Raw genomic sequence first — 55,596 nt, 5'->3', positions numbered from 1 at the left:
TTGCCGCTGACGATTGCCTCGATGCTGGCGCAGACCAACGAACTGATGGGCGAGACCGGCGCCAACGGCCTGCCGCTGTCGCTGATGACACGCCAGGAGTTGTCTAACCTGGTCCGCAACACCGTGGCCGAAAACTCCGAGCTGCTGGATGCCTTTATCGGCTGGGAGCCCAATGCCTTCGGCCATGATGCCTACTACGCCGGTCGCAAGGATGGCGGTTACGATGGCAGTGGGCGCTTCATGCCGTGGTGGTACCGAGCCGAAAGCGGTGATATCGAGGTATTACCGCTGGGCAGTGGCATGGAGAGTCAAGAGCGTGACCCAATGGGGATTCGCGAAGGCGAATACTACCTCTGCGTCAAGGAAACGCAGCGCACCTGTATCGTCGATCCGCATTTCTATGATTACAACGGCGAGACACTACTGGTCACCTCGTTCAACGTGCCGATCATGGTCGATGGCGAATTTCGTGGCGTCGCCGGTACCGATCTGTCGGTCGACTTCATCCAGGCCCTGCTCGACGAGGCCAACCAGGGGCTCTACGGCGGCGCCGGTGCCATGGCGCTGATCGCGCCACGCGGCGGCCTGGTCGCCTATACCCCGAATGCCGAGCGGCTTGGCGAGCCGGCCGGCGATGTTCTTGGCAGGGAGGTCGCCGCACGCCTGCAGCAGCTCGAAAGCGGCCAGCCGTTCAGCCAGTGGAACGAGGCCGAGGGGCGGATTCGGCTGTATCTGCCGTTCGAGATCGGCGATACCGGCGTGGTCTGGACCCTGCTACTGCAACTGCCTGAGGCGGCAGTGCTCGCCGACCTGCAGACGCTGCAGGGCGATCTGCGCCAGCAGAACAGCGAGAGCATCGTCGGCATGCTGCTGATTGGGCTGCTGGTCGCCGTGGTCGGGCTGGTCGCGATCTGGCTAGTGGGCAGCGGCATCGCGCGCCCGCTGCGCCAACTGGCCGAGCGCATGCGCGACATCGCCTCGGGCGACGGCGATCTGACTCAGCGCCTGCCGGTCAGAGGACGCAATGAATCCGCCGAGCTGGCGATCCAGTTCAACGCCTTCGTCGATAAAATCGAAACGGTGCTAGTGAGCATCCGCGATAGCAGCGACTCGGTGCGTGTGGCTGCTGGCGAAATCGCCGCCGGGAGCCAAGACCTGTCGTCGCGCACCGAGCAGCAGGCCTCCGCTCTGCAGGAAACCGCATCCAGCATGGAGCAGATGGCATCCATAGTGCGTCAGAATAGCGATTCGGCCAGCGAAGCCGATCGGCTATCGACCAGCGCTTCTCAGGCGGCGGAGGCCGGCGGTCAGGAAGTCGAGCACACCGTCCTGCTGATGCGTGAAATCGCCAACAGCTCACGCAGGGTCAATGAGGTCGTCGAGGTCATCGATTCGATTGCCTTCCAGACCAATATCCTGGCTTTGAATGCCTCGGTCGAGGCGGCGCGTGCCGGCGAACAGGGTCGAGGTTTCGCCGTGGTTGCCAGCGAGGTGCGCTCACTGGCGAGTCGTAGCGCTGACTCCGCCAAGGAGATTCGTGCCATGATCGAGGAAACCACATCACAGATCGTTAATGGCGCCGAGCAGGCGGAGCGTAGCGGGAAAACCATTAACGAGACCGTCGAATCGATTCGTCGGGTATCGGCGCTGATGAATGAAATATCCTCGGCCACGCGTGAACAGAACGGCGGTATCGAGCAGATCAACGTGGCGGTGACGCAGATGGATTCGGTGACCCAGCAGAATGCCTCGCTTGTCGAGCAGACAAGCTCCGCCGCCGCCTCATTGGAGGAGCAGGCCAGGCAGTTGACTGGACTGATTGCCACGTTCCGAGTAAGCAAGCAGGCGGCTCCCACTAATGCGGTTCTGGAGAGAACAGCCACTGCCTCAATCAGTCGCCTTCCACCGGCAGTTGCTCCGCGCAACGTGGCGTTGAACTCCCGCCCTGAAGAGACGCTGGACGAGTGGAGCGAATTCTAGCCGACCAGTGATGTAGCATAGCGGCCCGGGCATTAATCCGGGTCGTTGCAATCAGGGGACATAAGGTAGTTCGATCTCGTCGCTGCGCTGGATGCCCTCGGTCATCTGCTGGCACAGGCGTAGAAACTCGCGCATGCCGGTGGTCAGGTACTTGTGGCGATGCCAGATAAAGGTGAACTGGCGCCTGAGGTCGAGTTGCGGCGTGGCGATGGGCACCAGGCTGCCGCGCCGGAAGGCATCGCGCAGCGCCAGATGCGACACGCAGCCGATGCCGAGCCCGGACTCCACCGCGCGCTTGATGCCTTCGGTGTGCTCCAACTCGAGCAGGATGTTGAAGCGCCCACGCCGATGGCGCGTCGCCTGTTCCAGCGTCAGCCGCGTCCCCGAGCCCTGTTCGCGCATGATCCAGGCCTCGCGCAGTAGGTTGTCGGTGCTCACCTCGCGGACCTTGGCCAATGGATGGCGGGGCGAGCAGAACACCGTCAGTTCATCCTCGACCCACGGCTGCATGACCACATCCTCGTGCTGGCAGTCGCCCTCGATCAGCCCCAGGTCGAGTTCATGCGAAACGATGCGCTCGACGATCGCTGCGGTGTTACGCACGTGCAGGCGCACCCGGCTACCGGGGTGGCGCTGCATGAAGTCGCTGATCAGTAGCGTGGCCAGGTAGTTGCCGATGGTCAGCGTGGCGCCGACATCTAGTGAGCCGACGCCACGTTGGCCGCGTAGCAGTTCTTCGATTTCTTCCCCGCGGTCGAGCAGGGCGACCGCCTTGGGCAGAATCTGGAAGCCCAGCGCATTGAGCTTCAAACGTTTGCCGATGCGGTCGAGCAATTGGCAGTCGAACTGACGTTCGAGCTCGGCCAGCGCGGTGCTGGCGGCGGACTGCGATAGCGCCAACGCGCGGGCGGCGCGCGAGACGCTCTCGTGCTGGGCGACGGCGACGAAGACCTCGAGTTGACGCAGGGTGTAACGCATGGATTTTCTCTGAAACGGCCTCTATATCAAATTCGCAGATAAGTGTTATTCAAACAACCCATTTAACAGATTAATAAGTTGAGCTTAGAATTTAACTCAAGTAAAAACGCGCTATTTTATGCGTTTAGGGAATAACGTTAGGAGCCGTCATGAGTAAATTCGCCCTGGAAGAAGTACTGAGCGTTCATCATTGGAACGACACGCTATTCAGTTTCCGCACCACCCGTGAGCGCAGTCTACGCTTCAAGAACGGCCAGTTCGTGATGATCGGTCTGGAAGTCCAGGGCAAGCCGCTGATGCGCGCCTACTCGATCGCCAGCCCCAATTACGAGGATCATCTCGAGTTCTTCAGCATCAAGGTGCCCGATGGCCCGCTGACATCGCGTTTGCAGCACCTCAAGGTCGGCGACCAGATCATGGTTAGCCGCAAGCCCACCGGCACGCTGGTTACCGACGATCTGCTGCCCGGGCGCAACCTTTACCTGCTTTCCACCGGCACCGGCCTGGCGCCGTTCATGAGCCTGATCCAAGATCCCGAAGCCTTCGAGCGTTTCGACAAGATCGTGCTGATCCACGGCGTGCGTACCGTCAGCGAACTGGCCTATGCCGACTTCATCGGCAAGGAGCTGCCGGCGCATGAATACCTGGGCGAGGAAATCAGCCGGAAACTGGTCTACTACCCCACCGTGACCCGTGAGGACTTCCACACCACCGGCCGCCTGACCGATCACATTACCAGCGGCAAGCTGTTCGAGGACACCGGCCTGCCACCGCTCGATCCCAAGCAGGACCGCGCGATGATCTGCGGCAGCCCGGCAATGCTCGATGACACCAGCGCCATGCTCGACGACCTGGGCTTCAAGATCTCGCCACGCATGGGCGAGCCCGGCGACTACGTGATCGAGCGCGCCTTCGTCGAGAAGTGATAGTTGGACGAGGTAGTTGTAGTCGATAGCCAGTAAGGCGAGAAGATTTTCATGACGCCGAAAGCGTGCGGAAACCCGCACACTTTCGGCTTTTTTCTGTGCGTAAAGCCGCACGCTTTACGCTCATTCACGGTCTTGGCGATACCACGACCTAAGCCGAACGCATGAGCAGCACTGTTGAAACTGGCGATTAGGTGATCTGGCACGAGGATTGCTATGTAGTGGACGAGCTGTGGCCGGAAGCATCAGCCACACACCACAACAACAGTAACAACGTGCAAGGATCAATCCATGTCTATGCTGAAGTTCGCCTCGCTGACCTCCCTCGCGGCCGGCATCATGATGGCCGCCGGCGCTGCCGTCGCCGACCCCATCACAATCAAGTTCTCACATGTGGTTGCCGAGAACACGCCCAAGGGCCAGATGGCCATCAAGTTCCAGGAACTGGTCGAGGAGAAGCTCGGCGATCAGGTCGATGTCGAGGTTTATCCCAACTCGCAGCTTTACGGTGACGACCAGGTCCTCGAAGCCATGCTGCTGGGCGATGTCCAACTTGCCGCGCCCTCGCTGTCCAAGTTCCAGAAGTACACCGATCAATTACAGGTCTTCGATCTGCCGTTCCTGTTCGAGGACATGGCGGCGGTCGAGCGCTTCCAGAACAGCGCGACCGGTGTGCAACTGCTGACCTCGCTGCAGGACAAGGGGCTGATCGGCCTGGGCTACCTGCATAACGGCCTGAAGCAACTCTCGGCCTCGGAGCCGCTGCGCGTACCGGAAGACGCCGCCGGCAAGAAATTCCGCATTCAGACCTCCGACGTGCTCGCGGCGCAATTCAAGGCCATCGACGCCGTGCCACTGAAGAAGCCGTTCTCTGAAGTCTTCATTCTGCTGCAGACCCAGGCGATCGACGGCCAGGAGAACACCTATTCCAACATCTACTCGCAGAAGTTCTTCGAGGTGCAGCCGTACATCACCGAATCGAACCACGGCCTGATCGATTACATGGTGGTTTCGTCGGCGAGCTTCTGGAACGGCCTGCCTGAGGACGTGCGGCCCAAGGTCGAGGCGGCACTCAAGCAGGCCCTGGCCTATGGCAACTCGATCGCCTTGAAGGAAAACCAGGAAGCCAAGCAGGCAATCATCGACTCCGGTAAGTCGGAGATCATTACCTTGACGCCCGAGCAGCGCCAGCAGTGGGTCGAGGCGATGAAGCCGGTATGGGATCAGTTCGCCGATGAAATCGGTCAGGACGTGATCGATGCCGCCGTGGCGTCCAATGAAGGCTAAGCTCCTCCCACGTGACGGCGGGCGATATGCCCGCCGTCGCTTTATCGTCGAGGTGCAATCATGATCGTGCGCTGGCTAAACAGGCTGGAAGAGAACATCTTCTGCGCGCTTCTGGTAGCCATGGTGTTTCTGGTGACGATCGAAGTGTTCTACCGCTTCGTGCTCACCGCGGGCATCAGTTGGGCTCAGGAGGGGGCGCTGTATCTCTCCGGTTGGTTCGTGCTGTTCGGCGTGTCGTGGGGCGTCAAGCACGGCGCGCATATCGGTGTCGATGTGCTGGTCAAGAAATTGCCCCGGCGCGGGCGGCGCATCGTCACGCTGATCGCGTTGGCCGTGTGCCTGACCTACTGCGGGCTGATCCTAGTCGGCAGCTACGAATACCTGAAACTGACCCATATGATCGGTATCGAGCTTCAGGACATCCCCATTCCCAAGTGGCAGGCGACGCTGATTCTGCCGATCGGCATGGCACTGCTGGTGCTGCGCTTCGTCGAGTTGGGCTGGCGGGTATTCAAGGACGAGGCCGAGGGTTTCGGCTATTCGGACGAGGCCGAGGAAAGCATGCATCTGGCCGAACACGATCAAGACTCGCCTGACAAGGAGCATCGCTCGTGACTATCGCATGCCTGTTCATTCTGTTGTTCCTGGCTATTTTCCTGGGCATGCCGATCGCCTTCGCGCTGGGCTTTTCCAGCGTGGTGACGATCCTGCTGTTTTCCCCGGACTCACTGGGTTCGATCGCCATCAAGCTGTTTGCGGCCGTTTCGCACCATTACACGCTGTTGGCGATTCCGTTCTTCATCCTGTCGAGCGCCTTTCTTTCCACCGGTGGCGTGGCGCGTCGTTTGATCGACTTCGCAACCAATGCCGTGGGCCACGTCAAGGGTGGCCTGGCGATGTCGTCGGTCATGGCGTGCATGCTGTTCGCCGCAGTCTCCGGTTCGTCACCCGCGACGGTGGCGGCGATCGGCTCGATCGTGATTGCCGGCATGGTGCGCCAGGGCTACCCCGAGTCGTATGCCGCCGGGGTCATCGCCAATGCCGGTACGCTGGGCATTCTGATTCCACCATCGATCGTGATGCTGGTCTATTCGGCCGCCACCGAGGTGTCCGCCGCCAAGATGTTCATGGCGGGGCTGATACCGGGGCTGATGATGGGCGGTATCCTGATGGTGGCGATCTACATTTCGGCGCGCATCATGAAGTTGCCGGCAGAGCCGTTCCCCGGCGTCGGCGCGTTGACGCGCTCGTTCTTCAAGGCGCTGGCCGGCTTGATGCTGATCATCCTGGTGCTGGGCTCGATCTACGGCGGCGTGGCGAGTCCCACCGAGGCGGCGGCCATTGCCGCGGTGTATGGCTGGCTGGTGGCGGTCATTGGCTATCGCGATATCGGCCCGCTCAAGAACCAGCCGTGGCAGCGTGAGGGAGAGAACGTCTTCGCTGCGATAGGCCGTAGCCTGTGGCAGGTACCGCTGGCGATGGTTACTTCCTTCCATAATCAGGAAGTGCGCAAGGTGGTGCTCGACGGCGCCAAGGTATCGATGATGCTGCTGTTCATCATCGCCAACGCCATGCTGTTCGCGCACGTGCTGACCACCGAGCGGATTCCGCATGCGATCGCCGAGTCGATCATCGCGTGGGGGCTGCCAGCGTGGGGGTTCCTGATCGTCATGAACCTGCTGCTGCTGGCGGCGGGCAATTTCATGGAGCCTTCGGCGATTCTGCTGATCATGGCGCCGATCCTGTTCCCGATCGCCATGCAACTGGGCATCGACCCGATCCACCTGGGCATCATCATGGTGGTGAACATGGAGATCGGCATGCTGACGCCCCCGGTGGGCCTCAACCTGTTCGTCACCGCCGGGATCACCGGGCGCTCGATCGGCTGGGTAATCAAGGCAGCGCTGCCGTGGCTGTGCCTGTTGCTCGGGTTCCTGATGGTGATCACCTACGTGCCGGCGATCTCGCTGTGGTTGCCCAATCTGCTATCGGGCTGAGCGACTTCGCCAACCATGCAAAAGGCCCCGTCATCGGGGCCTTTTCGCTTTCACCACGGGTGCCACGCAGACGAGCGAGACGGCCTCACACTGCGTCCTTGCCGGTTTCGCCGGTGCGGATGCGGATCACCTGCTCCAGTGGCGAGACGAAGATCTTGCCATCGCCGATCTTGCCGGTGTTCGCGACCTGGGTGATGGCATCGATGACCTGCTCGGCCATCTCGTCATCCACGGCGACTTCCAGTTTGACCTTGGGCAGGAAATCGACCACGTATTCGGCGCCACGGTACAGCTCGGTGTGGCCCTTCTGGCGACCGAAGCCCTTGACCTCGGTCACGGTGATGCCTTGAACGCCGATCTCGGATAAAGACTCACGCACGTCGTCGAGCTTGAACGGCTTGATGATGGCAGTCACCAGTTTCATCGTTTTTCTCCTCGCATCCTGTTGGCGGGTGGCATTGCAGGGAATGATATTTTAAAGCATACACCGCTCGCCGGGGGATTAAAAAAAGGCCCCACCGCGCGAGCGGTGGGGCACGCCTACTCACTGCGTTGTGCCGGAGTTACTTATTGCCGCCGAGGGTAAACTCGGGATAAGCCTCCAGCCCGCATTCGGCTAGATCGACGCCCTCGTATTCATGCTCCTCGCTGACCCGCACGCCCATCGCCGCCTTGATGACCAACCATACGATCAGACTGGCGATGAATACCCAAGCGAAGATCGCGATGGTTCCGATCAGTTGGGCGGCGAAACTGGCCCCGGCGTTGCTGACGGGCACCACCAACACTCCCCAGATGCCGGCGACGCCGTGGGCGGAAATCGCGCCCACCGGATCGTCGATGCGCAGCTTGTCGAGCGCGACGATGGCGACCATCACCAGTAGCCCACCCACCGCGCCAATCAGCGTCGCCCCCAGCCCGCTGGGCGACAGTGGATCGGCGGTGATCGAGACCAGGCCGGCGATGGCGCCGTTCAATATCATGGTCAGGTCGGCCTTGCGGAAATACAGCTTGGACAGGATCAGCGCGGCGATCACCCCACCCGCGGCGGCGGCGTTGGTATTGAGCAGTACCTGAGCCACGTTGTTGGCCGAGGCGACATCGGAGACTTTCAGTTCGGAGCCGCCATTGAAGCCGAACCAGCCCATCCACAGAATCAAGGTGCCCAGCGTGGCCAGCGGCATGTTGGCGCCGGGGATGGCGTAAATGGCGCCATTCTTGCCGTATTTGCCCTTGCGCGGGCCGAGTACCAGCACGCCGGCCAGCGCCGCCGAGGCACCCGCCAGATGCACGATACCCGAGCCTGCGTAATCGAAATAACCCAGCGTGGCGAGCCAGCCGCCGCCCCAGGTCCAGAAGCCGGAAACCGGATAGATGAATGCGGTCATGACCACGGCGAAGGCCAGGAAGGCCCACAGTTTCATGCGCTCGGCGACGGCCCCCGAGACGATCGACATGGCGGTCGCGACGAACACCACCTGGAAGAAGAAATCTGCGCGAGCCGAGTAGTACGGGGCGCCATCGCCGCCGGCGAGCACCGCATCGACGCTGTTCTCCCTGCCGATCAGCACGCCCAGGCTGGGTAGAACGCCACCGGCATCGCTCGAATACATGATCGCGTAACCGACCAGCAGGTACAGGGTGCAGGCGATCGCGAACAGTACGATATTCTTGGTAAGAATTTCCGCGGTGTTCTTCGAGCGTACCAGCCCGGCTTCCAGCATCGAGAAACCGGCGGCCATCCACATCACCAGCACGCCGCAAATGAGAAAGTAGAACGTATCGAGCGCATAGCTGAGCTCTGTCATCGTTATTGTCTCCTGAGTCCCGCGTATTAAACGGCGTCCGGGCCGCGTTCACCGGTGCGAATGCGGATCACGTCTTCCAGCGGCGTGACGAACAGCTTGCCGTCGCCGATCTTGCCGCTGTTGGCGACCTGCGCGATGGCGTCGAGCACACCCTCGACCCGTGCGTCGTCGACGGCGACCTCGACCTTCACCTTGGGTAGAAAATCGACGACGTATTCCGCGCCGCGATAGAGTTCGGTGTGGCCTTTCTGGCGGCCAAAGCCCTTCACTTCGGTCACCGTGATGCCCTGGACGCCGTTATCGGCCAGTGCCTCGCGAACGTCGTCGAGCTTGAATGGCTTGATGATGGCGGTGATGAGTTTCATCGTCGTCTCCCGTTATTGGCGTACGCCTTGCCCTTGCAAAGCGCATGGCGTGCCATGTCGGGATTTGTATTGTCGATTCAGAGCGTTAAGGAGACGATGGTGGATATTCGGTCATCACGAAAGCGTGTCGTCAGGCGGCGGCGCACTAACTTGGTGCCGAGAGGGCGTGGTCATGCGCCAGGCTGGCGCATGCGCTGGCCGGCGTCCTTGCGTATGCTGTGGTCATCCCACGTGAAAGGAGCACATCGATGGCGAGCAATGACAGGATCGGCCGGCTGGCTCGGCAGTTGGGCGAACGGCTACAGGATGCTTCGCATGCGCCCGAGGAGATCCAGCGCAGCGTGCACAACGTGATGCGTGGCGCCTTCGATCGCATGGAGCTGGTCTCGCGCGAGGATTTCGACATCCTAATGGACGTGCTGCAGCGTACTCGCACGCGGGTCGAGGCCCTTGAGAAACAGGTCGCGGCGCTCGAGGCCGCGCTTGACGACGAGGTGTCGCCGTCGTTACCGCCCGAAGTGGTTGCCGCCGATACCGCGGCACCACCGGAAGACAGCCACGCAAAAAAGCCGCCCGGCGATGCCTCTACCGATAACACGTCCGCCGACGACACGGCGGCCGATAAGAAGACTCAGCGCGCCAAGCCAGCCGACCGCAAGGCACGCTAAACGCTTTCGTTGACGCAGCGCGTCGGCGACCGACAATCATAACGGCTCGGCAGCGATCGGCTGACCGGGCCAGGCGAAGGAATGGTCATGGCGCTAGCCATCATTACCACCCGCGCAGGGTTGGGCCTGGAAGCACCGGAAGTGCTGGTCGAGGTACATCTTTCCAATGGCCTGCCGGGGTTGACCCTGGTCGGCCTGCCGGAAACGGCGGTGCGCGAGAGCCGCGAGCGGGTGCGTAGCGCGCTGCTCAATGCCGGCTTCGAATTCCCCACCACGCGGCGCATTACCGTCAATCTGGCGCCGGCCGATCTGCCCAAGGAGGGCGGTCGCTTCGATTTGCCCATCGCGCTGGGCATCCTGGTCGCCTCCGAGCAGGTACCACTCGCGGCGGTCGAAGGGCTCGAATGCCTCGGCGAGCTGGCGCTGGATGGTCGCTTGCGGCCGATCAACGGCGCCTTGCCGGTGGCGCTGGCGGCCCAGGCTGCCGGGCATCGCCTGTTGCTGCCGGCGGGCAATGCCGACGAGGCGGCACTGGCGGGTGAGTTGAGCGTGCTGCCCGCCGAACATCTATCGCAGGTCGTCGCTCACCTGCTCGGGCGCGACAGCATCGCCCCGCATCGGCTGAACAAGCCGGCGCTGCCCAGCCTGCCGAGCGCCGATCTGGCCGATGTGCGTGGCCAACATCAGGCGCGGCGCGCGCTCGAAGTGGCCGCCGCCGGTGGTCACAACCTGCTGTTCGCCGGGCCACCGGGAACCGGCAAGACCATGCTCGCCAGCCGCTTGCCGGGCATTCTGCCGGCGCTTTCCCACGACGAAGCGCTGGAAGTCGCGGCGATTCGTTCGGTCAGCGGCCTGGGGTTGCTCGAACGCTGGGGCGAGCGGCCTTTTCGCTCGCCGCATCACACTGCCAGTGGCGTCGCGCTGGTCGGCGGTGGCTCGAAGCCGCGCCCCGGCGAAATCTCGTTGGCCCACCATGGCGTGCTGTTTCTCGACGAGCTGCCGCAGTTCGACCGCAGCGTGCTCGAAGTGTTACGCGAGCCGCTGGAGAGTGGGCGCATTCACATTGCACGGGCTAGCCACCAGCGCTGTTTCCCGGCGAGTTTTCAATTGGTCGCGGCGATGAATCCTTGCCCGTGCGGGCATCTCGGCGATCCTCGCCAAACGTGTATCTGCACCCAGGCGCAGATACAGCGCTACCAGTCGCGGCTCTCCGGGCCGCTGCTCGACCGCATCGATCTGCAGGTCGAAGTCCCGGCGATACCGCCCGATCAGCTGACTTCGCCAACCATCGGCGAAAGCTCGGCGGCGGTGCGCGAGCGTGTGCTGGCGGCGCGCCGCCGCCAACAGGCGCGTGGCGCGCTCAATGCACGCTTGCCGGGGCGCGAACTCGAAGCCGCCTGTGCGTTGAGCGGCGATGAACGCGCCTGGCTGGCCGGTGTGCTGACCCGACTCAAGCTCTCGGCGCGTGCCTACCACCGCGTACTCAGAGTGGCGCTGACCCTGGCCGATCTGGCCGGTGAGCGGCGCCCGGTGCGTGCGCAACTGATGGAAGCCATCGGTTATCGCCAGCTCGATCGGCTACGCGGCGGGAACGAAAAGCCCCGGGCCGTTGCCGGATAATAGCGTCTTACACTGAGAGGGAGACCTGCCCCGCCATCACACCAGCCCTGAGTCGCAAGGAGGCCCGATGAAGTCCACGGATACCGAACTCGCCAATATGAGTGCTGCCGCGCTGATCGACGCCTATCGCCAGCGCCGGCTGTCGCCGGTGGAGGCGGTCGGCGATGCCCTGGCGCGCATCGACCGCGACAACCCGCGCATCAATGCTTTCTGCCATGTGGATCGCGAGGGCGCCTTGTCCGCCGCCCACGCGGCCGAGGCGCGCTGGCAGCGTGGCGAGCCGCTGGGGCCGGTGGATGGGCTGCCGGTGACGATGAAGGATCTCACCCAGGTGCGTGGCATGCCGGCGCGCGAGGGCACGCTGATTTCCGATCCCGCGCCGCGTACCTGGGATGCGCCGCCGGCACGGATGATGCGCGCGGGGGGCGCCGTCATTCTCGGCAAGACCACCACCCCCGAGTACGGTTGGAAGGGCGTCACCGATAGCCCGCTGACCGGCGTTACCTACAATCCTTGGGACACGCGACTCACTCCTGGTGGCTCGTCGGGCGGCGCCGCAGCAGCCTGCGCGCTGAATCTGGGCGTGCTGCACCAAGGCGGCGACTCCGGCGGCTCGATCCGCATTCCGGCGTCGTTCACCGGCACCTTCGGTTTCAAGTCGACCTTCGGCCTGGTGCCGCAATGGCCGCCCTGCTCGTTGCCATCGATGTCGCATATCGGCCCGATTACCCGCAACGTCGACGATGCGGTGCGCATGCTCAACTGCATCGGCCGCTACGATTCTCACGACAGCTACGCGATCGATGCCTCTCCGGCGGACTGGGGCGAAACGACCACGCAAAGTCTCAAGGGGCTGCGCATCGGCCTGATCACCAAGGCGCGGCGTGTCGGGGTGGACCCGCAAATCACCGCGGCGGTCGAGCGTGCCGCGCAAACCCTCACCGAACTGGGCGCCGAGGTGGTACCCAGCGACCTCGACCTGCACGAGGCCGGCGAGGCCTTCAAGGTGCTGTGGTTCACCACCACCTGGCGGCTTTGCTATCAGATGACCGAGGCCCAGCGCCACCTGATCAGCGACGGGTTGCTGGAAAATGCCTGGCGTGGCGAGGAGTACAGCGTCAATGACGTGCTCGCGGCTGAGGAAGCCCGCGCGACTCTGACCTCGCGCTTCGAGGCGCGCTTTCGTGACGACATCGACCTGTTTCTGATGCCCAGCGTCGCGGTGTTGCCGTTTACCGCTGGCCTCGAGGTGCCCGAGGGCAGTGGCATGCACGACTGGATGGATTGGACGCCGTTCAGCTACCCCTTCAACCTGACCCGCCAGCCGGCGGCATCAATACCCTGCGGCTTCAGCGACGAGGGCCTGCCGATCGGCTTTCAACTGGTCGGCGCGCGCTTCAACGACCGTACCGTATTGCGTGCCAGCCGAGCCTACATGGAGGCGGTTCCGCCACGATTTCCCGATGCATTGGCAGCCGATACGAAGAGCGGTTAAAAGCGCCGGCGTTTGGCTCAGCCCAGCGCGCGCTCCAGCGCAGCCAACCGACCGGGCACCAGCGCTTCGGCCACGGTACTGATGCGCAGCACATGACCCAGCGCCGGGTGCGACGGGCGATGGATCAGGCTGCCGGCATCGAGCAGTTCGCGATGCACGCGCGCGGCAAGCTCGGCGTTGGGCAGGCGCACGCCGATGAAATTGGTGGCGCTGTCGGGCACGTCGGCGCCCAACTCGCGCAGCCAGGCCGTCAGTCGCCCGCGGCGCCGGATAACGTCGCGCACATGCGCGTGGGTCTCGTCGGGATGGTCGAGCAGCGTTTCGGCGGCGGCCAGCGACAACGACGATACCGCGTAGTGAATCCTCACCTTGTGCATGACAGCGAGAACCTCGGGTTCCGCGATGGCGTAGCCGATGCGCAACCCGGCCAGGCCGTGTGCCTTGGAGAAGGTGCGCAGGCGGATCACGCCAGGCCAGACGTCGCCGGCGCCTGGCGCTTCGGCATCGGCGCGAAAGTCATGGTAGGCCTCGTCGAGCAGTAGCGTGCAATCATCGGGCAGGTCGCGGCGCAGGGCGAGAACGGCCGCATCGTCATGCAGGTGCCCACCGGGGTTGTCGGGATTGGCCAGATAGACCAGTCGCGCCTGGTGCTCATGGGCCGCGCGGGCCAGCGCGGCAAGGTCGGGCGCCAGGCAGCCGGGCCGGTCGCGATAGGCGACTTCATGCAGCGTGCAGCCCTGGCCGGCGGCGAAGTAAGCGAAGGTTGGGTAGGTGCCGGCGCTGGCGATCACCGTGCTATCGGTATCGCAGCTCGCGCGCAGCGTAAGCGCGATCAGGCTGTCGGCACCGGCATCGACGAGCAGCGCTTCGAGCGGCGTGCCGAGGGAGCGCGACAGACGCTGGCGTACGCCCATCGCCTCGGCGTCTCCATAACGGCGGGCCTGCGTGGCCAGGTTGTCGCCGAAACGTGCCGCCAGCGCCTTGTGCGGCATGTCGAGGCCTTCGTTGGAGCCCATGTTATAGGGGATTTCGCGTCCCAGGCGTCGCTCCAGCGCCTTCAGGCCGGGGAAGGGGTTGTTGGGTCCATCACGGTACAGATGGCGGGCATGGCGTGGCATGGTGGCTTCTCGCTGACATCGTGAGACAACCATTGTGACGTCACCAATCGGGCGTGACAAAGAGCGCTTTAACAGGGGTCATAACGCGCTGGCGTCGAACGCCCCGTAAAGCGTCTGTTGCCAGCGTGATTGTGTATCGCCCGGGCGATACAGGGTCAATTCCAGACGGTAGGGCAGCAGGCGGCGGTCGGATAGCGTGAGCATCGGGCCGTCGGCCAGCAGACGGCTGTGCAGTCGCCATTGGTTATCGGGAACGTCGGTTTCGGCCATGGCCGGGGTCCAGTTGAGTACCTGCGGGCCGGGTTCGAGGGCCAGCAGGGCGCGCGTCAGCGTCTCGCGAAAGCGTGCGGTATCCACGCCCAGCGAGGCCTCGATCTCGGGTCGATCCAGGAGCAGCACGATCTCGGTAATCGGGCGTTGCCAGCCCGGTGCGCTAACGCTCTCCGAGGCGGCGCGTTCGCCGAGGCCATAAAGCGCCTGGCGCTGGGTCGTGGGGCGCTCCGGCTGGCCGGCGCAGCCCATCAGCACGATCAACAGCAACAAGCCTGGCCAGTGTCGCAGGCTAGTCATAGCGCGGCGGGCTGCTGGTGTGAGTCGGAAGACGTCGGGCCCGGGTGGCGCTCGATGTCGGTCAGGAAGTCGTCCAACTCGGTGAACAGCGCTTCGCGAATGTCTTCGGCCTCGTTGACCAGATGATGTCGCGCCTCGGGATGGCGGTGAACGCGTGCCTGGGGGAACTTGCGCGCCAGTACTTCCAGATTCCATTGCCAGTCCACGGTCAGGTCCTGCTCTCCCTGCAGGATCAGCACGCGCAGGTTGCTGGCCGGCAGGGCCAGCAGATGCGCCATCCAGCGACGCATGGCGCCGACCCAGGTCAGGGTCAGGCGGTCGGGCTGCAGCGGGTCGTCTTCACGCAGGAAGGTGGCGAAATCGGCGTCGGTGGAATTGGCCCGGTAGGTGCGCGGAATCGAGCGAATGAACGGGCTGGCCAGGCGATGCAGCCAACTCGATTGCGGCCAGCCCCAGGGGCGCACCAGTGGCGCCAGCAGCACCAGCGCCTGCCAGGGCGCCGCCGTGCCGCGCCCCAGCGCATCGGTGGCGAGAATCGCCGCCCCGGTACTCTGGCCGATGCCAATCCACGGGCGTGGTGCCAGGTCGTGCTCACACAGGTAGCGCTGCAGCGCCTGCAGACAGGCACCGTATTCCTTGAAATCGTCGATGGTCGCACGCGGCCCGCTGGACAGCCCATGGCCGGGCAGGTCCCACAGCACCACACGCCAGCCCTGGGCCAGCAGGCGCTCGAGCAGATGCCGATAAAGGCCCAGATGATCGAAGTAGCCATGCACCACGAAAACCGTGCCGCGCGGCTGCTCGGGTGTCCATACCTGAGTCCAGAGATGGAAGGCATCGGCCTCGATAAAACCGGCGTACAGGCCAATATTACCGCTGAGCAAGGATGTCAGCCGGTAATGATTCAGATAGTCGGTCAGCGCCGGCGCATGCGGCTCACTGGCCAGGGCCAATGGCCCCAGCGCCTGCAATGGTGCGAAGTCGGTCATCGAGTTCTCCTGTCGCCCCCATGCTAGCCCGGATTGCCTTCAAGCACGACCATCGAGTCGTGATCGCGCCTGTTAGTCATTGGTCGAGCGACTCCCAACTCCGGCGTCGCTTTTGGTATTATATGGAAGACGTTTCCATAAAAGCTTCAGCCATAACGAATTACCTATCGGCCAGTGAGCCGCCGATAACAGCGCACCAGGAGGTTTTTCCCATGTCCGAGCGTGTCATCCGCCACCGCCTTCAGGTGGCACCCGAACTCGACCGCTTCCTTACCGACGAGGCCCTGCCCGGCAGCGGCGTCGATATCGCGGCCTTCTGGGCCGGCGCCGATGCCCTGATCCATGACCTGGCGCCGCGCAACCGCGAGCTGCTCGCCGAACGTCAGCGCCTGCAGGGCGAGCTCGATGCCTGGCACCGGGCCCATCCCGGCGCCATCGCCGATATGCCCGCCTACCGCGCCTTCCTGCGCGAGATCGGCTATCTGGTCGACGCGCCGGAGCGGGTCGCGGCGAGCACCGCCAACGTCGATGCTGCCATCAGCGTGCAGGCCGGCCCGCAACTGGTGGTACCGGTGAGCAACGCGCGCTACGCGCTCAACGCCGCCAACGCGCGCTGGGGCAGCCTCTACGACGCGCTCTACGGCACCGACGCGATCCCCGAGAGCGACGGCGCCGACAAGGGCCGCGACTATAACCCCAGGCGCGGCGAGAAGGTCATCGCCTACGCCCGCGGCGTGCTCGATCAGGCCGCCCCGCTGGCCGAGGGCTCGCACCGCGACGCGGTCAACTACCGCCTGCACGACGGCCAACTGGTGGTGACCCTCGGTGATGGCGACGGCCAGGGTCGCGAGACGCGCCTCGCCAACCCGGCCCAGTTCGTCGGCTACCGCGGCGATGCCGGCAGCCCCGAGGCGATCGGGCTGGTCAATCACGGTCTGCACCTCGAGCTGCAGTTCGATGCCGACCACTACATCGGCAAGACCGACCCCGCCGGCGTCAAGGATCTGGTGGTCGAGGCCGCGATTTCCACCATCATGGACTGCGAGGACTCGGTGGCTGCCGTCGACGCCGCCGACAAGGTCGGCGTATATCGCAACTGGCTGGGCCTGATGAAAGGCGATCTCGAGGAACGCTTCGAGAAGGGTGGCAAGACACTGCTGCGCCGCCTCAACCCGGATCGCGCCTACACTACCCCCGACGGCGGCAGCCTGACCCTGCCGGGCCGCGCACTGATGTTCGTGCGCAACGTCGGCCACCTGATGACCACCCCGGCGATCCTCGACGAGCACGGTGACGAGATCCCCGAAGGCATTCTCGACGGCCTAGTCACCAGCCTGCTGGCCCTGCACGACCTGAAGAAGGCCAACGCGGGCGCTGATGATGGCGCGGCCTCGGGCGCTAATAATAGCGGCGCCCTACAAAATAGCCGTCAGGGCTCGGTGTATATCGTCAAGCCCAAGATGCACGGCCCGGCGGAAGTGGCGTTTGCCGACACCCTGTTCGCGCGCATCGAAGACGTCCTGGGCCTGCCCCGCGACACCCTCAAGATGGGCATCATGGACGAGGAACGGCGTACCTCGGTCAACCTCAAGGCGTGCATTCATGAGGCCGCATCTAGAGTGGCGTTCATCAACACCGGCTTCCTCGACCGCACCGGCGACGAGATGCACACCGCCATGCAGGCCGGCCCGATGCTGCGCAAGGGCGACATGAAGGGAGCCAAGTGGATCGCCGCCTACGAGAAGAACAACGTCCAGGTCGGCCTGGCCTGCGGCCTGCGCGGGCGCGCCCAGATCGGCAAGGGCATGTGGGCGATGCCCGACCTGATGGCGGCGATGCTCGAACAGAAGGTCGGCCACCCCCAGGCCGGCGCCAATACCGCCTGGGTGCCCTCGCCCACCGCCGCGGTGCTGCATGCCCTGCACTATCACAGGGTCGACGTCGCCGCCGTGCAGCGCGAACTCGAGGCCGAGGATAGCCCGGCACTGCACGAGCAATTGCTCGACGACCTGCTCAGGGTGCCGGTGGACGAGGCCGCCGACTGGCCGCGTGAGGCCATCCAGGAAGAGCTCGACAACAACTGCCAGGGCATCCTCGGCTACGTGGTGCGCTGGGTCGAGCACGGCGTCGGCGTGTCCAAGGTCCCCGACATCCACGACGTGGGGCTGATGGAAGACCGCGCCACGCTGCGCATCTCCAGCCAGCACATCGCCAACTGGCTGTACCACGGCATCGTCGACGAGGCGCAGGTGCGCGAGACGCTGGAACGCATGGCTGGGGTGGTCGACAAGCAGAACGCCAGTGACCCGAACTACGTGCCGATGACCTCGCACCTCGATGAGTCGAGCGCCTTCCAGGCCGCCAGCGACCTGATCTTCAAGGGTCGCGAGCAGCCCTCGGGCTACACCGAGCCGCTGCTGCATCGCTGGCGTGCGGTGCACAAGGCGAAGCGGGCTTAACTTAGCTACGCGTCACGCGCTACCAACCACACCCTCGTCGCGCCAGCGTCGGGGGTGTTTTTCATGGAGCCTGCCAACTGCCACCATGGGATGGTGTGCGCTGTCGGTCGGTTACGTTATCTTGTCAGCCTGGGTTCTTCGCCACCGCTGGGAGATCGTTCATGACCGTGATGACCGCCGCCGCCATCGAGGATTTTCTCGATGAGGTCTTCCCTCATCGCCAGGGTACCATCGAAGGCGTCGACGAGATGCGCGCCACCATGAGCCTGGCCATCGAGGATGAGCATCTGCGCCCGGGTGCCTGCGTGTCCGGTCCCAGCATGATGGGCCTGGCGGATGTCTGCCTGTACGTGGCGATACTCGCTCAGGTCGGGCCCGAGCCGATGGCGGTGACCACCGACCTGACCTGCCACTTTCTGCGTCGCGCGCGTGGTGACCGCGACCTGATCGCCAATGCCCGCGTGGTCAAGCTGGGGCGTCAACTGGCGGTAGGCGAGGTCGAACTGTTTTCGGCCGGCAGCGACGAGCCGGTGGCGATCGTCACCGCGACCTATGTGCTGCCCGATCGCGACGACGATTAAGGCGACCCTCAGCCCTCTCTAACCGCTTCAACCGCTTCTGGCCTTCCAGGCGCTAATCGCCAGCGCCAGCCAGCCGGCCATCAGCAGCAGGCCGCCGAAGGGCGTGATCATGCCCAGCCCGCGAATGCCGGTCAGCGTCAGCAGATAAAGCGAGCCCGAAAACAGCACGATACCCCCACCCCATAACCACAGCGCGAGGCCCTGCCCTTGGGCAGGCACCGCTTGTCGCCAGACCAGCACCGCCAGCATCGCCAGGGTATGCCAGGCCTGATAGCGCACGCCGGTCTCGAAGGCTTCGAGCAGCCGTTCGGGCACCCGGCCTTCCAGGCCGTGCGCGGCGAAGGCGCCGGCCAGCACCATGACGAAACCGCTCAGGGCAACGGCGACCCAGGCAAGACGATAAGGCATGCTGCAGTGGCTCCTGCGTAGAAATCTTGAGCCATGATGCCATGGGTATTTTTGATCTGCCTGGTGCAGCATTTGGATTCGCACCGAAGGATGCCCGAGTGGGCGTTTGGCGTTAGACTATGGTCCCCGTCATGCACGGGTTCACCTTCATGAACGACGCTCAGAGGTCGCCATGCAGATTCAGCTCAACGGTGATGCACGCGCCTTCGAAAGCGAGCCGACGATCGGCGAACTGATCGTCTCGCTTGGCCTGGCCGGACGCCGCATCGCGGTCGAAGTCAACGAGGAGATCGTGCCACGCAGCCAGCATGACGCCACCCGCCTGGCGGATGGCGATCGCGTGGAGATCGTGCACGCTATCGGCGGCGGCTAGTCCGTCGCCTTACTCCCTTCTGGAGAGATTATGTCCGCACTTCACAAAGAGCTTCGCAGAGAACTTCTCGTGGATCAGCCGTGGCAGGTTGCCGGTCGCGAATTCACCTCGCGCCTGCTGGTCGGTACCGGTAAATACAAGGATTTCGACGAGACCGCCACGGCGATTGCCGCCAGTGGTGCCGAGATCGTCACCTTCGCGGTGCGCCGCACCAATCTCGGTCAGAATGTCGACGAGCCCAACCTGCTCGACGCCGTCTCGCCCGAGCGCTACACGCTACTGCCCAATACCGCCGGCTGCTACACCGCCAAAGATGCGGTGCGGACCTGCAAGCTGGCTCGCGAACTGCTCGATGGCCACAACCTGGTCAAGCTCGAAGTGCTGGGCGACGACAACACCCTGTATCCCAACGTGGTTGAGACGCTCAAAGCCGCCGACGAACTGGTGCGCGACGGCTTCGACGTGATGGTCTATACCAGCGACGATCCGATCGTCGCCAAGGAACTCGAGAAGCTCGGCTGCAGCGCGGTGATGCCGCTGGGCTCGCTGATCGGCTCGGGGCATGGCTTGATGAATCCGCACAACCTGGGCCTGATCATCGAGCACGCCGAGGTACCGATCCTCGTCGATGCCGGTATCGGCACTGCCTCCGATGCCGCGTTGGCCATGGAGCTTGGCTGCGATGCGGTATTGATGAACTCGGCGATCGCCCACGCCCGCCAGCCGGTATTGATGGCTGGAGCCATGAAGAAAGCCGTCGAAGCCGGGCGCGAGGCCTTTCTGGCCGAGCGCATGCCGCGCCGTCAGCGTGCCGAGGCATCGTCGCCGTTCGCCGGGCGTATCAACGGCTGATCGCCACTACCCATTAAAGAGCCTAAGACCGCTGCATGAGTGACGAACGCTTGACCGACGACGCCCTGATGACCGACACCGCCGAGCGCCCCCGGCGCGGCGTGAAAAGCTACGTGCTGCGCGCCGGGCGCATGACCGCCGCGCAGAATCGCGGCCTGGAAGAGGTCTGGCCGCGGCTCGGCTTGAGCGTGGAAGACGGCCTGCAGGATCTTGACGTCCTGTTCGGCCGCCGCGCGCCACGCGTGGTGGAAATCGGCTTCGGCATGGGCGGCTCGCTGATCGAGCAGGCCGAGGCCCACCCGGATACCGACTTCATCGGTATCGAAGTGCATGCGCCGGGTGTCGGCAAGCTGCTCGACGAGGCTGACAAGCGCGGCCTGACCAATTTACGGGTGTATCGCGACGATGCCCTGGCGGTGCTGACGCACTGCCTGCCCGAGGCCAGCCTGGATGGCTTGCAACTGTTCTTCCCCGACCCCTGGCCGAAGAAGAAGCACCACAAGCGGCGTATCGTTCAGCCGGCCTTCGTCGAGCTGGTGCGCACGCGCCTGAAGCCCGGCGGCCAGTTGCACATGGCCACCGACTGGCAGGCCTATGCCGAGCACATGGCCGAGATCATGGCCGACGCTCCCGGCTATCGCAACACCGCGACCGATGGCCCTTACGTGGCACGCCCCGAGTTTCGCCCGCTGACCAAGTTCGAACGGCGCGGCGCGCAGCTCGGCCACGGCGTGTGGGATCTGATATTCGTTCGCGCCGACTGAGCGCTAGCGGCTACAGGCCTGCAAGCGGGGGCCCGTGTGAGAAGGCGCATCCGACGCCGGCGCCCGCTTGCCGGCTCCGATCATCGCCACGCCGACACCGGTCGAGGCGACCAGCATGCCGATTATTCCCAATGCCCCGGTATGTCACCGAACATCATCGCCGCCCAGGCCATCGTGACCGGCGGGGTCAGGTAGATCAGCGTCGAGGTCAGGTTGACCCCGAAGCGACGCAGGCAGGCGACGAAGAAACCGTAGCCCCGAGGCTGGAGAAGAACACCAGCCAGCCGATAGCCGTCAGGGTGGCAGAGTCCAGCGCCGGTAGCGCTATACGGCCGTGGCCTTCGATCAGCGCGGCGATCAAAAATACGCCGGTCGCCGCGGCCAACTGGGCGGTCAAGGTGGCATCCATCGCCATCGCCGTCGGGTAGCGCGCGGCGAGTATGCTGCCCAGCGTCACCGATACTACCGACAGCAGCGGCAGCCCATAGGCCCACAGCGGGGCGCCGTCGGCGTTACCGAGATCGCCTGCCACGCACAGGATGACGCCGACGCTCGCGATGATCATGCCCAGCCAACGCAGCCCGCCCGAGCGCGGGCCCAGCAGCAGGCTGGCCAGGAGCGTCGCCAGCAGCGGTTGCAGCGCGGTGATCAAGGCCGTAACAGCGGTGCCTACGCCCGCCTGGATCGCCAGCATCACGCCGAGCAGGTAGCCGCCCATGGTCAGGCAGCCGATACCCGCCTCGATGAATAGGCCCTGGCGCGATGCCGAGCGCGTTCCCCATGCTCGCCACCATAGCGCAACCAGCAGCGTGGCCAGCGCGAAGCGCCAGGCAAACAGCGCCATTGGCGGCAGGGCGACCTCGACTGCCAGCCGACCACCGATGAATCCCGAGCTCCAGCACACCACGAAACCTGACGCGGCCAGCGAAGACAATAGCGAGGGTGGCATGGCCCTATCCTTGTTGGTCGATCTCAGGGCTTGAGCTTGGCGCAACGAAAGGCTTCAATAAATCGAAGAATATTGTACGGTGGGTTCAATATGAGTGAAGTCCCTGTCGCCGCTCTCGATCTTGAGCTGCTACGCAGCTTTCAGGCGGCGGCGCACCTAGGCTCGCTGGCGGCCGCCGCCGAGCAGCGCCATCGCACGATCAGCGCGATCAGCATGCAGCTCAAGCGACTCGAGGAGGTGCTGGAAATCCGCTTGCTCGAGCGCGGCCCGCGCGGCGTGACGCCCACCGCGGCAGGCGAGGCACTGCTGCGCGAGTCACGTGAATTGCTGCGTCTGCACGATGGCATGTTGGCGCGCTTCACCGGGCGCGGGCTGGGCGGCAAGGTGCGCTTTGGCCTGCCCGAGGATTATGCGCGCGAACTGCTGGGCGACGTGCTTCCCGATTTCCTGGCTCGCCACCCCGATGTCTTGCTCGAGGCGGTCACCGCGACCAGCGGCGAGTTGGCTCGTCAGCTAACCCAGTCCAACCTGGCCCTGGCGGTGCTGCTCGACCGACCGCGGCGCCTGCCCGATGGCGAAGCGTTGTGGCAGACCTCGCCGGTATGGGCCGGCCCACGCCTGGGGCGGCTCGCCGAACGCCCCAGCCTGCCGCTGGCACTGCATCATGTCGATTGCCCCTATCGGGACCTGGCGGTGGAGTCGCTGGACGCCATCGGCAAGCCCTGGCATGCGGTGTTTACCAGCACCAGCATTCATGCGGTCGAGAAAGCCATCGAGGCGGGACTGGCGATCGGTGTACTCGACCGCCAGCGCCTGACACCGGCGATGCGTGAGTTGGGCGAAGCGGAAGGGTTGCCGGCACTGCGACCCTGCGAAGCACGATTGCACTTCGCAACACGCATCGAGCGGGCGTCACGCCCCGCCGTCGAGGCATTGGCAGTATTGCTGCGCGAGAGACTCTTCGAGCGCGGGCCATGGCGGGCGGATGCGATGCGTTGATGACCATCGACAAGGCGCTGACCGCGTAGCGCCGCCGTCAAGACCGGTCTGATCAAGAGCAGCTTGATGAGGAGTTAACCAAAAAAAAGCGGCGACTCCGTAGAGCCGCCGTCAAGACCGTGACTAGCTTGATGAGGAGATAACCATGGCAGGGAACCTGACTTCTCTGCGATGGAAAGCGGCGCTTGGCGAGCGCCACGTTGTTAAGATAATCATTCTCATTTGCGTCGTCAAGTGAAACGAGAATCTTTTTTATTTAAGGGTCTGGCGAAGTCACATCAGCCGGCCAGCGTCAGCCAGGCGGGCAGGGTCAGCATCGCCAATAGCGTCTGCCCGGTGATCAGCGCGGCCATCAACTCGGCGTCGCCACCCAACTGGCGAGCGAGAATATAAGCCGACGTGGCGGTGGGCAGGGCGGCGAACAGCAGCACCACGTCGCGGTTCACCGTATCGAGCCCGAGCAGCAGCGCCAGGCTCAATGCCAAGGCCGGCATCAGTAGCAGTTTGACCAGGTTGGCGGTCCAGACGCCACGATCGAGGCGTACCAACGCGCGCGGCCGCAGCGCCACGCCCACCGCGACCAGCCCCAGCGGCAAGGCGGCGCGGCCCAGCAGTTCGACGGCCTGGCCGCTCCAGCCGGGCAGGCCGATGCCGCTCAGGTTGAGCACGATGCCGCCGACACAGGCGAGAATCAGTGGATTGCGCGCCAATGCGGCCAGACTCTTGGTGAGGCTGGAGGGGCCGAGGGTGCCGGCGGCTATAAAGCCTGCCACGCACAGCACATTGACCACCGGTACCATCAGCGCCACGGCCACGGCGGCCACCGTGACGCCAGCGCTGCCATGCAGGGCGGCGGCCCCGGCGACGCCGACATAGGTGTTGAAGCGCAGCGCGCCCTGAAATACCGAGGTAAAGGCGGCGGCATCCATTTCCAGCCGTTTGCGTAGCAGCCATAATAGCCCGGCGAAGCAGAGCATGCTGCCGAGCAGCGCTAGCGCGACGCGGCCCACCGGCACCCGCGATACGTCGGCGTTAGCCAGCGTCGCCACCAGCATGGCGGGGAACAGCAGGTAGTAAATCAGTCGCTCGAGATGGGGCCAGAAGTCGCCGCCGGGCAGACGCCGCCAGCCAAGCAGTGCGCCGAGCAGAATCAGCAGGAAAAGCGGACCTAGGGCGTTCTCTACGCCAGTCATGATGTCACCAGGCAGTGTTGTCGCATTCTTGTGGAGCAGCTTGTGAAGCCCCTACGATACCTTACGCGGGGAGTAAATCCGTATTAGCTGATAAGCTAATCGCCATTCGATGGGCGAAGGGTTGTCACCGGCACTGCCATGCGACGCGCAACAGTCCCTGACTCGATTTCAAACCACAACGGAGGATGCCATGAGCCATGCCACACGCAAACAACGGCTTTGGATAGCGCTGGGGGGCGTAACGGTAGCCGTGGCACTGGTGGTGATCTGGTGGGTGCAGCAACTGCGCAATGGCGATGTCGAGATGCCCCAGGGCGGCCCGATCACCCTGCCTTCGACGACGGGCGAATTCAGTTTGGCCGAACTTGGCGACAATCAGCTGGCGGTCTTGTTCTTCGGCTACACCTATTGTCCGGATGTGTGTCCGATGAGTCTGGCGGTAATGCGCCAGACGCTGGCCAGCCTCGATGAATCGCAGCGCAAGCGGCTGGTGCCGGTGCTGATCTCGGTGGACCCCGAGCGCGATACGCTGGCGCGGCTCGAGGAATACGTCGGCTATTTCGGACCGCGATTCATCGGTGCCACCGGCAGCCAGGCGCAGTTGAAGGACATCGCCGAGCGCTATGGGGTGATCTGGCGCAAGGTGGAAACGCCCGATTCGGCGATGGACTACAGCGTCGATCATACCTCGTCGTTGTATATCGTCGATCGGGAAGGCGAGATTCTGCAGCGGGTGCTGTACTCGCCGACGCCCCATGCGTTGACGGCAGCAGTAGAGCAAGTGCTTGGTAAGACGGGCTAAACCGTCGCGACGCTTTTTCGTTAGTGACGCTCGGGATTTTGTGGCGGCGCCAGACCGGCAAGCTGCTCGACCATCGCCTTGAGTGCCTGGACCTGCTGGCCCTTGCGGCTGTCATGGAGCGGATCGAGCTCCCAAAGGCTTTCATCGTAGCCCCACCAATCCCAGCAGGCCTGGGGGTTGGGCAGGCTGGCTTCGGCCTGCGGGTAAAGCACCACGAGGCGGTTCTCGGTGGCCCATTCGTTGAGTCCTGAATGGCGCACGAAGGTCTCGCCGATCTGCGAAGCGCTCATCTCACAGCCATGCAGTGCGACGATCAGCGCACAGGGCGCGCCTTCTCCACAGGTCTTGGGTACGTAAACGTAGCCCGCTTCGGCCAGGCCATCGTAAAACGCCACCTGATCGAAGGAACGCAGCATGCCGCGACCGTCGCCCTCGGGAGGCGTGACACGCTCGCCATACAGCCATTGCAGCGCCTGGCCAGCGCCGTCCTGACCGCAGGCCAGCAGATGCGGGCTGCCGCCCTTGGCGCAGCCGGCGAATTCGACACCCGGCGAGGGAGTGGCCGCCACGGGCCAGCCGTGGGCCGCGTTGGGATTCGTCTCGACCTTCAACTGAGCCTCGGGATCGGCCAGCCAGTCGCGGTATTGATCCGCCAACTGCTCGCCGAGGCGCGGGTCGACCACGGCATCCGATCCACCGTGCCAGAGGTAGACGCGCTGCTCGGCCAGCGCCGATGGCTCGCCAACCAGGCCTTCCTGCAGATAACGGGCGTAGCGGCTAGCCAATGCCGCCGGGTCGGGCAGGCCGTGGCGGGTACCCATGCATTGGCCGAGTGCCCGCGATAGCTCACCCTGCGCGCAGCCCCAAGGGCCGGCGGCAAACACCGCCAGCCCCGAGAACAGTTCCGGCCACGCCACCGCCAGTTGCGTGGCCATGTAACCGCCCGACGAAACGCCCATCACGCTGATGGCATCGGTCTCGATGTTGAGTACCGGCAGCGGCGACAGGGTGTCCTCCTGTGCCGCCACCGGTAACGCCAGCGTCAGCAGTGCCGCCAGCGCGATGGCGAGAAGCCGCCGCACCGGCGCTTACTCGCTTTCGGCGCTGCTGTCAGCCGCTTCGGTATCGCCCTGTTTGGCATCGGCCTGATCGACACCCAGTAACTCGACCTTGAAGGTCAGTACTTCGTTGGGGCCGATGGGGCCGCCGGTACCGGCCGGGCCGTAGGCCAGATCGGAGGGCAGGTAGATCATCCAGGTATCGCCTACGCTCATCAGTTGCAGGGCTTCCTGCCAGCCTTTGATGACCTGGTCGACACGGAATTCCACCGGCTCGCCGCGCTGGTAGGAGCTATCGAACACGGTGCCATCGATCAGCTTGCCTTCGTAATGAACCTTGACGTTATCCTTAGGGCCCGGTGTGGCGCCATCGCCCGATTCCAGCACCTTGTACTGGAGGCCGGATTCGGTGGTTTCCACGCCTTCCTTCTCGGCGTTGGCGTCGAGGAATTCCTTGCCTTCAGCGAGGTTGGCCTCGGCGATCTTCTTCGCCTCGGCCTGGCGCTCGGCCATTTTCTGTTCCTGGAACTGGGTCAGTGCCTGGGCCATTTCCTCCTGGCTCATCTGCAGCTCCTCGCCGGCGTAGACGTCCTTGATGGCCTGGGTGAAGGCCTCGATGTCGAGCTCTTCGATGTCTTGCTCCAGACTCTGGCCGAGCGTCACGCCAATGCTGTAGCTGAGTTTGGCCTCATCGCTTTGCGGTGCGGCCAGCGCCAGCGGAGCGGCGGTGAGCAGCGAGGTAAAGGCGGCGACGGTCACCAGTGTTTTCATGCAGGCTCCTATGAGATCTTGTTTGAACGAAGGGTGCGATTGACGAATTGTGACGGCAGTCGCGCTATCGTAAAGCATTGGGACTCTAACAGGGCGTCTCGGGTTCCGCACCTACGACGCTCCCGGCACTGGTTTCATGAGACTCCTGAAGTCAGTGCCGGGCTGCGCAACCTTGCGACGATCTCGGGCTCGGCTTGACATTGGCTGGGCTATGCTCTTTTCTGGATTCACATCGACAAAAAAAGGGAAAATGTGATGCAACTACGCAATATCGTTATCGCTGTTACCGCTCTGGGTATGGTGGGTGTCGCCTCGTCGGCATTCGCCGAGACTTGGCGCTTCGGCCTTGAAGAGACCGAAGGCAGCGTCCAGTACGGCTACGCAGAAGAGTTCAAGAAGCTGATCGAGGAGAAAAGCGGCGGCGACATCACCGTGCAGCTGCTGCCGTACGGCACCTGGGGGTCGAGTTACACGGCGCTCTACGATGCAATCCAGAACGGCGCGATTCAGCTTGGCTTCGGTTCCGGTTTCCTCGGCGGCACGGTCCCCGAAAGCCAGCTGATGAGCCTCAACTTCGTCATGCCCAGCGACCAGCTCAAGACGGCGAAGATCCTCAATTCCGATGCTTTCCTGAAGAGCGATGCCTGGCAGCAGTCGTTTCGTGAGCGTGGTCTGGTGCCGCTGGGCGCGTTGCCCGAAGGCTATCAGGTCTGGACTGCCAATAAAGAGATCCGCACCCCCGAAGACATGGATGGCTGGCAGGTCCGCGTCATGGATAACAGCCTGCTGCGCGCGACCTACGAGGCCTACGGAGCATCGCCGATCACCATCGCTTACGGCGAACTCTACAGTGCATTGCAGCAAGGTCAGGCGGAAGGCAATATCCAGCCGGTCTTCGCCCACGAGAACATGGGCTTTTACGAAGTGCAGGACTACATGATCTTCGCCGATCAGGCGCAGTTCGTTGCCAACCTCTTCGGCAATCTGGAATGGTACGAGGGGCTGTCCGACGAGCAGCGTCAGACGCTCGAGACGACTTTGGATGAAATGGTGCAGAAGGGCCATGAGATCCAGAGCCAGTTCAACTCCGAACGCCTCGACATCATCAAGGAAAAGGGTGATATCAAGATCATTGAATTGACTGAGGAGGAGCGTGCCCAGTTCCGCGAACTCGCCAAGCCGATTCGCCAAGTCTACGTCGACATGGTTGGCGAGCGCGGCCAGAAGGCACTCGACATTCTGCTCGAGCAGGGTGTCGGATCCAGCGATCAGGGGTCCTGATACCGCAACCGAAGGGTTGGCCCTAGCGTCGACCCTTCGGCTCGTAGAGTCGCCGCACCGACGCCCGGAAGCTCGCGCTTCCGGGCGTTTTGATTTGTCTGCCCGCTGGTCTCGATCTGGGCGCTGGGCCCGGGCCGGCCGTTGTCGCGTGCGTCGAGACGCCGTCTTGCCGTCAGTATGTCTTGGATAGGGCTCGTCGACGCAAACCGAGCCACGACAGGCGGTGTGGCTCGTGTGGTGTGTGTCAAGGAACAGGGTTAAGCGCGGGGGAGATGAATCGGCCCGGCGCGGACGCCGGACCGGTTGGGTTGGGTCAATCGCCGCCCAGCGAAGGCAGCAGCAACGAAATCTGTGGGAACAGAATGAGGAGGAGAGTGGCCAACAACAGGATGAAGATAAACGGCGGCGTGCCGCGAATCACATCCATGTACGGGCGGCGGAAGACAGCGATGGCCGTGAAGATGTCGCAGCCGAACGGCGGAGTGGCCGAGCCGATGGCCGCCTGCAGGGTAACGATGACGCCGACGTGTACCGGATCCAGGCCGGTGGCTTCCACCAGAGGCTTGAAGATCGGCACCAGGATCAGTATGACCACGATCGGGTCGACGAACATGCAGCCGACGAAGAAGGCGGCGGCAATCAGCAGCAACGCTAGGAATTGGCTGTCACCGATGCCGTCAATGACCGGGCCCAGAACCTGCTCTGGTATGCCGGCCGTGCCCAGGGCCTGGGAGAAGGCGGCGCCGATGGCGACGAGGATGAAGACGACGGCGGTGATGATGCCTGTGGACAGCGCCAGGCTGCCGAGATCGCGGATCGATACCTGGCGATAGATGATCATTTCCAGAACGACGGCGTAGGCCACTGCAACCGCCGAGGCCTCGACGGCGCTGAAGAAGCCGCCATAGATACCCCCGACGACCAGCACCGGGAAGCCCATCGGCAGGATGACCCGGCGGATGGCGCCAAAACGCTCGCTCCAGGAGGTCTTGGGCTCCGACTTGATCCCCTTGAGGCGTGAGTCGATGTAGCAATAGATCGCGAACATCCCCAAGATCAGCAGGCCGGGAAGAATGCCGGCCAGGAACAAGTCACCAATCGATGTCTTCATCACCACGCCATAGACGATGAAGCCGATACTGGGCGGAATCAGCAGGGCGATATCGCTGGCATTGATGATCAGCGCCAGGGTGAATTTGTCGCTATAGCCTTTGGCCAGCAAGCGCGGGCGCATGGGACCACCTATCGCCACCACCGTGGCCTGGGTGGAGCCGGAGACGGCCCCGAACAGGGCGCAGGCGGCGGCGGTGGTGATGGGCAAGCCGCCGCGGATATGCCGAGTGAAGGCGTCGACGACATCCAGCAGCCGATTGGCCGTGTGGCCCTTGGTGAGAATGTCGGCGGCGAAGATGAACATGGGCACCGCCGCCAGCACCCAGCTCCCCACGCCGTTGATCATCCAACTCACGGCTTGATCGGGGCCGAAAAAGGTCATACCGGTGAACATCATGAATAGCGTGCCTGCAGCCAGGGGCACCATCATCGGGAAACCCAGCAGCAGTAGCACGAGCATGATCGCGCATAGCCAAATCAGCATGAAGAAGTCCTCGCGTCTGTCGTGGTTTTGGTATTGTCGACGGATCAAACGCCGCGCGAAGCGTCGTCATCTTCCGAGGGAACCTCGGAATAGGTTTCCTTCTCGTTGAACGAGCGATAGATGTCATCGCTCACGGCATTGCGCGCGGCGGTCAGCAGGTACTGGGTACCGGCGAAAATGAAGCCCACGGGAAGAGCGAGGAAGACGATCCACATGGGAATATGCAGCGAGGCGCTGGTGCGCCCGCGGGAGCGTATCGCCGAGACGTATTCGATCGATTCGTAGGCGAAATAGAACATCAGTAGCGCCGTACCGAGGCAGATGAGGATCAACAGCGCCTTGCGCGCGCGCCCACTGAGTTGATCGTAAAGGGCCGACATGCTGATGTGGCGGGCGTGTCGCGCAGCATAGCCGACACCCACGAAGGTGATGACGACGATCAGCATCTCGGTGATTTCATAGGTGCCGGGGATGCCTTGCCCGAAAATGAGGGTGCCGACCACATGAGCGCTCATTAGCCCCGCCATGGCGAGCACGCTGACTGCCAGGATGATGCGCTCGGCAACGCCCAGGCCCTGGTCGAGAGCGCCCAGCAGGCGCAGCAGACCGCTGGGGTGCTTGTTAGGATCGCCGGAAGAAGAAGTTGATTGGGTCATGTCGCTTCTTTCCTTAGTTTTATTAGGTAATGGCGAGTCGGCGATGGCAAGCCTTCAAGCCTACTTCGTTCCTGAAAACCGGACGCGGTGGCCCTCAAAAGGTGCAGTGAATCCGCATAGGCTCGCGTGCAAGGCCAGTCTGCTCTTCTGCTGCTTTTCGCCTTGCCCGGCGGCGCTCGCCGTCTTTTCGGTCATCGCTTGACCGTCATAGACGAGCGCATTAACCATGGGCGAAGGCGCATCGCTCATTTTGGAACTTACAAGCTTTGCGTCGTCAGTGCTACTCGTCGCTCGGGCCGTGATACGAAAGATTGACCAACGACATTCGCGGTTGCAGACCTCGGGCCAGCACTTCCAATGAATGATCCTGCGTAGCGGCCACGGGGCCGAGGTGTCGGGCGAGGGCGGTGTACAAGCCTGCGTCCGAAGCCTGTTTGTCACGCACGCCTTCACCGCGCTGGGTCAAGGCCTGCAACTGGCCCAGGGCGGCGCGTTCGGCCGTCAGTTCGGCCCGTTTGAGGTGTTCGCGCCATTCGGCCAGCGGCGATCCGGGCCGCGCCAATGGCTTGAGGGCGCGTCGCTTGGCCCGCAGGCGATAGGTTTGCCGGGCCTGGTGGTCGCGGACCGGCGCCAGGGCATCGGCGACATTGGTGTCTGGTACCAGTCCGATATGCTCCAACCACCCCAGCCAAAGCAGCTCGCAGATATCGGCGCCGGCATGCTCCTGCAGGTCGAGGCAGGCCGCGGCGATGTCGGGGTCGGCGTAATACGCACAGGCGTAACGCCAAAGTGCATCGGGGGCGGCCAAGGCGAAGGGAGATTGGGTAGAATGGTAGGCCATGGTCGACGATACGCAGCGCGTCCTTGAATGCATACAGAGTCAATGGGAGACAGCATGATCGCACTACGCCAACTGGCCCTGCAACGCGGCACCCAGCCCTTGTTCGAAGAGGCCGAGTTGACGCTGCACCATGGCCATAAGGCCGGCATCGTCGGCCCCAACGGTGCCGGCAAGTCGAGCCTGTTCAAGCTGTTGCTCGGCGAACTGACGCCCGATCGCGGTCAGGTCGAACTCTCCGGTGGCCAGCGTATCGCCCACATGGCCCAGGAAATCGAGGCACTGGATCGCTCGATTACCGATTACGTGCTCGATGGCGATGTCGAGCTGCGCGCCACCCAGGCCGCGCTGGAGGCGGCGCGAGAGAGCGGCGCAGCGACCCATGAAGCCGAATTGCATGGCCGTCTCGAGGCGTTGGATGGCTATAGCGCCCCGGCGCGGGCCGCGCAGTTATTGGTTGGGCTGGGTTTTACCCAGGCCCAGCTCGATCAGCCGCTGGCGGCGTTCTCCGGCGGTTGGCGCATGCGCGTCAACCTGGCGCGCACGCTGTTCATGCCTTCCGACCTGTTGCTGCTCGACGAGCCGACCAACCACCTCGATCTCGACGCGCTGCTATGGCTCGAGCAGTGGCTGACGCGCTATCCCGGCACCTTGCTGCTGATCTCCCACGACCGCGACTTCCTCGATGCGGTGTGCGATCACATCGTGCATTTCGACCGCCGCCGACTGGTGCTCTACCGCGGCAATTACAGCGCCTTCGAGCGCAGCCGTGCCGAGAAACTGTCCCAACAGCAGGCCGAAGCCGCCAAGCAACAGGCCCGGCGCGAGGAGATAGAACGCTTCGTCGCGCGCTTTCGCGCCAAGGCGACCAAGGCGCGCCAGGCGCAGAGCCGGCTGAAGATGCTCGAGCGCATGGAAACCATCGCCGTCGCCCATGTCGATTCGCCGTTCCATTTCACCCTGCCGGCCGCCGACAAGACCTCGCATCCGCTGCTGGTGCTCGACCGCGCCCAGCTCGGTTACGGCGCGCCCCTGCTGAGCGACGTCAAGCTGACCCTGCTACCCGGCCAGCGTATCGGCCTGCTGGGGCCCAACGGGGCTGGCAAGTCGACGCTGATCAAGTCGCTGACCGGCGAATTGCCGCTGCTCGGCGGCAAGCGCGTGGCCGGCGAACACCTGGCGATCGGCTACTTCGCTCAGCACCAGCTCGAAGGTCTCGATCTTAGCGCCACGCCGTTCATGCATGTGCAGCGCCTGTCACCGAGCGAAAGCGATCAGTCGATCCGCAACTTTCTGGGAGGCTTCGGCTTTCGCGGCGACGACGTGTTCGCCGAGGTGAGGAATTTTTCCGGCGGTGAGAAGGCGCGCCTGGCACTGGCGCTGGTAGCCTGGCACAAACCCAACCTGCTGCTGCTCGACGAGCCTACCAACCACCTCGATCTCCAGATGCGCGAAGCCTTGACCGAGGCGCTGGCAGCATTCGGCGGTACGGTGATCGTGGTTTCTCACGACCGTCATTTACTGCGTGCCACGGTCGACGAGTTCTGGTGCGTGGCGGATGGCACGGTGGCACCTTTCGATGGCGATCTCGACGACTATCGCGCCTGGCTCAAGGCGCGTCTCGACGGCGAACGACGCGAGGCGCGGGCCGGCAAGAGCGCGGATGGTGAACCGACACTCGATCGCAAGGCTGCACGGCGCGTCGCCGCCGAGCGGCGCGAGAAGCTGCGCCCGCTCAAGCGCGAACGTGACCGCGTCGAGCGCGACATGGGCCAGGTTGGCGATGAGCTGGCCGCGGTGGAAGAACGCCTGGGCGATGCCGCGCTGTATACCGACAGCGCACGCAAGGACGAGTTGACCGTATTACTCGCTCGCCAGGGCGAGCTCAAGTCGCGCTTGAATAGTCTGGAGCAAGCCTGGCTCGAGGCCGAAGAGGCGCTGGAGCGTTCCGAGGTCGATCTCATGGATAATGCCTGATAGGCACTGTGAGCAGGAGTGAAGCATGAAGCGAGCAGGGCGAATGATACTGGCGGCACTGACAGTCGCCGTCGGGCTGATGGGTTGCAGCGACGCCCGGTTGACGCTGGATAACTACGAGCGCCTGGCGGTCGGCATGACCCGCGACGACGTCGAGTCGATACTGGGCGAGCCCAGCGAATGCGCCGGGGCGGTGATGCTCGACAACTGCCGGTGGGGCAATGAGCAACGCTTCATTCAGGCGCAGTTCATTGGCGGCAAGGCGATGGCTTATCAATACCAGGGGCTTGATTAGGCGCGAGAACCGGAGCCGACTAGACTGCCCGTGTAGGAGAAATTTCCGGCGAACAGGAGGTTCCCATGCCCTACGACAACCGCGACGAGCTACCCGACAACGTTCGCAACGTACTGCCCCAGCACGCCCAGGAAATCTATCAGGAAGCCTTCAACAGTGCTTGGGACGAGTACAGTAATCCCGATGATCGGCGCGGCCATGAGTCTCGCGAGGAGGCGGCGCACCGCGTGGCTTGGGCCGCCGTGAAGAGCAAATACAAGAAAGGCGACGATGATAAATGGCATCCCAAGTGATGCCTTGCGAGCCCTGTGTGAATTGTCAAAGCTGCCGTTGGGCAGCTTTTTTTCAGAAGAATTTCGTAGCGATCGACGCCATTACAGAAATTATCGCGATGGTCGCCATCTGCGTTTAATGGAACACTGACCGGAGCATGACAGGTCCACCCAGAATTGGGCCTATAGTAAATAGACAAACCTTACGCAACGAAGAGAGTCAAGACGATGCGCTATAATATCAAGAAGGGCGTAACTCTGCTCGCCACCACTGCTGCACTATCCTGCCTCACGTTGGGCGTCGCCAATGCTGCGTCCCTCGAAGAGATCAAAAACAAAGGCACGGTCCGCATCGCCATAGCCAACGAGATTCCTTACGGCTACATGGATATGAGCGGTGAGGCCAAGGGCCCGGGCCCCGAGGTCGCCAAACATGTCGTCGAGGCCATGGGTATCGACAATATCCAATGGGAAGTCACCAACTTCAGTTCGTTGATTCCGGGCCTGCGAGCCGACCGCTTCGATATCGTCGCCGCTGAAATGGCCGTCCTGCCCCAGCGCTGTGAGTCGGTGATCTACTCGGTGCCCAATTCGACCTACGGTGAGGGTCTGCTGGTCAAGGCCGGCAACCCCCAGGACATTCATGCCTACTCGGATTTCGCCGAGGGCGACATGAAGGTCGCGATCATGGCCGGCGCCGACCAGCTCGAGATGCTGCAGGAGCTGGGCGTTCCGCAGTCCAATATGGTCACCATCTCCAGTAACGCCGATGCCATCTCCACGGTGTCGACCGGGCGCGCCGCTGCCTACGCCGCGACGGGCATGACCGCCAGCGAGCTGGCCAACAAGAGCGATGAAGTCCAGATCGTCGAGCAGTTCGAGGACCCGGTGATCGGTGGCGAGGAAGTGCGTAGCTGGGGCGCTTTCGCCTTCGCCAGCGACTCCGAGGAACTGCGCGACGCTTTCAACAAACACCTCGTCGAGTTCAAGAAAACCGACGAATGGAAAGAGATCCTGTCCAGCTACGGCTTCTCCGAGACCGATATCGAAGCCTCCTTCAAACGTACCACCGAGGAGCTGTGCTCCGCCGAGTGACCGTCTCGAGTCCTGTTGAGCGTCGCATGGTACGGGGCCTACGGTAAGCGAGGCCGGCTCTAGAGCCGGCCCGCGCTTCTCTCATGGGTCGAATACGGCTTTGTTCGCGCCAGGGCGCGAGTCAGGGCGCTTGACCCAAGCTCCAGTATGTCAGTGTTGGAGATCGGTACATGGAATGGACAAGCTATCTTGCTCCATTGCTGGAAGGGGCATGGGTAACGGTACAAATTACCATCTACTCGACCATACTTGGCGCCATTCTGGCCTTCGCCTGTGGCATCGGTAAACTTTCGCCAAACATTCTCATCAAGAGTGTGTCGGTTGCGTACATCGAAATATTTCGCGGTACGTCGCTGCTGGTTCAGTTGTTCTGGCTGTATTTCGCCCTGCCGCTGGTCGGGCAGGCGATCGGCATCGATTTGCGCTTCCCGCCGGTGGTGGTGGGCGTCGCGGCACTGGGGTTGAATATCGGCTCCTACGGCGCTGAAGTGGTGCGTGGCGCCATCCAGTCCGTGGCACATGAGCAGTACGAAGCGGCCAAGGCGCTCAACTTTACGCCGCGCCAGACCTTATGGCGCATCTCCCTGCCTCAGGCAATTCCCGAGATGATGCCGACCTTCGGCAACCTTGCGGTGCAAAACCTCAAGGATACCGCGCTGGTGTCGCTGATCAGTCTTAGCGATCTGGCGTTTCGTGCCGAGCATATCCGCAACTACACCCAGGACAGCACCACGGTCTACACCTTGGTGCTGTTCATGTATTTCGGCATGGCGCTGGTGCTCATGGCGTTGATGAAATGGCTCGAGCGCTTCGTCGGGCGCTGGCGTGCGGCAGGGAGGTAGGCGAATGTTCTTTGGCATCGAATGGGACACCAGTAGCAATCTGGCCTTCGCGCTCTCGATCCTGCCAATCCTGCTGATCGGGTTGTGGGTGACTATCCAGGCGACGGTCCTGGGGTTCTTCATCGCGTTGATTCTGGGGCTGGTTCTGGCCACCCTGAAGAGCGCTCCGACGCGCCTCATATCCTGGCCGGCCAAGGCGATCACCGAGTTCATCCGCGATACGCCGCTGCTGGTCCAGCTATTCTTCCTGTATTACGTATTACCCGACTACGGCATCGTACTGCCGGCGTTTTTGACCGGCGCGCTGGCCCTGGGCGTGCAGTACAGCGCCTACACATCGGAGGTCTATCGCGCCGGGCTCGAGGCGGTCGCCAAGGGCCAGCATGAGGCGGCACGCGCGTTGAATCTGCCGTCACCGCGCACCTTCACCCATGTGATTCTGCCGCAGGCCATACCGCGCATCATCCCGGCATTGGGCAATTATCTGGTATCGATCATGAAGGATGTACCGGTGCTATCGGTGGTCACGGTGCTCGAGATGCTCAATGTGGCGACGATCATCGGCGATCGAACCTTCAATTACCTGATTCCGCTGTCGATGGTCGGCGGGCTGTACCTGATTCTCACCTTGTTGGCGTCGTCCGGTGTGCGCTATATCGACGTTCATCTACCCAAGCGAGGCCTGTCACTGAAATGAGTGAACCGATTATCAAATTCGACAAGGTCGTCAAGCGCTTCGGCGACCTGACCGTGCTCGACGAATTGGATTTCCAGGTCGAGCAGGGCGAAAAGGTGACCATCATCGGCCCCTCGGGGTCGGGCAAGTCGACGGTGCTACGTGTCTTGATGACGCTCGAGAAGATCAATGAAGGCGTGGTCTACATCGGTGGCGAGCCGCTCTGGCACGAGTCGCGCAATGGTAAGCTCCACGAGGCCAGTGAGGCCCACCTGCGCAAGATGCGCAACCAGATGGGCATGGTCTTTCAGCAGTTCAACCTGTTTCCCCACATGACGGTGCTGCGCAACCTGACCGAGGCGCCGGTTCGCGTGCTGGGCATGTCCAAGGCCGATGTGCGCCAGCGTGGCGAGGAGTTGCTCGATCTGGTCGGCTTGAGCGATCAGAAAGACAAGTATCCGCATCAGCTTTCCGGCGGTCAGCAGCAGCGCGTGGGGATCGCCCGTGCGCTGGCCATGCGACCCAGGATCATGCTGTTCGACGAGCCGACCTCGGCGCTCGACCCCGAGCTGGTCGGCGAAGTATTGAATGTCATTCGCCGCCTGGCCAAGGAGCACGACCTGACCATGCTGCTGGTCACGCATGAAATGCACTTCGCGCAGCAGATATCCGATCGCGTGTGCTTCTTCGACAAGGGCAAGATCAAGGAGCAGGGCACGCCGGAGGAGTTGTTCAAGGCACCCAAGGAGGCACGTACTCAGGAATTTCTCAAGGCGGTGCTCAATCCCGATTAAGTTTCCAGCAGAAAGGTGACCGGCCCGTCGTTGATCAGACTGACCTGCATGTTGGCGCCGAACGCGCCACTGGCGACATAGGGCCATGCTTCAGTGGCGCGTTCGAGCAGGTAGCCGAACAGGCGCTCGCCCTCGGCGGGGGGCGCGGCGCTGGAAAAGCCCGGTCGCAAACCCTTGCGGGTATCGGCGGCCAGCGTGAACTGTGAAACCAGCAGCAAGCCACCTTCGATCTGGCGTAGATCGAGATTCATCTTGTCTTCGCTATCGGCGAATACCCGATAGCGCAGCAGCTTGTGCAGCAACTTGTCGGCGCGCGCCTCGTCGTCGCCTTTTTCAATGCCAATCAGGGCCAGCAGGCCCTGGTCGATACTGCCGATCGTGCGCCCGTCGACTTCCACGCTGGCGCGGCGTACCCGTTGAATCAATGCTCGCATGAAACCGTTCCATAATCGGATGTTTGTGCCCATGGCGGGAGTCGCCCAGACGCCTTCTTGAGGCTGATCTATTATCAGGTCTTTAGCGAATGGACTATTGCAATGCCGCCGAGCGAGTTGTCATAACGGTGGCTGCAACGCGAAAAGGATAACAGCCATGTTAAAAAAAGCCGGCCTGATTGCCATTATTGCCGTCGCCGTGACCACCGGCGTGGCTCAAGCCGGAACCTGGCGTTTTGCGCTCGAAGAAATCGACGGCAGCATTCAGGATATCTATGCCGAGGAATTCAAGCGGCGCATCGAGGAGCGCTCAGGCGGCGAGGTCACGGTTGAAATCTACCCCTACGGCACGCTGGGCACATCATCGCAGTTGACCGAGCTGATCCGCGAGGGTGGCGTGCAATTCGCCTTCGCGTCGCCCGGACACCTGGCCCCGACGATTCCCGAAGTCGGCGTCTTTAGCCTGCACTTCCTGTTCTCGGACGACACGCGCGTCAACCAGCGGGTCCTGGGTAATACCCGGGCCACGGCGCTACTGCAGGCGGCTTACAGTGAGCAGAACCTGCAATTGCTGAGCGTCATTTCCGAAGGCTGGATGGCATGGACCGCTAACCGCTCGATCGAGACACCAACCGATATGCAGGGGCTGGAAATTCGCACCATGCCGTCACCGGTGCTGGTTGAAACCTACCGCGCCTACGGCGCCGATCCGGCCACGCTGCCCTACGCACAGGTCTACTCGGGTCTTGAGCTCGAACAGATCGATGCCCAGGTGAACCCGCTATTCGCCATCGAGGAGATGGGCTTTCACGAGGTCCAGGATTACCTGATCCTCGCCAGGTCGGCGCAGTTCATCACCACGCTGGTTGCCAACGACGCCTTCTATGAAGACTTGCCGGAAGAGCGCCAGGCGATGCTGGACGAAGTCACCAACGGCTTGCGTCGCTATATCTTCGAGCAGCAGGCCGAGATCAACCGCCGGCGCCTGGAGAGCATCAAGCAAAGCAGCGATATCAAGCTCATCAGGCTGAGCGATGAACAGCGCGCCATGTTCCGTGAGCGCAGCCTGGTGGCTCGCGACGTCTACATTGAGCAGGCCGGCGAGCGCGGCAAGCAAATCCTGAATGTTCTCGACGAGGAACTGCGTGCCGCCGAGGCGACCAGAAAACGCTAACGGCTCTTACCGAAAACGCTAACGGCTTCTGCCAAGCAGGTCCTGCTTGAAGCTTTCCTGGGCCGGGTCGTCGCCCAACCAGATGGCGAACAGTGCCGAGGCCAGCGCCTGGCTGTCGCTGCGGTGGATCACCTCGCCGTTATAGCTCAGGCGCAGTTCGTCGCCGGTCCAGGTCAACGCATAGCGATCGCCGGGCGCGACATCGCGATAGCTTGCATTGAACGCCCGCAACGGGGCCGATAGCGCTGCGAGTTGGGCATCGTCGACATTCCGGGCGACGCCCTGGCGCGTGGTATCGGCGAAATCCTCGGCCTCGATGGCATGGAAATATTCCAGCACCAGGTGGCGTGGTACGTCGCCCAGCGGTGCCGGGCGCGGAAAGCCGCTGGCCTGATAATAGGCGCCGACATAGGCATCCCAGATCATGTACGTGAACAAGCCGCTGCCGAGCAACTCGTAGCTGCGGCCGTCGATATCGAGCCGGGTGTCGAAATTGACCCCTTCGACGTCGATGATCGTAGGGATTTCCTGGGCCACTGCCGTCGGGCTCAACGAAAGAGCATAGGCCAGAGCGAGGGCGGCGCCCCACGTTCTCGGACGAGTGAGTGCTTGCATGGGGGTCTCGAACGTTGGAGGAAAGGTCATCCGTTGTGACCGCCCGTGGCCTCGGGGGTTCGATCGGCGGGCGGGGTAAAGCGCATCAGGATGTGGCGCAGCATGCCCTTGGCGAGCTCTTCCTCGCCAAAGAACACCTGACCGTGGGCCTCCTTGACCAGCAACGCGGCTTCGTCCTCGCTATGCGTGCGTACGGCCACCTCGATGGTCGGGTTCAGCGTGCGTGCCGTCTCTATCATCTGGCGCACATTGAGCGTATCGGGAATGGCGATGACCAGCATGGCGGCGCGCGCGACATGCGCCTGGATCAGTACCGCCGGATCGCTGGCATCGCCGGACACCGCCGCGATGCCTTGCTTGCGCAGTCTCTCCACCTGTTCGCGGTTCTGTTCCGCCACCACGAAGGGAATGTCGCTCTCGCGCAACGCAGCGCCGATGCGGCTACCGACCCGGCCGTAGCCGACCAGCACCACTTGCCCTTCCAGGTACTTGTCCTCGGTGGTCATCGGCAATTCGGCAAAGGGGTCCTGGCGCTGTTCCAGCTTGCGGGCCAGGCTCGAACTCGCCAGCACTCGGCTGCGCAGCGGTTCGATGAGGGCGAACAACATGGGGTTGAGCGCGATCGAGATCAGTGCCCCGGCCAGGATCAGGCTATTGCCCTCTTCGGGCAGCAATCCGAGCGTCATGCCCAGGCCGGCCAGGATGAACGAGAACTCGCCGATCTGCGCCTGGCTGGCGGCGACCGTGAAGGCGGTGTTCAGCGGGTAGCGGAAGGCCAGAATCAGCGTTGCCGCGGCAACCGATTTGCCAATCACGATAATCGCCACGACAGCCAGCACGCGCAGCGGCTCCTCGATCAGCACCATGGGATCGAACAGCATGCCCACCGAGACGAAGAACAGCACGGCGAAGGCGTCACGCAGAGGCAGCGACTCCTCGGCGGCGCGATGGCTGAATTTCGACTCGCGCATCACCATGCCGGCGAAGAAGGCGCCCAGTGCGAAGGAGATGCCGAATAGCTTCGCCGCGCCGAACGCGATGCCGATCGCGGCGGCGATTATCGACAGCGTGAACAGCTCGCGTGAGCCGGTACGCGCGACCTGCCACAGCAGCCAGGGCAGTAAGCGCTTACCGACCACCAGCATCAATGCAATGAACAGGCCGACCTGCAGTAGCGTCACGCCGAGGGTCAGCCATAACGAGGTATCGCCTGTGACGGTATTCGTCTCGCCACCCAGCATGGCCGCTAGCGGCGGCAGCAATACCAGTACCAGCACCATGACCAGGTCCTGCACGATCAGCCAGCCCACGGCGATACGTCCGTTCATGGACTCCAGCACGCCGCGGGCCTCGAGAACCCTCAACAACACCACGGTGCTGGCTACCGACAGCGCCAGGCCGAAGATCAGACCGCCACCCAGGTTCCAGTCCCATAGCCATGCCACGGCCACCCCCAGCAGGGTGGCGATGGCCATATGGGCGATCGAACCCGGTACGGCAATACGCCTGACGGAGAGCAGGTCGGCCAGCGAGAAGTGCAGCCCGACACCGAACATCAGCAGCATGACGCCGAGTTCGGCCAGTTGCTTGGCGGCACCGACATCCGCCACGTAGCCCGGCGTAGCCGGTCCGATCACGATGCCCGCCAGCAGATAGCCGACCAGCGCCGGCAGACGCGCGCGTTCGGCGACAAACCCCAACACCAACGCGAGGCCGAAAGCGTAGGCAACGGTGGCGATAAGCGAGGTTTCATGGGGCATCGGCGTTACCTGAAAAAAGTGAATGAGAGCGCGTCGTCGTTATTGGACGTTGAATGATAAAGGAGAAGCGATAACCGCTAGAGGGGGGCGAAAAGCCATGGTGGCAAGGGTTTTCAGGCTGGATGGCTGTCCTTGCTGCTGTCTTTCTCGTTGGTTTTGCCAGCGGCTTCCGATGCGTTGGCGATCTTCTCGTCACGCGCCGTTTCCAGATCGGCATCGTGCAGCCATTCGTGCCAGATCGCGACCAGCAGGGCCATGAGCACGGGACCGACGAAAAGACCGATGATGCCCATCGTCTTGACGCCGCCGATCAGTCCGAAAAAGGTCGGCAGGAAGGGCAGCTTGATCGGGCCGCCGACCAGCCTGGGACGCAGTGTCTTGTCGACGATGAACAGCTCCGTCGTGCCCCAGGCAAATAGTCCCAGCGCCGCGGCCAGTTCGCCGGAACCCAGCAGATAGAGCGAAACGAGCGTAAACGTGAGCGGCGCGCCGCCGGGAATCAGCGCCATGAACGCCGTCAGCACGCCCAGCACGACGGGCGACGGCACGCCGGCAATCCAATAGGCGGTGCCGAGTACGACGCCTTCGCCCATGGCGATCAAGCCCATCCCGACCACCGTGGAGCTCACCGTGGCGGGCACCACGCGCGAGAAACGCTTCCAGCGTGCGGGTAGAATCCGCTCGCCGACGATATCGAGCTGCCCTGCCAGGCGCGCACCGTCCTTGTAAATGAAGAACAGGCTGATCAGCATGAACACGATAGCCAGCAGCAAACTGAAAGCGCCACCGCTGAACGCCAACAGCCAGCGCGAAATATCGCCGATGTGATCGCCGCTGAAGATATCGACGACGGAGCTCAGGGCGTTGGGTTCGCTGAGATATTCCTGCCATTGAAGGGAGAGCCACTCGCCGACGCCGGGCAGCGCCGATATCCACTCCGGGGTGGGGATGCCGACCCGGTTGGCCACCAACAGCCATTCGATCCAGCCTTTCAACTCCTGAAGGGCAAAGGAGAAGGCCAGCGAGATCGGTACCACCAGCCCGACGATGATGATGATCAGGGCGATGCTGGCGGCCAGCACGTTGCTCCCCAGGCACAGGCGATGCAGGCGCCGATAGAGCGGCCAACTGGCGAAACCCACGATCAGCGCGGCCAACAGCGGTACCAGGAAACCGATGAAGAAATACACGCCAGCGGCCAGTACCAGGACCAGCAGCCATCGAGCCACAGTGTTGTCGTGAACGATCGGGTTCATGAAATGCTCTATCGTCGGGCCGAACTGGCAAACTGCAGGAATAGCGACTATAGCACGCTTGGCGACACACTTGAGGCGTCGCTTATCCGTTCGGCAGCCGGGGTAGCTTATTCAGCACGATCGACGGGTTCTGCCTACCAGGCGCGGCACACCATCAGGTCGCAATGAGGCTCGGCGAGTAGGCGCTGGGTGAGGTGCCCGTGACGCCCCAGTTGGGCATGACTGCTCAGCGCCAACAGATCCGGTGGTTGGTGGCGCAGGCGGTCGAGCAGCACCTCGCCGGGATCGCCCTGCTCCAGCTCCAGCTCCAGTTCGGGGACATCGCCCAGCTCGGCCATGACCGACTCGACCTCCTGCTCCAGCTGCTGGCGCAGGCGTTCGACCTCGCGGTCGCGCCAACGCGCGTAGCCGCTGTCGGAGCCGAGCTCCTGCTCGCCGGGAATGTCCCAGGCATGCAGTAGTGTCAGGCGCGCTTCGGGAAAGCGCTTCAGAGTCTGGCGCAGGGTATGTCGACAAGCCAACGAGAAATCCACTGGAACCAGCACGTCCTGCCAGTCCTGGTTGGCCGGGTGGCTGGCCGATAATACCGGGCAGGGCGCGCCACGTAGTACGCGGGCCAAGGTCGTGCCGCCGACCAGTTCCGGCTGGCCGCGCTTACGGTGGGCGCCGAGCACGATCAAGTCTGCGTCGCGCTCATGGGCTTCGCGGATGATCTCGGCGTAGGGAGCTCCGGTGACCGTCTGGATCAACGTCTCCGGCGCCGGCAGGGCGTAGTCCTCGCGCAGGTCGAGCATCATGCGCTCCATCTCGGCGACCACGGCGCTTTCGAGGTCGCGCAATGCCTGATGCGGCAAGTGGGGATCGAGAACATGCAGCACATCGAGACGGGCACCGTTATCGACCGCCAGGCGAATGGCTCTGGCGAAGGCGGCGCGATTCTCGGCGGACAGGTCGCAAGCGAACAGCAGCGTCCGGGGCATGACGGCATCTCTCTTGTTCATGGGCAGCGGCCATGGGGCGGTTCGGCAATGAATCCTACTCAAGCATGGTCAGCGCCGCGCCGTCCTGCAAGTTAGCTGCAAGTTTACCGAGCGACTACCACCAGGCGTGGAAGTGATGCACCGGGCCATGGCCCTTGCCGACGCTGAGACGTTCACTGGCGTGGAGCGCCTGGCCGAGCCACACCTTGGCGCGCTGCACGGCCTCGACCAGCGTGTCGCCACGCGCCAGATTGGCGGCAATCGCCGAGGACAGCGTGCAGCCGGTGCCGTGCAGGTTGTCGGTGGCCACGCGCTCGGCCTCGAGCCAGCAGTTGCCCTCGACGGTGGTCAGCAGGTCGGGACAGCGCTCGCCACTCAGGTGGCCGCCCTTGAGTAGCACGTTGGGCGCGCCGAGCGCGCGCAGTGCCGGTAGCATGGCTTGCATGGCATCGGGATCGCGGGCCGTGGGGGCGTCTAGCAATACCGCGGCTTCGGGCAGGTTGGGGGTGATCAGGTCGGCCAGCGGAACCAGAATCTCGCGCACCGCGCGGATGCCGGCATCATCGACCAGGATATCACCGCTCTTGGCGACCATCACCGGGTCGAGCACGATCCAGCGCGGGCGCTGGCGAGCGAAGGCATCGCGAATCGTCAGTGCCACCTCGCGGCTGGCGACCATGCCGATCTTCACGGCGTCGATGGCGACGTCGTCGAGCAGGGTGTCGAGCTGGGCGGCGATGAAATCCGCGGGCACGGGGTGCACGCCGGTGACGCCACGCGTGCTCTGCGCGGTCAGTGCGGTGATCACGCTGGCACCGTAGGCGCCGAGTGCCGAAAAGGTCTTCAGGTCGGCCTGAAGACCGGCGCCACCCGACGGGTCGGAGCCGGCGATGGTCAGGACGTTGGGAATGCGTGGAGAGCTTGTCATCGCGAATCGGGTCTTGGCTGCCGGAAGATAGCACAGACTAAATCAGTCCATGGCCCGAGGCCATGTCGAGTGCGTTTTCGGACTTCCGCTGATAAATGCGCTTGGATCGACGCTATCGGGCAGAGCATTACGCTGTATCAATGCGATTGGCTAGTGCCAATGTGTTGAATCCCTCAACTATCGGACTATGACAAACCCACGCCGATCTTTTATCATTGTCGGGTCGTTAGTGAGCGAAGCGGCTTGCTAGCTCGCTTCAGTCGCGGCCGGTACCTGACATTCCGGATCGCGATTGGGTTTCTGGTATGACGAGGGAGTCCATGAATCAGAACGCTACAGCGCTGATCGCCGAGTACTGGGCCGTTGGGCTATTCGTTGCCGCTGTCGTTACCCTTTGCGTTTTCATGATCGGTGCCGCCAGCCTACTGGGTGGGCGTAGTCGCGGACGCAGCAAGTCCCTGCCCTTCGAGTCGGGCATTATCGGCGCCGGTAGTGCCCGCCAGCGATTCTCCGTCAAATTCTATCTGGTCGCGATGCTGTTCGTGATCTTCGATATCGAAGCCGTTTTCCTGTTCGCCTGGTCGGTTGCCGTTCGTGAAGTGGGTTGGAGCGGTTTCTGGGGCGCGGCGATATTCATTTTCATTCTGCTTGCCGGTCTGGTCTACGATAGCCGTGTCGGTGCCCTGGACTGGGCACCCAAACGGCGTGTGCGAGTGGACGATAGCATCTGATACCACCGCAGCCGATGGCCGCGGTGAGTTACCGATTACGCTTGTGCTGGAGGCTACATGGCTTACACCTTGACGCGTGCCACGGATGATGCCGTTGCCGCGGACAATGCCCGCTATCCGCTGAGTGAACGCCAGCGCGCCGAAGACCCGATGAAGCAACAGGTTCATCGCAACGTCTTCACCGGCAAGCTCGATGAAGTCCTCAATTCGGCGGTCAACTGGGGGCGTAAGAATTCGCTGTGGCCCTACAACTTCGGCTTGTCGTGCTGTTACGTGGAGATGACCACCGCCTTCACCGCGCCCCACGACATCGCCCGCTTCGGCGCCGAGGTTATTCGCGCCTCGCCGCGCCAGGCGGACTTCATGGTCATCGCCGGCACCTGTTTCATCAAGATGGCCCCTGTCATCCAGCAGCTCTACGATCAGATGCTTGAGCCCAAATGGGTCATCTCGATGGGCTCGTGCGCCAATTCCGGCGGCATGTACGACATCTACTCGGTGGTGCAGGGAGTCGACAAGTTCCTGCCGGTGGATGTCTACATCCCGGGCTGTCCGCCGCGCCCCGAGGCGTTCCTGCAGGGCCTGCAGTTATTGCAGGACTCGATTCAGGAGGAGCGCCGGCCGTTGTCCTGGGTGGTCGGCGACCAGGGTGTCTACCGTGCCGAAATGCCATCGCAGCGTGAAAAAATGCGCGAGCAGCGCATCCAGGCCACTGAGTTGCGTACGCCCGATAGCGTTTGAGCCCGAGGCGACCAGCCACTGAGATGGCCGGTCGTCAACGCGCGCAGTATCCGAGCCGGTAGTATCGTTTACCCATTCATCGCCCAAGAGTTCATCCACGTCCATGAGCGTCGCCACACCGAGATCCGATTCGTCGACAACCGGGGCCAGCGCCGACCCCGTGGTCGAGGCACTCAAGCAGCATTTCGGCGACCAGGCCATCAGGGAGCAGGATACGCTGACCGGCTTGCCGGTGCTGTGGGTGGCGCGTGAGGCGCTGACCGATGTCATCGGCTTCTTGCGCAATATGCCGCAGCCCTTCGAGATGCTGTTCGATCTTTCGGCGCTCGACGAGCGCTTGCGTGGCCAGCGCCATGGGCTGCCCGATGCCGACTTCACGGTGTTCTATCATCTACTCTCGGTCAGCCGCAATCGCGACGTGATGCTTAAGGTGGCGCTCGCCGAGGGTGATCTGGCGCTGCCCAGCATCGTTTCGCTGTATCCCAACGCCAACTGGTACGAGCGTGAAGTCTGGGACATGTTCGGGATCGACTTTCGCGGTCACCCGCACCTGGCGCGAATTCTGATGCCGCCGACCTGGCACGGCCATCCACTACGCAAGGATTACCCGGCGCGCGCCACCGAGTTCGATCCCTATACACTGACCGTCGAGGGCCAGGACAAGGAGCAGCAGGCGCTACAGTTCGACCCCGAGGCCTGGGGCATGCGGCGTGGCAACGACGACACCGAGTTCATGTTTCTCAACCTCGGCCCCAACCACCCGTCGGCGCACGGCGCTTTTCGTATCGTATTGCAGCTCGACGGCGAAGAGATCGTCGATTGCGTGCCGGATATTGGCTATCACCACCGCGGCGCCGAGAAGATGGCCGAGCGCCAGTCCTGGCACAGTTTCATCCCCTATACCGACCGCATCGACTATACCGGCGGGGTGATGAACAACCTGCCGTATATCCTGGCGGCGGAGAAGCTCGCTGGTATCCAGGTAACATCGCGTGCCGAGACGATCCGCGTGATGATGGCGGAGTTGTTCCGCATCAATAGTCACCTGCTGTTCCTGGGTACCTACCTGCAGGACCTGGGTGCCATGACGCCGGTGTTCTTCACCTTCACCGATCGCCAGAAAGCCTACGAAGTGATCGAGGCGATCACCGGCTTTCGCATGCACCCGGCCTGGTATCGCATTGGCGGCGTCGCTCACGATCTGCCGAATGGCTGGGATCGGCTGATGCAGGGCTTTCTCGACTGGATGCCCAAGCGCTTGCGCGAATACGAGCGGGTGATGATGGAAAACGCCATCGTTATCGAGCGGACCCGGCATATCGCCGCCTTCAACACCAAGGAGGCGTTGGCCTGGGGCGTTACCGGCCCCAACCTGCGGGCCACCGGCTGCGATTTCGACCTGCGCAAGCAGCGCCCCTATTCCGGTTACGAGAACTTCGACTTCGAAATACCGCTGGGCGCCAACGGCGACGCCTTCGATCGTGGTCAGCTGCGTATCGATGAGATGCGCCAGAGCCTGCGTATCATCCAGCAGTGCGTCGACAACATGCCGGCCGGCGACTACAAGGCCGATCACCCGCTGACCACGCCGCCACCACGCGACAAGATGCTGCAGCACATCGAGACGCTGATCACCCACTTCCTGCAGGTTTCCTGGGGGCCGGTGCTCAAGCCCAATGAGTCGCTGCAGATGATCGAGGCGACCAAGGGCATCAACAGTTATTACCTGACCAGTGACGGCAACACCATGAGCTATCGCACGCGTATCCGCACGCCGAGCTTTCCGCATCTGCAGCAGATTCCGATGCTGATGCGCGGCGGCTTCGTGCCGGACCTGATTGCTCACCTGGGGAGTATCGATTTCGTCATGGCCGACGTGGACCGCTGATTATGAACGACACCGTGCGCGCGCAAGTGCATTCGGCCATTGCCAGCGATGGCGACGGCTTCACCCTGCATGCCGACGATCTGCATGCCATCGAGCATGAACGCGACCACTACGAGCAGCCTCAGGCGGCCTGTATCGAGGCGCTGAAGATCGTTCAGCGTCGCCATGGCTGGGTGCCGGATGGCGCGATCCCGGCCATCGCCAACGTGCTGGGCATCGGCGCGGCGAGCGTCGAGGGCGTGGCGACGTTCTACAGTCTGATCTTCCGCCAGCCGGTGGGCCGCCACGTGATCCTGGTCTGCGACAGCAGCTCGTGCTTTCTCACCGATTACGAGCAACTGCGCGATGCGTTGACGGAGCATTTGGGCATCGGCTTCGGCGAGACCACGCCGGACGGGCGCTTCACGCTGCTGCCGGTGTGCTGCCTGGGCGCCTGCGATCGCGGCCCGGCGATGATGATCGGCGACGACACCTACGGCCCCGTGATGATCGATGACGTGGCCTCGCTGCTGGAGGGCTACCCATGACGGCAAGTCAGCGCTACCGCTGCCAGTTGCACCAGAGCGCCGCCGAGCGCAGCGCCGAAACGCACCCCCTGACCTGGCGGCTGCGTGAAGACAGCGCCCTGATCGGTCTCGACGAGTACCTCGACAAGGACGGCTACGCCGCCGTCAGGCAAACGCTCGGTAGCCAGTCGCCGCAGGATGTGATCGCCACCGTCAAGCAGGCCAATGTGCGCGGGCGTGGCGGTGCCGGCTTCTCGGCGGGCATGAAGTGGAGCCTGACCCTGCAGGGCGGAGACCTGCCGCGCGGCTATATCGTCTGCAATGCCGACGAGATGGAACCCGGCACCTTCAAGGATCGGCTGCTGCTCGAGCAACTGCCGCACCTGCTGATCGAAGGTATGATTCTCGGCGGCTACGCCAACAATTCGCGCTTCGGCTATATCTTCCTGCGTGGCGAGTACATCGAGGCCGCGCGCGCGGTAACGCAGGCGCTGGACGAAGCTCGCGCCGCCGGTTGGCTGGGCGCCGACATTGCCGGCAGCGGCTTCGATTTCGATATTGCGCTGCATACCGGTGCCGGGCGCTACATCTGCGGCGAAGAGACCGCGCTGATCAGCTCGCTGGAAGGCAAGCGCGCCAATCCGCGTGCCAAGCCGCCGTTCCCGGGCCAGTCCGGCGCCTGGGGCAAGCCCACCGTGGTCAATAACGTCGAAACGCTATGCAACGTACCGGCGGTGCTGCGTCATGGTGCCGAGTGGTATCAGGGACTTTCCGGCGGCCTCAGTAACGATGGCGGCACCAAGCTGTATGGCGTCTCCGGCAAGGTCAATCGCCCCGGCCTGTGGGAATTGCCGATCGGCACCAGCGGCCGTGAGTTGATCGAGCGCGCCGGCGGCATGCGCGACGGTCGTGCCTTGAAGACCTGGCTGCCCGGCGGTGGCAGTACCGGCTTCCTGCTGCCCGAGCATCTCGAACTGGCGCTCGACTTCGACACCATCGGCGAACAGGGCAGCCGCATGGGCACCGGCCTATTGACCGTGGTCAACGAGGACCAGAGCATGGTGTCGCTGGCGCGCAATCTCGAAGAGTTTTTCGCTCGCGAGTCCTGCGGTTGGTGTACGCCCTGCCGCGACGGCCTGCCGTGGACGGTGAAGATTCTGCGTGCGCTGGAACGCGGCGAAGGCGAGCAGGGCGATATCGAGTTGCTCGAGGAATTGGCCAACGACCTGGGGCCGGGCAAGACCTTCTGCGCCCACGCGCCGGGGGCGGCCATGCCGCTGGAAAGCGCGCTGCGCTATTTCCGCGATGAGTTCGAGCGAGGCGTCACGCATCCGCGCGGCGCGGCGCATGAGGATCCGATTCCGGTGGGTGAAGTATGAGCCGAGCGATGAACCAACGGCAGGGAGAGAGATAACGGCATGGCGACGATTCATGTGGACGGCCGGGCCTACGAGGTCGACGGCGCGGACAACCTGCTTCAGGCCTGCCTGTCGTTAGGGCTCGATGTGCCCTATTTCTGCTGGCATCCGGCGATGGGCAGCGTGGGCGCCTGCCGCCAGTGCGCGGTCAAACAGTACAAGGACGCCGACGACACCCAGGGCAAACTGGTCATGTCCTGCATGACGCCGGCCAGCGACGATAGTTGGATCGCCATCGAGGACGAAGAGGCCCGCGAGTTTCGCGCCAGCGTCGTCGAGTGGCTGATGGTCAACCACCCGCACGACTGCCCGGTGTGCGAGGAAGGCGGCCATTGCCACCTCCAGGACATGACGGTAATGACCGGCCACGACCGCCGGCGCTATCGCTTTCGCAAGCGCACCCACCGCAATCAGTATCTGGGCCCGTTCGTCGCTCACGAGATGAACCGTTGCATTACCTGCTATCGCTGCGTGCGTTTCTATAACGATTATGCCGGTGGCGAGGATCTCGGTGCTTTCGGCGCCAACGATAACGTGTATTTCGGTCGCCACCAGGACGGCGTGCTGGAGAGCGAGTTTTCGGGCAACCTGACCGAGGTCTGCCCGACCGGCGTGTTCACCGACCAGACCCACTCCGATCGCTATACCCGCAAATGGGACCTGCAGTTCGCGCCGAGCATCTGTCACCAGTGCGCGGTGGGCTGCAACACCAGCCCCGGCGAGCGCTACGGCGATATCCGGCGCATCGAGAATCGCTACCATGGCGAGGTCAACCGTCACTTCCTGTGCGATCGCGGTCGCTTCGGTCATGGTTACGTCAATCGTGACGACCGCCCACGGTGCCCCGAGTGGCGCAGCCAGGCGAGCGACGAGAGCATGACGCTGGAAATCGATGCAGCGCTGGATCGTGGCGCCGATGTCCTGCGCAGTGCCCGCCGGGTGATCGGCATCGGCTCGCCGCGCGCCAGCCTCGAAAGCAATCACCAACTGCGCGAACTGGTCGGCGCAGCCAATTTCTCGACCGGCATCGTCGCCCGCGAGCAAGCCTGCCTGGAACGCATGGCGCGCTTGAGCCGGGAAAGTGGGCTACCCACGCCGACACTGCGCGATGTCGAGGAGCACGACGCCATACTGGTGCTTGGCGAAGACCTGATCCAGAGCGCGGCGCGGCTCGGCCTGTCGGTGCGCCAGGCGGTGCTGGGCCGGCGCGAGGAGTTGGCCGAGGCGCGTGGCATTCCGGCCTGGAATGCCGAGGCGGTGAAAACCCTGGGTCAGGACAACTACCACCCACTGTTCGTCGCTTACCCGACGGCTACCGGGCTCGATGGCATCGCCGAGGCCAGTTGGGCGCTGGCGCCCGACGATATCGCCCGGCTGGGCTTCGCCATCGCGCACGTCATCGACGCTGCGGCGCCGGCCGTCGCCGATCTCGACGAGGCCACGCGCCTCGAGGCCGAGCGTATCGCTAGCGCGCTGCTTGCCGCCCGGCGTCCGCTGGTGATCAGCGGTGGCTCGCTGGGCTCGGAGGCGGTCATCGAGGCCGCCGGCAATATCGCCCGGGCATTGTCGCGCAGGGCCCGCGATGGCGGCCTGATACTGGTGCGCAACGAGGCCAATAGCACCGGGCTGGAATTGCTCGGTGGCCAACCGCTGGAGTGGGCGCTGGATGAACTGAACACTCAGATGGCCGATGCGGTGGTGATCCTCGAGAACGATCTCTATCATCGCCTGCCCCGCGAGCGTGTCGACTCGGCGCTTGATCTTGCCGAGGTGGTTGTCGTACTTGACCACCAGCGCACCGCGACCTGGAATCGCGCCCACCTGGGCTTGCCGGCGGCCAGTTTCGCCGAAGGCGACGGTACGCTGGTCAGCCTGGAGGGCCGTGCGCAGCGCTTCTTCCAGGTCTTCGATCCACGCTACATTCGCCCCGAATCACGTATCCACGAAAGCTGGCGTTGGCTGCATGCCGTGCGCGCCGGCATGCTGCGCGAAGATGTCTCCGATATTACTCTCGATGCGGTGACTCTGGACTGCGCGCGACGCACGCCGGCGCTGGCGGGCATCGTCGAGGCCGCGCCGGGCTCCGACTATCGCGTGGAGGGTCTCAAGCTGGCGCGCGAACCGCACCGCTACAGTGGGCGCACGGCGATGCGCTCTCACCTGAACGTCGACGAACCACGTACGCCGCAGGATCCCGATACGCCCTTCACCTTTTCGATGGAGGGCTACAACGGCTTCGAGCGTCCGCGTAAGGACGTGGCCTTCGCCTGGGCGCCGGGCTGGAACTCGCCGCAGGCGTGGAACAAGTTCACCGACGAAGTGGGCGGTCACTTACGCGCCGGCGACCCGGGCGTGCGCCTGCTGCATCCGCTGCCCGGTGGCTACGATTATGTCCGCGAGATACCTTCGAGCTTTGCGCGGCGTGACGGGCAGTGGCAAGTGGTCGTGTTGCCGCGACTGTTTGGCGGCGAGGAAACCTCGTCGCGCTCGGCGCCGATCTCGGAGCGCGCGGCGCCCGCGGCATTGATTCTGTCGGCTGACGATGCCCAGCGCTTGGACGTCGTCGATGGCGCCACGCTCGTTTTGGAGACCGACACCGGGCGCGTGGCCTTGCCGCTGCGTCTCGATGCGGCGCTGCCGGCGGGCATCGTCGGCGTGCCGGCGGGACTCGACGCGGCGTTCTCGAGCGGCGACTGGGGCTCGCTGTTTATAGGCCCCGAAGCCGGCCTTGATGCAATGGGCCCCGAAACCGGCGCCCACAGCAAGGGCCCCGAAACCGGTCCTCTCGCCAACGACGATTCCGGGCGCGATGAGCGTGCGGATGGTGGGGAGGAGCGCCCATGAACTGGCTGACTCCGCAGGTCGTGGCGGCGATCGTCGCCATGCTGCAGGCCGTGGTGATTCTGCTGGCGGCGGTATTGCTGGGGGCGGTGATGACGGTGGTCGAGCGGCGCCTGCTGGGGCTGTGGCAGGATCGCTACGGGCCCAATCGCGTCGGTCCATTCGGCACGCTGCAACTGGTCGCCGACATGATCAAGATCTTCTTCAAGGAAGACTGGATCCCGCCGTTCGCCGACCGCACCCTGTTCGTGCTGGCGCCGGGCATCGCCATGGCCTCGCTGCTGCTGTCGTTCATGATCATCCCGATCACCCCCACCTGGGGGGTCTCGGACATGAACGTCGGCCTGCTGTTCTTCTTCGCCATGGCCGGCATCAATGTCTATGCGGTGCTGTTCGGCGGTTGGGCCAGCGGTAACAAATACGCGCTGATCGGCGCCATGCGCGCCTCGGCGCAGACGCTGTCCTATGAAGTGTTCATGGGCCTGGCATTGATGGGCGTGGTGGCGACGACCGGTTCGTTCAACATGCGCGACATCGTCGATGCCCAGCAGGGCATGTGGTTCATCATTCCGCAGTTCTTCGGCTTCTGTACCTTCGTGATCGCCGGTATCGCGGTGACTCACCGCCATCCCTTCGACCAGCCGGAAGCCGAGCAGGAGCTGGCCGACGGCTATCACGTCGAATACTCGAGCATGAAGTTCGGCATGTTCTTCATCGGCGAGTACGTCGGTATGGTGCTGATCTCGGCGCTGCTGGTGACGCTATTCTTCGGCGGCTGGCATGGCCCATGGCTGCCGCCGTTCGTGTGGTTCGCGCTCAAGACGGGCATCTTCCTAGTGTTGTTCATCCTGCTGCGCGCGTCGTTGCCGCGCCCCCGTTACGATCGGGTGATGAGCTTCGGCTGGAAGATCTGCCTGCCGCTGACCCTGATCAACCTACTGGTGACCGGCGCGGTGATTCTGCTCGCCGGTCCCGCCTGACCAAGGAGTGACTGACATGCTCATGTGGCTGTTCAAAGGCACCTGGTCGCAACTGCGTACGATCGGCATGGTCTTCATGCATACCTTTCGCAAGCGCGAGACGGTCAATTATCCCGAGCAGAAGGTTTACCTGCCGCCGCGCTATCGCGGTCGCATCGTGTTGACCCGCGACCCCGACGGCGAGGAGCGCTGCGTGGCCTGCAACCTTTGCGCGGTGGCTTGCCCGGTGGCCTGTATCTCGCTGCAGAAGGGCGAGAAGGAAGATGGCCGCTGGTATCCCGAGTTTTTCCGCATCAACTTTTCGCGCTGCATCTTCTGTGGCATGTGCGAGGAGGCCTGCCCGACCTCGGCAATTCAATTGACGCCGGATTTCGAGATGGGCGAATACCGCCGTCAGGAGTTGGTTTACGAGAAGGAAGACCTGCTAATCAGCGGGCCGGGCAAGGATCACGACTACCACTTTTACCGCGTGGCCGGACTGTCAATCGCCGGCAAGGACAAGGGGCGCGCCCAGAACGAAGAAGCGCCGAAGGATGTTAAGACATTGATGCCCTGACGCTTCCGCGCGTTTGGGAAAGAGTGGTTAGTGCCAAGGGGACGTTAATGGAAATCGCCTTCTACCTGAGCGGCCTGGTTGCCGTGCTGGCGACGCTCGGGGTCATCACCAATGCCAATCCGGTGCATGCGCTGCTGTATCTGATTGTCTCGCTGATCGCCGTGGCGATGGTGTTTTTCTCGCTCGGCGCGCCGTTCGCCGGGGCGCTGGAAATCATCGTCTATGCGGGTGCGATCATGGTGCTGTTCGTGTTCGTGGTGATGATGCTGAATCTTGGCGAGGGGGTCGCCGCCCAGGAGCGTGCCTGGCTCAAGCCGCGTACCTGGCTGGGCCCGGCGGTTCTCGCCGCCGCGCTGTTGCTGGTGTTGATCGCCACGCTGTGGCGCGGCGATATCGGCCTGGTGATCCAGGGCGAGACGCTGACCGCCAAGATGGTGGGCATCACCCTGTTCGGTCCCTGGCTGATCGTGGTCGAACTGGCGGCGATGCTGCTGCTGGCGGCGCTGGTCACGGCATCGCACGTCGGACGCATGGCGCCGGACAAGCCGGCGACGAATCGGGAAACGGGCGCGAGGGGAGACGCATGAGCGGTGTGCCGATGGAACATGGCCTGGTGTTGGCGGCCATCCTGTTTGCGCTGGGTCTGGCGGGGCTGATGTTTCGCCGCAACATGATCTTCGTGTTGATGAGTCTCGAGGTCATGCTCAATGCGGCGGGTTTGGCCTTCATCGTCGGCGGCACGGCCTGGCAACAGCCCGAGGGCCAGGCGATGTTCCTGCTGGTGATCACCCTGGCGGCGGCGGAGGCCAGCGTGGGGCTGGCGCTGCTGATTCAGCTCAACCACCGTTTCAAGACGCTGGATCTCGATGCGGCCAGTAGGATGCGTGGATAATGGGATTGCCAATGACGTTACTCTTGCCACTGACTTTCCTGTTACCGCTAGCCGGGACGCTGATTCTTTCGATATCGCGTGGCACCTTGAGCGAGCGTGCCAGCGCCTTTGTCGGCGTGGCCAGCATCGGCCTGTCGGCGCTGGTCACCGGCCTGATCTTCCTACAGTTTCTCGCCGGAGACGGCGCGCCGCAGACGGTCACTCTGTGGACCTGGATAGCCGTGGGCGACTTCCAGCCAACCATCGGCCTGGCGCTCGATGGGCTGTCGTTGACCATGCTCGGCGTGATCACCGGCGTGGGCTTTCTGATCCATCTGTTCGCCGCCTGGTACATGCGTGGCGAGGAAGGGATCACGCGCTTCTACGCCTTCATGAACCTGTTCGTGTTCAGCATGATATTGCTGGTGCTGGGCGACAATCTGTTGATGCTCTTCCTCGGCTGGGAAGGCGTGGGGATGTGCAGCTATCTGCTGATTGGCTATTACTACCAGCACTCGACCAACGGCTGGGCGGCCTTCAAGGCGTTTATCGTCACGCGCATCGGCGATGTGTTTCTGGCCATC

The 55,596-nt window shown here is 63.3% G+C and carries 57 protein-coding genes (2 of these 57 cut by a window edge); 36 read left to right on the top strand and 21 right to left on the bottom strand.

Features of this window, described 5'->3' with window-relative positions; all coding sequences use genetic code 11:
* Positions 1–1,980: the 3' portion of a methyl-accepting chemotaxis protein gene (locus BLR92_RS14095; protein WP_089729662.1), read on the top strand. The gene continues 216 nt to the left of window position 1, outside the view; the window shows 1,980 of its 2,196 coding nt (coding positions 217–2,196); its start codon lies off the left edge, out of view; its stop codon occupies positions 1,978–1,980.
* Between the two features lie 51 nt (positions 1,981–2,031).
* On the opposite strand, the gene BLR92_RS14090 is transcribed toward BLR92_RS14095, so the two are convergent.
* Positions 2,032–2,958 carry a LysR family transcriptional regulator gene (locus BLR92_RS14090; RefSeq protein WP_089729660.1) on the bottom strand — a complete coding sequence of 309 codons (927 nt, stop codon included), beginning with the start codon at positions 2,956–2,958 and terminating at the stop codon, positions 2,032–2,034.
* A 149-nt stretch (positions 2,959–3,107) separates the two neighbouring features.
* Between BLR92_RS14090 and BLR92_RS14085 the strand changes: the two genes are divergently transcribed.
* The 4 genes from BLR92_RS14085 (at position 3,108) to BLR92_RS14070 (ending at position 7,168) form a co-directional block, all read left to right on the top strand.
* On the top strand, positions 3,108–3,884 hold the full coding sequence (locus BLR92_RS14085) for a ferredoxin--NADP reductase (protein ID WP_089729657.1): 777 nt from the start codon (positions 3,108–3,110) through the stop codon (positions 3,882–3,884).
* 291 nt (positions 3,885–4,175) lie between these two features.
* The gene (locus tag BLR92_RS14080) at positions 4,176–5,171 is read left to right on the top strand and encodes a TRAP transporter substrate-binding protein (protein ID WP_089729654.1); all 996 of its coding nucleotides are present in this window, start codon (positions 4,176–4,178) and stop codon (positions 5,169–5,171) included.
* A gap of 60 nt (positions 5,172–5,231) precedes the next feature.
* Entirely contained in the window at positions 5,232–5,786 is a 555-nt protein-coding gene (locus BLR92_RS14075) for a TRAP transporter small permease (protein WP_175488824.1), read from the top strand.
* The gene (locus BLR92_RS14070) at positions 5,783–7,168 is read left to right on the top strand and encodes a TRAP transporter large permease (RefSeq protein WP_089729652.1); all 1,386 of its coding nucleotides are present in this window, start codon (positions 5,783–5,785) and stop codon (positions 7,166–7,168) included. Before BLR92_RS14075 ends, BLR92_RS14070 begins: the two co-directional genes overlap by 4 nt.
* 85 nt (positions 7,169–7,253) lie before the next feature.
* Here the strand turns inward: BLR92_RS14070 and glnK are convergent, their stop codons facing one another.
* From glnK to BLR92_RS14055, 3 genes are all read right to left on the bottom strand, one after another.
* Positions 7,254–7,592: a P-II family nitrogen regulator gene (glnK, locus tag BLR92_RS14065; protein WP_089729650.1), complete on the bottom strand. Its 339-nt coding sequence runs from the start codon at positions 7,590–7,592 to the stop codon at positions 7,254–7,256.
* Between the two features lie 139 nt (positions 7,593–7,731).
* Positions 7,732–8,976 (bottom strand): ammonium transporter, encoded by a 1,245-nt coding sequence (locus BLR92_RS14060; protein ID WP_089729648.1) that lies wholly within the window; start codon positions 8,974–8,976, stop codon positions 7,732–7,734.
* Between the two features lie 26 nt (positions 8,977–9,002).
* Entirely contained in the window at positions 9,003–9,341 is a 339-nt protein-coding gene (locus BLR92_RS14055; RefSeq protein ID WP_089729646.1) for a P-II family nitrogen regulator, read from the bottom strand.
* A 248-nt stretch (positions 9,342–9,589) separates the two neighbouring features.
* Here BLR92_RS14055 and BLR92_RS14050 point away from each other — a divergent pair, with 248 nt between their 5' ends.
* The 3 genes from BLR92_RS14050 to BLR92_RS14040 all read left to right on the top strand — a co-directional run bounded on the left by BLR92_RS14050 (position 9,590) and on the right by BLR92_RS14040 (position 13,124).
* Positions 9,590–10,009, top strand: a complete 420-nt coding sequence (locus BLR92_RS14050) for an accessory factor UbiK family protein (RefSeq protein ID WP_089729644.1) — start codon at positions 9,590–9,592, stop codon at positions 10,007–10,009.
* Between the two features lie 87 nt (positions 10,010–10,096).
* A complete protein-coding gene (locus BLR92_RS14045) occupies positions 10,097–11,629 on the top strand; it encodes a YifB family Mg chelatase-like AAA ATPase (RefSeq protein WP_089729643.1) in 1,533 nt (510 codons plus the stop codon).
* 67 nt (positions 11,630–11,696) lie between these two features.
* Complete coding sequence (locus tag BLR92_RS14040; RefSeq protein WP_089729641.1) at positions 11,697–13,124, top strand: amidase; 1,428 nt, start codon at positions 11,697–11,699, stop codon at positions 13,122–13,124.
* 17 nt (positions 13,125–13,141) lie between these two features.
* Here BLR92_RS14040 and BLR92_RS14035 read toward each other — a convergent pair whose 3' ends face one another.
* From BLR92_RS14035 to BLR92_RS14025, 3 genes are all read right to left on the bottom strand, one after another.
* Positions 13,142–14,242: a pyridoxal phosphate-dependent aminotransferase gene (locus tag BLR92_RS14035; RefSeq protein ID WP_089729639.1), complete on the bottom strand. Its 1,101-nt coding sequence runs from the start codon at positions 14,240–14,242 to the stop codon at positions 13,142–13,144.
* Between the two features lie 78 nt (positions 14,243–14,320).
* Positions 14,321–14,812 (bottom strand): hypothetical protein, encoded by a 492-nt coding sequence (locus BLR92_RS14030; RefSeq protein ID WP_245704214.1) that lies wholly within the window; start codon positions 14,810–14,812, stop codon positions 14,321–14,323.
* Positions 14,809–15,801, bottom strand: coding sequence for an alpha/beta hydrolase (locus BLR92_RS14025; RefSeq protein ID WP_089729638.1), 993 nt, complete (start codon positions 15,799–15,801; stop codon positions 14,809–14,811). The genes BLR92_RS14030 and BLR92_RS14025 overlap by 4 nt, the downstream gene beginning before the upstream one ends.
* 212 nt (positions 15,802–16,013) lie before the next feature.
* Between BLR92_RS14025 and BLR92_RS14020 the strand changes: the two genes are divergently transcribed.
* Both BLR92_RS14020 and BLR92_RS14015 read left to right on the top strand, forming a co-directional pair.
* A complete protein-coding gene (locus BLR92_RS14020; protein WP_089729636.1) occupies positions 16,014–18,260 on the top strand; it encodes a malate synthase G in 2,247 nt (748 codons plus the stop codon).
* A gap of 161 nt (positions 18,261–18,421) precedes the next feature.
* Positions 18,422–18,841, top strand: a complete 420-nt coding sequence (locus BLR92_RS14015; protein WP_089729634.1) for a PaaI family thioesterase — start codon at positions 18,422–18,424, stop codon at positions 18,839–18,841.
* Between the two features lie 27 nt (positions 18,842–18,868).
* Here BLR92_RS14015 and BLR92_RS14010 read toward each other — a convergent pair whose 3' ends face one another.
* Positions 18,869–19,249, bottom strand: a complete 381-nt coding sequence (locus BLR92_RS14010) for a DUF423 domain-containing protein (protein WP_089729631.1) — start codon at positions 19,247–19,249, stop codon at positions 18,869–18,871.
* A 172-nt stretch (positions 19,250–19,421) separates the two neighbouring features.
* Between BLR92_RS14010 and thiS the strand changes: the two genes are divergently transcribed.
* From thiS to BLR92_RS19775, 4 genes are read left to right on the top strand one after another with little or no spacing between them, the layout of a single operon-like run.
* The gene (gene thiS, locus BLR92_RS14005) at positions 19,422–19,622 is read left to right on the top strand and encodes a sulfur carrier protein ThiS (RefSeq protein ID WP_089729629.1); all 201 of its coding nucleotides are present in this window, start codon (positions 19,422–19,424) and stop codon (positions 19,620–19,622) included.
* A gap of 30 nt (positions 19,623–19,652) precedes the next feature.
* Positions 19,653–20,474, top strand: a complete 822-nt coding sequence (locus BLR92_RS14000; protein WP_089729627.1) for a thiazole synthase — start codon at positions 19,653–19,655, stop codon at positions 20,472–20,474.
* Positions 20,475–20,509: 35 nt separating this feature from the next.
* Positions 20,510–21,238 carry a tRNA (guanosine(46)-N7)-methyltransferase TrmB gene (gene trmB, locus BLR92_RS13995; protein ID WP_089729625.1) on the top strand — a complete coding sequence of 243 codons (729 nt, stop codon included), beginning with the start codon at positions 20,510–20,512 and terminating at the stop codon, positions 21,236–21,238.
* 36 nt (positions 21,239–21,274) lie between these two features.
* A complete protein-coding gene (locus tag BLR92_RS19775) occupies positions 21,275–21,433 on the top strand; it encodes a hypothetical protein (RefSeq protein WP_175488822.1) in 159 nt (52 codons plus the stop codon).
* Between the two features lie 13 nt (positions 21,434–21,446).
* On the opposite strand, the gene BLR92_RS13990 is transcribed toward BLR92_RS19775, so the two are convergent.
* On the bottom strand, positions 21,447–22,187 hold the full coding sequence (locus BLR92_RS13990) for an EamA family transporter (protein ID WP_089729623.1): 741 nt from the start codon (positions 22,185–22,187) through the stop codon (positions 21,447–21,449).
* A 90-nt stretch (positions 22,188–22,277) separates the two neighbouring features.
* On the opposite strand from BLR92_RS13990, the gene BLR92_RS13985 reads away from it, so the two are divergent.
* The gene (locus BLR92_RS13985; protein WP_089729746.1) at positions 22,278–23,186 is read left to right on the top strand and encodes a LysR substrate-binding domain-containing protein; all 909 of its coding nucleotides are present in this window, start codon (positions 22,278–22,280) and stop codon (positions 23,184–23,186) included.
* 278 nt (positions 23,187–23,464) lie between these two features.
* On the opposite strand, the gene BLR92_RS13980 is transcribed toward BLR92_RS13985, so the two are convergent.
* Complete coding sequence (locus tag BLR92_RS13980) at positions 23,465–24,379, bottom strand: AEC family transporter (protein ID WP_089729621.1); 915 nt, start codon at positions 24,377–24,379, stop codon at positions 23,465–23,467.
* A gap of 190 nt (positions 24,380–24,569) precedes the next feature.
* Between BLR92_RS13980 and BLR92_RS13975 the strand changes: the two genes are divergently transcribed.
* Positions 24,570–25,181: an SCO family protein gene (locus BLR92_RS13975; protein ID WP_089729619.1), complete on the top strand. Its 612-nt coding sequence runs from the start codon at positions 24,570–24,572 to the stop codon at positions 25,179–25,181.
* A 20-nt stretch (positions 25,182–25,201) separates the two neighbouring features.
* Here the strand turns inward: BLR92_RS13975 and BLR92_RS13970 are convergent, their stop codons facing one another.
* Together BLR92_RS13970 and BLR92_RS13965 are read right to left on the bottom strand one after the other, a co-directional pair.
* Positions 25,202–26,263 carry an extracellular catalytic domain type 2 short-chain-length polyhydroxyalkanoate depolymerase gene (locus tag BLR92_RS13970; RefSeq protein ID WP_089729617.1) on the bottom strand — a complete coding sequence of 354 codons (1,062 nt, stop codon included), beginning with the start codon at positions 26,261–26,263 and terminating at the stop codon, positions 25,202–25,204.
* Between the two features lie 6 nt (positions 26,264–26,269).
* Positions 26,270–27,010, bottom strand: a complete 741-nt coding sequence (locus tag BLR92_RS13965; protein ID WP_089729614.1) for a BamJ family beta-barrel-assembly machinery protein — start codon at positions 27,008–27,010, stop codon at positions 26,270–26,272.
* Positions 27,011–27,265: 255 nt separating this feature from the next.
* Between BLR92_RS13965 and dctP the strand changes: the two genes are divergently transcribed.
* Positions 27,266–28,291, top strand: coding sequence for a TRAP transporter substrate-binding protein DctP (dctP, locus tag BLR92_RS13960; RefSeq protein WP_089729612.1), 1,026 nt, complete (start codon positions 27,266–27,268; stop codon positions 28,289–28,291).
* Positions 28,292–28,604: 313 nt separating this feature from the next.
* Here the strand turns inward: dctP and BLR92_RS13955 are convergent, their stop codons facing one another.
* The 3 genes from BLR92_RS13955 to BLR92_RS13945 form a co-directional block, all read right to left on the bottom strand.
* Entirely contained in the window at positions 28,605–29,888 is a 1,284-nt protein-coding gene (locus BLR92_RS13955; RefSeq protein WP_089729610.1) for a TRAP transporter large permease, read from the bottom strand.
* A 44-nt stretch (positions 29,889–29,932) separates the two neighbouring features.
* Positions 29,933–30,544 carry a TRAP transporter small permease gene (locus tag BLR92_RS13950; RefSeq protein WP_089729608.1) on the bottom strand — a complete coding sequence of 204 codons (612 nt, stop codon included), beginning with the start codon at positions 30,542–30,544 and terminating at the stop codon, positions 29,933–29,935.
* A 280-nt stretch (positions 30,545–30,824) separates the two neighbouring features.
* The gene (locus BLR92_RS13945; RefSeq protein ID WP_175488821.1) at positions 30,825–31,385 is read right to left on the bottom strand and encodes a TIGR02444 family protein; all 561 of its coding nucleotides are present in this window, start codon (positions 31,383–31,385) and stop codon (positions 30,825–30,827) included.
* A gap of 54 nt (positions 31,386–31,439) precedes the next feature.
* Between BLR92_RS13945 and BLR92_RS13940 the strand changes: the two genes are divergently transcribed.
* From BLR92_RS13940 to ehuA, 7 genes are all read left to right on the top strand, one after another.
* A complete protein-coding gene (locus BLR92_RS13940; RefSeq protein WP_089729604.1) occupies positions 31,440–33,359 on the top strand; it encodes an ABC-F family ATP-binding cassette domain-containing protein in 1,920 nt (639 codons plus the stop codon).
* Between the two features lie 25 nt (positions 33,360–33,384).
* Positions 33,385–33,654: an outer membrane protein assembly factor BamE domain-containing protein gene (bamE, locus tag BLR92_RS13935; protein ID WP_089729602.1), complete on the top strand. Its 270-nt coding sequence runs from the start codon at positions 33,385–33,387 to the stop codon at positions 33,652–33,654.
* 65 nt (positions 33,655–33,719) lie between these two features.
* Positions 33,720–33,947 carry a putative cation transport regulator ChaB gene (gene chaB, locus BLR92_RS13930; RefSeq protein WP_089729601.1) on the top strand — a complete coding sequence of 76 codons (228 nt, stop codon included), beginning with the start codon at positions 33,720–33,722 and terminating at the stop codon, positions 33,945–33,947.
* 207 nt (positions 33,948–34,154) lie between these two features.
* Positions 34,155–35,021 (top strand): ectoine/hydroxyectoine ABC transporter substrate-binding protein EhuB, encoded by an 867-nt coding sequence (ehuB, locus tag BLR92_RS13925; protein WP_089729599.1) that lies wholly within the window; start codon positions 34,155–34,157, stop codon positions 35,019–35,021.
* Between the two features lie 170 nt (positions 35,022–35,191).
* Positions 35,192–35,863, top strand: a complete 672-nt coding sequence (gene ehuC / locus BLR92_RS13920) for an ectoine/hydroxyectoine ABC transporter permease subunit EhuC (protein WP_089729598.1) — start codon at positions 35,192–35,194, stop codon at positions 35,861–35,863.
* Positions 35,864–35,867: 4 nt separating this feature from the next.
* Complete coding sequence (gene ehuD / locus BLR92_RS13915) at positions 35,868–36,560, top strand: ectoine/hydroxyectoine ABC transporter permease subunit EhuD (protein WP_089729596.1); 693 nt, start codon at positions 35,868–35,870, stop codon at positions 36,558–36,560.
* The gene (gene ehuA / locus BLR92_RS13910; RefSeq protein ID WP_089729593.1) at positions 36,557–37,333 is read left to right on the top strand and encodes an ectoine/hydroxyectoine ABC transporter ATP-binding protein EhuA; all 777 of its coding nucleotides are present in this window, start codon (positions 36,557–36,559) and stop codon (positions 37,331–37,333) included. The genes ehuD and ehuA overlap by 4 nt, the downstream gene beginning before the upstream one ends.
* Here the strand turns inward: ehuA and dtd are convergent.
* A complete protein-coding gene (dtd, locus tag BLR92_RS13905) occupies positions 37,330–37,767 on the bottom strand; it encodes a D-aminoacyl-tRNA deacylase (RefSeq protein WP_089729589.1) in 438 nt (145 codons plus the stop codon). The genes ehuA and dtd overlap by 4 nt on opposite strands.
* Positions 37,768–37,924: 157 nt before the next feature.
* On the opposite strand from dtd, the gene BLR92_RS13900 reads away from it, so the two are divergent.
* Positions 37,925–38,941 (top strand): TRAP transporter substrate-binding protein, encoded by a 1,017-nt coding sequence (locus tag BLR92_RS13900; protein ID WP_089729586.1) that lies wholly within the window; start codon positions 37,925–37,927, stop codon positions 38,939–38,941.
* A gap of 18 nt (positions 38,942–38,959) precedes the next feature.
* Here the strand turns inward: BLR92_RS13900 and BLR92_RS13895 are convergent, their stop codons facing one another.
* From BLR92_RS13895 to thiD, 5 genes are all read right to left on the bottom strand, one after another.
* Positions 38,960–39,556 carry a chalcone isomerase family protein gene (locus BLR92_RS13895; protein ID WP_175488820.1) on the bottom strand — a complete coding sequence of 199 codons (597 nt, stop codon included), beginning with the start codon at positions 39,554–39,556 and terminating at the stop codon, positions 38,960–38,962.
* 26 nt (positions 39,557–39,582) lie between these two features.
* Positions 39,583–41,316 carry a cation:proton antiporter domain-containing protein gene (gene ybaL / locus BLR92_RS13890; protein WP_089729582.1) on the bottom strand — a complete coding sequence of 578 codons (1,734 nt, stop codon included), beginning with the start codon at positions 41,314–41,316 and terminating at the stop codon, positions 39,583–39,585.
* A gap of 113 nt (positions 41,317–41,429) precedes the next feature.
* On the bottom strand, positions 41,430–42,572 hold the full coding sequence (locus BLR92_RS13885) for an AI-2E family transporter (RefSeq protein ID WP_089729580.1): 1,143 nt from the start codon (positions 42,570–42,572) through the stop codon (positions 41,430–41,432).
* Between the two features lie 134 nt (positions 42,573–42,706).
* Positions 42,707–43,552 carry a universal stress protein gene (locus tag BLR92_RS13880; RefSeq protein WP_089729744.1) on the bottom strand — a complete coding sequence of 282 codons (846 nt, stop codon included), beginning with the start codon at positions 43,550–43,552 and terminating at the stop codon, positions 42,707–42,709.
* A 115-nt stretch (positions 43,553–43,667) separates the two neighbouring features.
* The gene (thiD, locus tag BLR92_RS13875) at positions 43,668–44,480 is read right to left on the bottom strand and encodes a bifunctional hydroxymethylpyrimidine kinase/phosphomethylpyrimidine kinase (protein WP_089729577.1); all 813 of its coding nucleotides are present in this window, start codon (positions 44,478–44,480) and stop codon (positions 43,668–43,670) included.
* A gap of 320 nt (positions 44,481–44,800) precedes the next feature.
* Between thiD and ndhC the strand changes: the two genes are divergently transcribed.
* The 11 genes from ndhC to nuoL form a co-directional block, all read left to right on the top strand.
* Positions 44,801–45,211 carry an NADH-quinone oxidoreductase subunit A gene (gene ndhC / locus BLR92_RS13870; protein WP_089729575.1) on the top strand — a complete coding sequence of 137 codons (411 nt, stop codon included), beginning with the start codon at positions 44,801–44,803 and terminating at the stop codon, positions 45,209–45,211.
* Between the two features lie 57 nt (positions 45,212–45,268).
* The gene (locus BLR92_RS13865) at positions 45,269–45,952 is read left to right on the top strand and encodes a NuoB/complex I 20 kDa subunit family protein (protein ID WP_089729573.1); all 684 of its coding nucleotides are present in this window, start codon (positions 45,269–45,271) and stop codon (positions 45,950–45,952) included.
* A 103-nt stretch (positions 45,953–46,055) separates the two neighbouring features.
* A complete protein-coding gene (nuoC, locus tag BLR92_RS13860; protein ID WP_089729572.1) occupies positions 46,056–47,840 on the top strand; it encodes an NADH-quinone oxidoreductase subunit C/D in 1,785 nt (594 codons plus the stop codon).
* Between the two features lie 2 nt (positions 47,841–47,842).
* Positions 47,843–48,367, top strand: a complete 525-nt coding sequence (nuoE, locus tag BLR92_RS13855) for an NADH-quinone oxidoreductase subunit NuoE (RefSeq protein ID WP_089729571.1) — start codon at positions 47,843–47,845, stop codon at positions 48,365–48,367.
* Entirely contained in the window at positions 48,364–49,725 is a 1,362-nt protein-coding gene (gene nuoF, locus BLR92_RS13850) for an NADH-quinone oxidoreductase subunit NuoF (RefSeq protein WP_089729570.1), read from the top strand. Before nuoE ends, nuoF begins: the two co-directional genes overlap by 4 nt.
* Before the next feature lie 39 nt (positions 49,726–49,764).
* Positions 49,765–52,608, top strand: a complete 2,844-nt coding sequence (gene nuoG, locus BLR92_RS13845; protein ID WP_089729568.1) for an NADH-quinone oxidoreductase subunit NuoG — start codon at positions 49,765–49,767, stop codon at positions 52,606–52,608.
* On the top strand, positions 52,605–53,585 hold the full coding sequence (gene nuoH / locus BLR92_RS13840; protein WP_089729565.1) for an NADH-quinone oxidoreductase subunit NuoH: 981 nt from the start codon (positions 52,605–52,607) through the stop codon (positions 53,583–53,585). Before nuoG ends, nuoH begins: the two co-directional genes overlap by 4 nt.
* A 16-nt stretch (positions 53,586–53,601) precedes the next feature.
* Positions 53,602–54,141, top strand: coding sequence for an NADH-quinone oxidoreductase subunit NuoI (gene nuoI, locus BLR92_RS13835; RefSeq protein ID WP_089729562.1), 540 nt, complete (start codon positions 53,602–53,604; stop codon positions 54,139–54,141).
* Positions 54,142–54,188: 47 nt separating this feature from the next.
* Positions 54,189–54,728, top strand: coding sequence for an NADH-quinone oxidoreductase subunit J (gene nuoJ / locus BLR92_RS13830; RefSeq protein ID WP_089729560.1), 540 nt, complete (start codon positions 54,189–54,191; stop codon positions 54,726–54,728).
* The gene (gene nuoK / locus BLR92_RS13825; RefSeq protein ID WP_089729558.1) at positions 54,725–55,033 is read left to right on the top strand and encodes an NADH-quinone oxidoreductase subunit NuoK; all 309 of its coding nucleotides are present in this window, start codon (positions 54,725–54,727) and stop codon (positions 55,031–55,033) included. Before nuoJ ends, nuoK begins: the two co-directional genes overlap by 4 nt.
* 11 nt (positions 55,034–55,044) lie before the next feature.
* Positions 55,045–55,596, top strand: the 5' end (the start) of a protein-coding gene (gene nuoL, locus BLR92_RS13820; protein WP_089729743.1) for an NADH-quinone oxidoreductase subunit L. 1,308 nt of this gene lie beyond the right edge of the window; 552 of the gene's 1,860 nt are visible here — the first part of the coding sequence; it begins with the start codon at positions 55,045–55,047; the stop codon falls past the right edge of the window.

The organism is Modicisalibacter muralis, assembly GCF_900102945.1.
In the GTDB taxonomy this organism is placed as follows: domain Bacteria; phylum Pseudomonadota; class Gammaproteobacteria; order Pseudomonadales; family Halomonadaceae; genus Modicisalibacter; species Modicisalibacter muralis.
The sequence above is the reverse complement of the archived record's forward strand: the minus strand, read 5'-3'. Positions and strand labels throughout refer to the sequence as shown.

Bases quoted from the DNA above. Each gene is read 5' to 3' on its own strand.
- BLR92_RS14090 (WP_089729660.1), bottom strand. From the start codon at position 2,958: ATGCGTTACACCCTGCGTCAACTCGAGGTCTTCGTCGCCGTCGCCCAG.
- BLR92_RS14085 (WP_089729657.1), top strand. From the start codon at position 3,108: ATGAGTAAATTCGCCCTGGAAGAAGTACTGAGCGTTCATCATTGGAAC.
- BLR92_RS14080 (WP_089729654.1), top strand. From the start codon at position 4,176: ATGTCTATGCTGAAGTTCGCCTCGCTGACCTCCCTCGCGGCCGGCATC.
- BLR92_RS14075 (WP_175488824.1), top strand. From the start codon at position 5,232: ATGATCGTGCGCTGGCTAAACAGGCTGGAAGAGAACATCTTCTGCGCG.
- glnK (WP_089729650.1), bottom strand. From the start codon at position 7,592: ATGAAACTGGTGACTGCCATCATCAAGCCGTTCAAGCTCGACGACGTG.
- BLR92_RS14060 (WP_089729648.1), bottom strand. From the start codon at position 8,976: ATGACAGAGCTCAGCTATGCGCTCGATACGTTCTACTTTCTCATTTGC.
- BLR92_RS14055 (WP_089729646.1), bottom strand. From the start codon at position 9,341: ATGAAACTCATCACCGCCATCATCAAGCCATTCAAGCTCGACGACGTT.
- BLR92_RS14050 (WP_089729644.1), top strand. From the start codon at position 9,590: ATGGCGAGCAATGACAGGATCGGCCGGCTGGCTCGGCAGTTGGGCGAA.
- BLR92_RS14045 (WP_089729643.1), top strand. From the start codon at position 10,097: ATGGCGCTAGCCATCATTACCACCCGCGCAGGGTTGGGCCTGGAAGCA.
- BLR92_RS14040 (WP_089729641.1), top strand. From the start codon at position 11,697: ATGAAGTCCACGGATACCGAACTCGCCAATATGAGTGCTGCCGCGCTG.
- BLR92_RS14035 (WP_089729639.1), bottom strand. From the start codon at position 14,242: ATGCCACGCCATGCCCGCCATCTGTACCGTGATGGACCCAACAACCCC.
- BLR92_RS14030 (WP_245704214.1), bottom strand. From the start codon at position 14,812: ATGACTAGCCTGCGACACTGGCCAGGCTTGTTGCTGTTGATCGTGCTG.
- BLR92_RS14025 (WP_089729638.1), bottom strand. From the start codon at position 15,801: ATGACCGACTTCGCACCATTGCAGGCGCTGGGGCCATTGGCCCTGGCC.
- BLR92_RS14020 (WP_089729636.1), top strand. From the start codon at position 16,014: ATGTCCGAGCGTGTCATCCGCCACCGCCTTCAGGTGGCACCCGAACTC.
- BLR92_RS14015 (WP_089729634.1), top strand. From the start codon at position 18,422: ATGACCGTGATGACCGCCGCCGCCATCGAGGATTTTCTCGATGAGGTC.
- BLR92_RS14010 (WP_089729631.1), bottom strand. From the start codon at position 19,249: ATGCCTTATCGTCTTGCCTGGGTCGCCGTTGCCCTGAGCGGTTTCGTC.
- thiS (WP_089729629.1), top strand. From the start codon at position 19,422: ATGCAGATTCAGCTCAACGGTGATGCACGCGCCTTCGAAAGCGAGCCG.
- BLR92_RS14000 (WP_089729627.1), top strand. From the start codon at position 19,653: ATGTCCGCACTTCACAAAGAGCTTCGCAGAGAACTTCTCGTGGATCAG.
- trmB (WP_089729625.1), top strand. From the start codon at position 20,510: ATGAGTGACGAACGCTTGACCGACGACGCCCTGATGACCGACACCGCC.
- BLR92_RS13990 (WP_089729623.1), bottom strand. From the start codon at position 22,187: ATGCCACCCTCGCTATTGTCTTCGCTGGCCGCGTCAGGTTTCGTGGTG.
- BLR92_RS13985 (WP_089729746.1), top strand. From the start codon at position 22,278: ATGAGTGAAGTCCCTGTCGCCGCTCTCGATCTTGAGCTGCTACGCAGC.
- BLR92_RS13980 (WP_089729621.1), bottom strand. From the start codon at position 24,379: ATGACTGGCGTAGAGAACGCCCTAGGTCCGCTTTTCCTGCTGATTCTG.
- BLR92_RS13975 (WP_089729619.1), top strand. From the start codon at position 24,570: ATGAGCCATGCCACACGCAAACAACGGCTTTGGATAGCGCTGGGGGGC.
- BLR92_RS13965 (WP_089729614.1), bottom strand. From the start codon at position 27,010: ATGAAAACACTGGTGACCGTCGCCGCCTTTACCTCGCTGCTCACCGCC.
- dctP (WP_089729612.1), top strand. From the start codon at position 27,266: ATGCAACTACGCAATATCGTTATCGCTGTTACCGCTCTGGGTATGGTG.
- BLR92_RS13955 (WP_089729610.1), bottom strand. From the start codon at position 29,888: ATGCTGATTTGGCTATGCGCGATCATGCTCGTGCTACTGCTGCTGGGT.
- BLR92_RS13950 (WP_089729608.1), bottom strand. From the start codon at position 30,544: ATGACCCAATCAACTTCTTCTTCCGGCGATCCTAACAAGCACCCCAGC.
- BLR92_RS13945 (WP_175488821.1), bottom strand. From the start codon at position 31,385: ATGGCCTACCATTCTACCCAATCTCCCTTCGCCTTGGCCGCCCCCGAT.
- BLR92_RS13940 (WP_089729604.1), top strand. From the start codon at position 31,440: ATGATCGCACTACGCCAACTGGCCCTGCAACGCGGCACCCAGCCCTTG.
- bamE (WP_089729602.1), top strand. From the start codon at position 33,385: ATGAAGCGAGCAGGGCGAATGATACTGGCGGCACTGACAGTCGCCGTC.
- chaB (WP_089729601.1), top strand. From the start codon at position 33,720: ATGCCCTACGACAACCGCGACGAGCTACCCGACAACGTTCGCAACGTA.
- ehuB (WP_089729599.1), top strand. From the start codon at position 34,155: ATGCGCTATAATATCAAGAAGGGCGTAACTCTGCTCGCCACCACTGCT.
- ehuC (WP_089729598.1), top strand. From the start codon at position 35,192: ATGGAATGGACAAGCTATCTTGCTCCATTGCTGGAAGGGGCATGGGTA.
- ehuD (WP_089729596.1), top strand. From the start codon at position 35,868: ATGTTCTTTGGCATCGAATGGGACACCAGTAGCAATCTGGCCTTCGCG.
- ehuA (WP_089729593.1), top strand. From the start codon at position 36,557: ATGAGTGAACCGATTATCAAATTCGACAAGGTCGTCAAGCGCTTCGGC.
- dtd (WP_089729589.1), bottom strand. From the start codon at position 37,767: ATGCGAGCATTGATTCAACGGGTACGCCGCGCCAGCGTGGAAGTCGAC.
- BLR92_RS13900 (WP_089729586.1), top strand. From the start codon at position 37,925: ATGTTAAAAAAAGCCGGCCTGATTGCCATTATTGCCGTCGCCGTGACC.
- BLR92_RS13895 (WP_175488820.1), bottom strand. From the start codon at position 39,556: ATGCAAGCACTCACTCGTCCGAGAACGTGGGGCGCCGCCCTCGCTCTG.
- ybaL (WP_089729582.1), bottom strand. From the start codon at position 41,316: ATGCCCCATGAAACCTCGCTTATCGCCACCGTTGCCTACGCTTTCGGC.
- BLR92_RS13885 (WP_089729580.1), bottom strand. From the start codon at position 42,572: ATGAACCCGATCGTTCACGACAACACTGTGGCTCGATGGCTGCTGGTC.
- BLR92_RS13880 (WP_089729744.1), bottom strand. From the start codon at position 43,552: ATGCCCCGGACGCTGCTGTTCGCTTGCGACCTGTCCGCCGAGAATCGC.
- thiD (WP_089729577.1), bottom strand. From the start codon at position 44,480: ATGACAAGCTCTCCACGCATTCCCAACGTCCTGACCATCGCCGGCTCC.
- ndhC (WP_089729575.1), top strand. From the start codon at position 44,801: ATGAATCAGAACGCTACAGCGCTGATCGCCGAGTACTGGGCCGTTGGG.
- BLR92_RS13865 (WP_089729573.1), top strand. From the start codon at position 45,269: ATGGCTTACACCTTGACGCGTGCCACGGATGATGCCGTTGCCGCGGAC.
- nuoC (WP_089729572.1), top strand. From the start codon at position 46,056: ATGAGCGTCGCCACACCGAGATCCGATTCGTCGACAACCGGGGCCAGC.
- nuoE (WP_089729571.1), top strand. From the start codon at position 47,843: ATGAACGACACCGTGCGCGCGCAAGTGCATTCGGCCATTGCCAGCGAT.
- nuoF (WP_089729570.1), top strand. From the start codon at position 48,364: ATGACGGCAAGTCAGCGCTACCGCTGCCAGTTGCACCAGAGCGCCGCC.
- nuoG (WP_089729568.1), top strand. From the start codon at position 49,765: ATGGCGACGATTCATGTGGACGGCCGGGCCTACGAGGTCGACGGCGCG.
- nuoH (WP_089729565.1), top strand. From the start codon at position 52,605: ATGAACTGGCTGACTCCGCAGGTCGTGGCGGCGATCGTCGCCATGCTG.
- nuoI (WP_089729562.1), top strand. From the start codon at position 53,602: ATGCTCATGTGGCTGTTCAAAGGCACCTGGTCGCAACTGCGTACGATC.
- nuoJ (WP_089729560.1), top strand. From the start codon at position 54,189: ATGGAAATCGCCTTCTACCTGAGCGGCCTGGTTGCCGTGCTGGCGACG.
- nuoK (WP_089729558.1), top strand. From the start codon at position 54,725: ATGAGCGGTGTGCCGATGGAACATGGCCTGGTGTTGGCGGCCATCCTG.